This is a genomic window from Paenibacillus sp. FSL L8-0435 (genome assembly GCF_037965655.1).
Taxonomy (GTDB): domain Bacteria; phylum Bacillota; class Bacilli; order Paenibacillales; family Paenibacillaceae; genus Paenibacillus.
The window spans coordinates 4,556,042-4,613,220 of the sequence record NZ_CP150185.1; the positions used below are offsets into that span (position 1 = coordinate 4,556,042).

At 46.5% G+C, this 57,179-nt stretch carries 65 protein-coding genes (2 of these 65 running past the window's edge); 9 read left to right on the forward strand and 56 right to left on the reverse strand.

Annotated elements, in window-relative coordinates:
* The 11 genes from sigF to NST33_RS20285 form a co-directional block, all read right to left on the reverse strand.
* Positions 1 to 104, reverse strand: the beginning of a protein-coding gene (sigF, locus tag NST33_RS20235; protein ID WP_036607856.1) for an RNA polymerase sporulation sigma factor SigF. 652 nt of this gene lie to the left of the window's left edge; 104 of the gene's 756 nt are visible here — the first part of the coding sequence; it begins with the start codon at positions 102 to 104; the stop codon falls past the left edge of the window.
* 14 nt (positions 105 to 118) lie between these two features.
* A complete protein-coding gene (spoIIAB, locus tag NST33_RS20240; RefSeq protein WP_036672324.1) occupies positions 119 to 574 on the reverse strand; it encodes an anti-sigma F factor in 456 nt (151 codons plus the stop codon).
* Positions 571 to 924, reverse strand: coding sequence for an anti-sigma F factor antagonist (spoIIAA, locus tag NST33_RS20245; protein ID WP_017687636.1), 354 nt, complete (start codon positions 922 to 924; stop codon positions 571 to 573). The genes spoIIAB and spoIIAA overlap by 4 nt, the downstream gene beginning before the upstream one ends.
* Positions 925 to 1,068: 144 nt before the next feature.
* Positions 1,069 to 2,190, reverse strand: a complete 1,122-nt coding sequence (locus NST33_RS20250) for a D-alanyl-D-alanine carboxypeptidase family protein (protein WP_339308732.1) — start codon at positions 2,188 to 2,190, stop codon at positions 1,069 to 1,071.
* A 301-nt stretch (positions 2,191 to 2,491) separates the two neighbouring features.
* The gene (locus tag NST33_RS20255; protein WP_091018093.1) at positions 2,492 to 3,316 is read right to left on the reverse strand and encodes a purine-nucleoside phosphorylase; all 825 of its coding nucleotides are present in this window, start codon (positions 3,314 to 3,316) and stop codon (positions 2,492 to 2,494) included.
* A gap of 129 nt (positions 3,317 to 3,445) precedes the next feature.
* Complete coding sequence (locus NST33_RS20260) at positions 3,446 to 4,336, reverse strand: tyrosine recombinase (RefSeq protein WP_339304835.1); 891 nt, start codon at positions 4,334 to 4,336, stop codon at positions 3,446 to 3,448.
* A 75-nt stretch (positions 4,337 to 4,411) separates the two neighbouring features.
* A complete protein-coding gene (locus NST33_RS20265) occupies positions 4,412 to 4,654 on the reverse strand; it encodes a DUF4227 family protein (protein WP_076215836.1) in 243 nt (80 codons plus the stop codon).
* A 158-nt stretch (positions 4,655 to 4,812) separates the two neighbouring features.
* Positions 4,813 to 5,280, reverse strand: coding sequence for a Fur family transcriptional regulator (locus tag NST33_RS20270; protein ID WP_036607866.1), 468 nt, complete (start codon positions 5,278 to 5,280; stop codon positions 4,813 to 4,815).
* A gap of 107 nt (positions 5,281 to 5,387) precedes the next feature.
* Positions 5,388 to 6,017 (reverse strand): stage II sporulation protein M, encoded by a 630-nt coding sequence (gene spoIIM, locus NST33_RS20275; RefSeq protein WP_017687629.1) that lies wholly within the window; start codon positions 6,015 to 6,017, stop codon positions 5,388 to 5,390.
* A 161-nt stretch (positions 6,018 to 6,178) separates the two neighbouring features.
* Positions 6,179 to 7,399: an endonuclease Q family protein gene (locus NST33_RS20280; RefSeq protein ID WP_339304837.1), complete on the reverse strand. Its 1,221-nt coding sequence runs from the start codon at positions 7,397 to 7,399 to the stop codon at positions 6,179 to 6,181.
* 2 nt (positions 7,400 to 7,401) lie between these two features.
* Complete coding sequence (locus NST33_RS20285; RefSeq protein ID WP_339177587.1) at positions 7,402 to 7,995, reverse strand: NUDIX hydrolase; 594 nt, start codon at positions 7,993 to 7,995, stop codon at positions 7,402 to 7,404.
* A gap of 310 nt (positions 7,996 to 8,305) precedes the next feature.
* Here NST33_RS20285 and mciZ point away from each other — a divergent pair, with 310 nt between their 5' ends.
* A complete protein-coding gene (gene mciZ / locus NST33_RS20290; RefSeq protein WP_091028853.1) occupies positions 8,306 to 8,440 on the forward strand; it encodes a Z-ring formation inhibitor MciZ in 135 nt (44 codons plus the stop codon).
* Positions 8,441 to 8,601: 161 nt separating this feature from the next.
* Here mciZ and NST33_RS20295 read toward each other — a convergent pair whose 3' ends face one another.
* The gene (locus tag NST33_RS20295; RefSeq protein ID WP_339304840.1) at positions 8,602 to 9,735 is read right to left on the reverse strand and encodes a M20/M25/M40 family metallo-hydrolase; all 1,134 of its coding nucleotides are present in this window, start codon (positions 9,733 to 9,735) and stop codon (positions 8,602 to 8,604) included.
* A 266-nt stretch (positions 9,736 to 10,001) separates the two neighbouring features.
* On the opposite strand from NST33_RS20295, the gene prli42 reads away from it, so the two are divergent.
* Complete coding sequence (gene prli42, locus NST33_RS20300; protein ID WP_017687624.1) at positions 10,002 to 10,103, forward strand: stressosome-associated protein Prli42; 102 nt, start codon at positions 10,002 to 10,004, stop codon at positions 10,101 to 10,103.
* Positions 10,104 to 10,129: 26 nt separating this feature from the next.
* Here prli42 and lipB read toward each other — a convergent pair whose 3' ends face one another.
* The 5 genes from lipB to lpdA all read right to left on the reverse strand — a co-directional run bounded on the left by lipB (position 10,130) and on the right by lpdA (position 16,029).
* Positions 10,130 to 10,837 carry a lipoyl(octanoyl) transferase LipB gene (gene lipB, locus NST33_RS20305; RefSeq protein ID WP_221822097.1) on the reverse strand — a complete coding sequence of 236 codons (708 nt, stop codon included), beginning with the start codon at positions 10,835 to 10,837 and terminating at the stop codon, positions 10,130 to 10,132.
* Positions 10,838 to 10,948: 111 nt separating this feature from the next.
* Positions 10,949 to 12,400 (reverse strand): dihydrolipoamide acetyltransferase family protein, encoded by a 1,452-nt coding sequence (locus tag NST33_RS20310; RefSeq protein ID WP_221822099.1) that lies wholly within the window; start codon positions 12,398 to 12,400, stop codon positions 10,949 to 10,951.
* A 47-nt stretch (positions 12,401 to 12,447) separates the two neighbouring features.
* Complete coding sequence (locus NST33_RS20315) at positions 12,448 to 13,434, reverse strand: alpha-ketoacid dehydrogenase subunit beta (RefSeq protein ID WP_017687621.1); 987 nt, start codon at positions 13,432 to 13,434, stop codon at positions 12,448 to 12,450.
* 2 nt (positions 13,435 to 13,436) lie between these two features.
* Entirely contained in the window at positions 13,437 to 14,465 is a 1,029-nt protein-coding gene (locus NST33_RS20320; protein ID WP_221822101.1) for a thiamine pyrophosphate-dependent dehydrogenase E1 component subunit alpha, read from the reverse strand.
* Between the two features lie 139 nt (positions 14,466 to 14,604).
* A complete protein-coding gene (gene lpdA, locus NST33_RS20325) occupies positions 14,605 to 16,029 on the reverse strand; it encodes a dihydrolipoyl dehydrogenase (RefSeq protein ID WP_339304842.1) in 1,425 nt (474 codons plus the stop codon).
* Between the two features lie 230 nt (positions 16,030 to 16,259).
* On the opposite strand from lpdA, the gene NST33_RS20330 reads away from it, so the two are divergent.
* Together NST33_RS20330 and NST33_RS20335 are read left to right on the forward strand one after the other, a co-directional pair.
* Positions 16,260 to 16,571: a DUF2627 domain-containing protein gene (locus NST33_RS20330; protein WP_036607881.1), complete on the forward strand. Its 312-nt coding sequence runs from the start codon at positions 16,260 to 16,262 to the stop codon at positions 16,569 to 16,571.
* Positions 16,572 to 16,634: 63 nt separating this feature from the next.
* Positions 16,635 to 16,982 (forward strand): potassium channel family protein, encoded by a 348-nt coding sequence (locus NST33_RS20335; protein WP_036607883.1) that lies wholly within the window; start codon positions 16,635 to 16,637, stop codon positions 16,980 to 16,982.
* A gap of 8 nt (positions 16,983 to 16,990) precedes the next feature.
* On the opposite strand, the gene NST33_RS20340 is transcribed toward NST33_RS20335, so the two are convergent.
* On the reverse strand, positions 16,991 to 17,203 hold the full coding sequence (locus NST33_RS20340; RefSeq protein WP_339304844.1) for a hypothetical protein: 213 nt from the start codon (positions 17,201 to 17,203) through the stop codon (positions 16,991 to 16,993).
* Between the two features lie 176 nt (positions 17,204 to 17,379).
* Here NST33_RS20340 and NST33_RS20345 point away from each other — a divergent pair, with 176 nt between their 5' ends.
* Entirely contained in the window at positions 17,380 to 17,979 is a 600-nt protein-coding gene (locus tag NST33_RS20345) for a thymidine kinase (RefSeq protein ID WP_062835251.1), read from the forward strand.
* A gap of 117 nt (positions 17,980 to 18,096) precedes the next feature.
* Here the strand turns inward: NST33_RS20345 and NST33_RS20350 are convergent, their stop codons facing one another.
* From NST33_RS20350 to NST33_RS20370, 5 genes are all read right to left on the reverse strand, one after another.
* On the reverse strand, positions 18,097 to 18,573 hold the full coding sequence (locus NST33_RS20350) for a hypothetical protein (protein ID WP_017687614.1): 477 nt from the start codon (positions 18,571 to 18,573) through the stop codon (positions 18,097 to 18,099).
* 534 nt (positions 18,574 to 19,107) lie between these two features.
* The gene (locus NST33_RS20355) at positions 19,108 to 19,758 is read right to left on the reverse strand and encodes a hypothetical protein (protein ID WP_339304846.1); all 651 of its coding nucleotides are present in this window, start codon (positions 19,756 to 19,758) and stop codon (positions 19,108 to 19,110) included.
* Between the two features lie 207 nt (positions 19,759 to 19,965).
* Positions 19,966 to 21,003: an NAD(P)/FAD-dependent oxidoreductase gene (locus NST33_RS20360; RefSeq protein WP_017687612.1), complete on the reverse strand. Its 1,038-nt coding sequence runs from the start codon at positions 21,001 to 21,003 to the stop codon at positions 19,966 to 19,968.
* A 157-nt stretch (positions 21,004 to 21,160) separates the two neighbouring features.
* Positions 21,161 to 23,134 carry an AraC family transcriptional regulator gene (locus NST33_RS20365; protein WP_339304848.1) on the reverse strand — a complete coding sequence of 658 codons (1,974 nt, stop codon included), beginning with the start codon at positions 23,132 to 23,134 and terminating at the stop codon, positions 21,161 to 21,163.
* 319 nt (positions 23,135 to 23,453) lie between these two features.
* Positions 23,454 to 23,606 carry a hypothetical protein gene (locus NST33_RS20370; protein ID WP_339304849.1) on the reverse strand — a complete coding sequence of 51 codons (153 nt, stop codon included), beginning with the start codon at positions 23,604 to 23,606 and terminating at the stop codon, positions 23,454 to 23,456.
* Positions 23,607 to 23,720: 114 nt separating this feature from the next.
* Here NST33_RS20370 and NST33_RS20375 point away from each other — a divergent pair, with 114 nt between their 5' ends.
* A complete protein-coding gene (locus NST33_RS20375; protein WP_339304851.1) occupies positions 23,721 to 24,533 on the forward strand; it encodes a hypothetical protein in 813 nt (270 codons plus the stop codon).
* 185 nt (positions 24,534 to 24,718) lie between these two features.
* Here the strand turns inward: NST33_RS20375 and NST33_RS20380 are convergent, their stop codons facing one another.
* The 26 genes from NST33_RS20380 to spoIIIAA all read right to left on the reverse strand — a co-directional run bounded on the left by NST33_RS20380 (position 24,719) and on the right by spoIIIAA (position 48,141).
* Positions 24,719 to 25,675 carry a GGDEF domain-containing protein gene (locus NST33_RS20380; RefSeq protein ID WP_339304853.1) on the reverse strand — a complete coding sequence of 319 codons (957 nt, stop codon included), beginning with the start codon at positions 25,673 to 25,675 and terminating at the stop codon, positions 24,719 to 24,721.
* A 421-nt stretch (positions 25,676 to 26,096) separates the two neighbouring features.
* Positions 26,097 to 26,906, reverse strand: coding sequence for a sporulation transcription factor Spo0A (gene spo0A / locus NST33_RS20385; RefSeq protein WP_036614349.1), 810 nt, complete (start codon positions 26,904 to 26,906; stop codon positions 26,097 to 26,099).
* Positions 26,907 to 27,101: 195 nt separating this feature from the next.
* On the reverse strand, positions 27,102 to 28,430 hold the full coding sequence (spoIVB, locus tag NST33_RS20390) for a SpoIVB peptidase (protein ID WP_105599530.1): 1,329 nt from the start codon (positions 28,428 to 28,430) through the stop codon (positions 27,102 to 27,104).
* A gap of 120 nt (positions 28,431 to 28,550) precedes the next feature.
* A complete protein-coding gene (gene recN, locus NST33_RS20395) occupies positions 28,551 to 30,269 on the reverse strand; it encodes a DNA repair protein RecN (protein ID WP_076215806.1) in 1,719 nt (572 codons plus the stop codon).
* Positions 30,270 to 30,504: 235 nt separating this feature from the next.
* The gene (gene argR / locus NST33_RS20400; protein WP_017687604.1) at positions 30,505 to 30,954 is read right to left on the reverse strand and encodes a transcriptional regulator ArgR; all 450 of its coding nucleotides are present in this window, start codon (positions 30,952 to 30,954) and stop codon (positions 30,505 to 30,507) included.
* Positions 30,955 to 31,038: 84 nt separating this feature from the next.
* Entirely contained in the window at positions 31,039 to 31,524 is a 486-nt protein-coding gene (locus NST33_RS20405; protein WP_339177624.1) for a hypothetical protein, read from the reverse strand.
* A gap of 84 nt (positions 31,525 to 31,608) precedes the next feature.
* The gene (locus NST33_RS20410) at positions 31,609 to 32,454 is read right to left on the reverse strand and encodes a TlyA family RNA methyltransferase (protein ID WP_339304855.1); all 846 of its coding nucleotides are present in this window, start codon (positions 32,452 to 32,454) and stop codon (positions 31,609 to 31,611) included.
* 22 nt (positions 32,455 to 32,476) lie between these two features.
* Positions 32,477 to 34,384, reverse strand: a complete 1,908-nt coding sequence (gene dxs, locus NST33_RS20415) for a 1-deoxy-D-xylulose-5-phosphate synthase (RefSeq protein ID WP_339304857.1) — start codon at positions 34,382 to 34,384, stop codon at positions 32,477 to 32,479.
* Positions 34,385 to 34,666: 282 nt separating this feature from the next.
* Complete coding sequence (locus NST33_RS20420) at positions 34,667 to 35,590, reverse strand: polyprenyl synthetase family protein (RefSeq protein ID WP_339304859.1); 924 nt, start codon at positions 35,588 to 35,590, stop codon at positions 34,667 to 34,669.
* Positions 35,565 to 35,822 (reverse strand): exodeoxyribonuclease VII small subunit, encoded by a 258-nt coding sequence (xseB, locus tag NST33_RS20425; protein WP_017687599.1) that lies wholly within the window; start codon positions 35,820 to 35,822, stop codon positions 35,565 to 35,567. Before xseB ends, NST33_RS20420 begins: the two co-directional genes overlap by 26 nt.
* Positions 35,812 to 37,176, reverse strand: a complete 1,365-nt coding sequence (xseA, locus tag NST33_RS20430) for an exodeoxyribonuclease VII large subunit (RefSeq protein WP_339304861.1) — start codon at positions 37,174 to 37,176, stop codon at positions 35,812 to 35,814. The genes xseB and xseA overlap by 11 nt, the downstream gene beginning before the upstream one ends.
* Positions 37,177 to 37,186: 10 nt before the next feature.
* Entirely contained in the window at positions 37,187 to 38,044 is an 858-nt protein-coding gene (gene folD / locus NST33_RS20435) for a bifunctional methylenetetrahydrofolate dehydrogenase/methenyltetrahydrofolate cyclohydrolase FolD (RefSeq protein ID WP_017687597.1), read from the reverse strand.
* A 61-nt stretch (positions 38,045 to 38,105) separates the two neighbouring features.
* Positions 38,106 to 38,558 carry a transcription antitermination factor NusB gene (nusB, locus tag NST33_RS20440; protein ID WP_017687596.1) on the reverse strand — a complete coding sequence of 151 codons (453 nt, stop codon included), beginning with the start codon at positions 38,556 to 38,558 and terminating at the stop codon, positions 38,106 to 38,108.
* A 222-nt stretch (positions 38,559 to 38,780) separates the two neighbouring features.
* Positions 38,781 to 39,014 carry a DUF2273 domain-containing protein gene (locus NST33_RS20445; RefSeq protein WP_339304863.1) on the reverse strand — a complete coding sequence of 78 codons (234 nt, stop codon included), beginning with the start codon at positions 39,012 to 39,014 and terminating at the stop codon, positions 38,781 to 38,783.
* A 14-nt stretch (positions 39,015 to 39,028) separates the two neighbouring features.
* Positions 39,029 to 39,568 carry an alkaline shock response membrane anchor protein AmaP gene (amaP, locus tag NST33_RS20450; protein ID WP_017687594.1) on the reverse strand — a complete coding sequence of 180 codons (540 nt, stop codon included), beginning with the start codon at positions 39,566 to 39,568 and terminating at the stop codon, positions 39,029 to 39,031.
* Positions 39,569 to 39,714: 146 nt separating this feature from the next.
* Positions 39,715 to 40,125: an Asp23/Gls24 family envelope stress response protein gene (locus NST33_RS20455; protein WP_017687593.1), complete on the reverse strand. Its 411-nt coding sequence runs from the start codon at positions 40,123 to 40,125 to the stop codon at positions 39,715 to 39,717.
* A gap of 217 nt (positions 40,126 to 40,342) precedes the next feature.
* A complete protein-coding gene (gene accC, locus NST33_RS20460; protein WP_036614375.1) occupies positions 40,343 to 41,686 on the reverse strand; it encodes an acetyl-CoA carboxylase biotin carboxylase subunit in 1,344 nt (447 codons plus the stop codon).
* A 55-nt stretch (positions 41,687 to 41,741) separates the two neighbouring features.
* Entirely contained in the window at positions 41,742 to 42,206 is a 465-nt protein-coding gene (gene accB / locus NST33_RS20465; protein WP_221822234.1) for an acetyl-CoA carboxylase biotin carboxyl carrier protein, read from the reverse strand.
* A gap of 140 nt (positions 42,207 to 42,346) precedes the next feature.
* The gene (locus tag NST33_RS20470; protein ID WP_221822122.1) at positions 42,347 to 43,177 is read right to left on the reverse strand and encodes a SpoIIIAH-like family protein; all 831 of its coding nucleotides are present in this window, start codon (positions 43,175 to 43,177) and stop codon (positions 42,347 to 42,349) included.
* Positions 43,178 to 43,243: 66 nt separating this feature from the next.
* A complete protein-coding gene (gene spoIIIAG / locus NST33_RS20475; RefSeq protein WP_221822130.1) occupies positions 43,244 to 43,882 on the reverse strand; it encodes a stage III sporulation protein AG in 639 nt (212 codons plus the stop codon).
* A 15-nt stretch (positions 43,883 to 43,897) separates the two neighbouring features.
* Positions 43,898 to 44,728, reverse strand: a complete 831-nt coding sequence (gene spoIIIAF / locus NST33_RS20480; RefSeq protein ID WP_339304866.1) for a stage III sporulation protein AF — start codon at positions 44,726 to 44,728, stop codon at positions 43,898 to 43,900.
* Positions 44,729 to 44,759: 31 nt separating this feature from the next.
* Positions 44,760 to 45,950 (reverse strand): stage III sporulation protein AE, encoded by a 1,191-nt coding sequence (gene spoIIIAE / locus NST33_RS20485; RefSeq protein WP_036614387.1) that lies wholly within the window; start codon positions 45,948 to 45,950, stop codon positions 44,760 to 44,762.
* Between the two features lie 20 nt (positions 45,951 to 45,970).
* Positions 45,971 to 46,360, reverse strand: coding sequence for a stage III sporulation protein AD (gene spoIIIAD / locus NST33_RS20490; RefSeq protein ID WP_017687586.1), 390 nt, complete (start codon positions 46,358 to 46,360; stop codon positions 45,971 to 45,973).
* Between the two features lie 32 nt (positions 46,361 to 46,392).
* A complete protein-coding gene (gene spoIIIAC, locus NST33_RS20495; RefSeq protein ID WP_017687585.1) occupies positions 46,393 to 46,596 on the reverse strand; it encodes a stage III sporulation protein AC in 204 nt (67 codons plus the stop codon).
* 29 nt (positions 46,597 to 46,625) lie between these two features.
* Positions 46,626 to 47,144, reverse strand: a complete 519-nt coding sequence (gene spoIIIAB / locus NST33_RS20500) for a stage III sporulation protein SpoIIIAB (RefSeq protein ID WP_221822136.1) — start codon at positions 47,142 to 47,144, stop codon at positions 46,626 to 46,628.
* Positions 47,137 to 48,141 carry a stage III sporulation protein AA gene (spoIIIAA, locus tag NST33_RS20505; RefSeq protein ID WP_036674989.1) on the reverse strand — a complete coding sequence of 335 codons (1,005 nt, stop codon included), beginning with the start codon at positions 48,139 to 48,141 and terminating at the stop codon, positions 47,137 to 47,139. The genes spoIIIAB and spoIIIAA overlap by 8 nt, the downstream gene beginning before the upstream one ends.
* 264 nt (positions 48,142 to 48,405) lie before the next feature.
* On the opposite strand from spoIIIAA, the gene NST33_RS20510 reads away from it, so the two are divergent.
* Entirely contained in the window at positions 48,406 to 49,155 is a 750-nt protein-coding gene (locus NST33_RS20510; RefSeq protein WP_221822140.1) for a 2-phosphosulfolactate phosphatase, read from the forward strand.
* 87 nt (positions 49,156 to 49,242) lie between these two features.
* On the opposite strand, the gene NST33_RS20515 is transcribed toward NST33_RS20510, so the two are convergent.
* From NST33_RS20515 to NST33_RS20535, 5 genes are all read right to left on the reverse strand, one after another.
* Positions 49,243 to 50,496 (reverse strand): aspartate kinase, encoded by a 1,254-nt coding sequence (locus tag NST33_RS20515; protein ID WP_047843625.1) that lies wholly within the window; start codon positions 50,494 to 50,496, stop codon positions 49,243 to 49,245.
* A gap of 190 nt (positions 50,497 to 50,686) precedes the next feature.
* On the reverse strand, positions 50,687 to 51,244 hold the full coding sequence (efp, locus tag NST33_RS20520) for an elongation factor P (RefSeq protein ID WP_017687580.1): 558 nt from the start codon (positions 51,242 to 51,244) through the stop codon (positions 50,687 to 50,689).
* Between the two features lie 312 nt (positions 51,245 to 51,556).
* Entirely contained in the window at positions 51,557 to 52,630 is a 1,074-nt protein-coding gene (locus tag NST33_RS20525) for a Xaa-Pro peptidase family protein (protein ID WP_036614396.1), read from the reverse strand.
* Positions 52,631 to 52,669: 39 nt separating this feature from the next.
* Complete coding sequence (aroQ, locus tag NST33_RS20530; protein ID WP_036614400.1) at positions 52,670 to 53,113, reverse strand: type II 3-dehydroquinate dehydratase; 444 nt, start codon at positions 53,111 to 53,113, stop codon at positions 52,670 to 52,672.
* 76 nt (positions 53,114 to 53,189) lie between these two features.
* Positions 53,190 to 53,768, reverse strand: a complete 579-nt coding sequence (locus NST33_RS20535) for a YqhR family membrane protein (RefSeq protein ID WP_221822149.1) — start codon at positions 53,766 to 53,768, stop codon at positions 53,190 to 53,192.
* 213 nt (positions 53,769 to 53,981) lie between these two features.
* Here NST33_RS20535 and NST33_RS20540 point away from each other — a divergent pair, with 213 nt between their 5' ends.
* Positions 53,982 to 54,974 (forward strand): DUF1385 domain-containing protein, encoded by a 993-nt coding sequence (locus NST33_RS20540; protein ID WP_062835280.1) that lies wholly within the window; start codon positions 53,982 to 53,984, stop codon positions 54,972 to 54,974.
* A gap of 5 nt (positions 54,975 to 54,979) precedes the next feature.
* Entirely contained in the window at positions 54,980 to 55,312 is a 333-nt protein-coding gene (locus NST33_RS20545) for a hypothetical protein (RefSeq protein WP_036614407.1), read from the forward strand.
* Positions 55,313 to 55,373: 61 nt separating this feature from the next.
* Here NST33_RS20545 and NST33_RS20550 read toward each other — a convergent pair whose 3' ends face one another.
* Both NST33_RS20550 and NST33_RS20555 read right to left on the reverse strand, forming a co-directional pair.
* Entirely contained in the window at positions 55,374 to 56,375 is a 1,002-nt protein-coding gene (locus NST33_RS20550) for a patatin-like phospholipase family protein (RefSeq protein ID WP_221822151.1), read from the reverse strand.
* Positions 56,376 to 56,464: 89 nt separating this feature from the next.
* On the reverse strand, positions 56,465 to 57,179 hold the 3' portion of the coding sequence (locus tag NST33_RS20555; protein WP_339304870.1) for a family 10 glycosylhydrolase. 896 nt of this gene lie beyond the right edge of the window; 715 of the gene's 1,611 nt are visible here — the last part of the coding sequence; its start codon lies beyond the right edge, outside the window; it ends in the stop codon at positions 56,465 to 56,467.

Consider the following 57,179-nt stretch of genomic DNA (forward strand, 5'->3'; position numbering starts at 1 on the left):
GTATCCCGTGAGACATGGTCACCCGACTGACTGAGCGCAATCAGCCGTTTGACCTCGGCATCGTCCAAATAGGTCTGTGAAGATGGTTTCACTTCAGCATCCATAAGAACACCAACCCCTAATTATACAATGCTTTCTTGGATTCAATCCTTTTTTTCATCTTGATGGAGGTGCCTCTGCCGGGCTCACTGCTGACTTCGAATTCATCCATAAAGTTTTCCATAATGGTGAAGCCCATGCCCGATCGCTCAAGTTCGGGTTTGGACGTATATAGCGGCTGCTTGGCCAGTTCAAGATCTTCGATTCCTTCACCGCGGTCTTCCACAATAATGGTGATCATGTCTTCCCGAATCTCGGCCTGGATGGACACAACACCCTCGGAGTTATTGTTGTATCCGTGGATGATACTGTTGGTCACGGCTTCCGAAATGACCGTCTTCAGGTCACTGAGCTCGTCCATCGTTGGATCAAGCTGGGAGATAAATGCAGCAACGGTTACCCGTGCAAACGATTCATTCTCTGACTTGGCCGCGAATTGCAGATTCATGAAATTTGTCCCTGTTCCTTCATTCATGAGACGACCTCCAGACCTGAGAGAGCAGTTCCCTCATTTTCGTATATCGGCATAATCTTGAACAGACCCGACATTTCCAGCAAACGGTACACTGGCGAATTGACGTCACAGACCACCATCTTGCCACCTTTATTCTTAATGAGCTTGTATCTTCCCAAAATGACACCCAGACCTGAACTGTCCATAAATTGCAGATCTTTCAGGCTGAGTACCAGATGCTCGCTTTGTCTCCGCTGGATAGCTTCATCCATTTGCATCCGTACCATGTCAGCTGTATGGTGATCCAGCTCCCCGGATAATCGTACAATCAGAATCCCGCGATGGTGTTCCATTTCCACATGCAAGTTCACGTTTGCTCACTCTCCTCCCTGTCTTAGAACAAGGATTTCTACGCTTCCGAAGGCTTTTCCTGCCCCCCGACAAAACTAGAAGAAAACCCCTATTTAACTACAAAATATGTTCGAAGGATACGTGCAACTCGCAGAAATCGCCGTTTAGTCAAACAGGTTGGACGTTGTCCGCTTGAACAGCTTCCACCAGCCAGCCTTATTCACATCCTGCGGAGCCTGAATGTCGAACTCCTTAATCACGTCATTGCCCTGGTAGACCACCAGTTTACCAATACTTTGCCCGGCTTTGATCGGAGCTTTCAATTCTTTGGCAACCAGCAATTCATGCCGGATGTCATTGGATTTGGCTCCTTTGCGCATCAGCACACTATAATTTTGCGTGGCATTCAGAGGCAACTCGGTAACTTCACCTTTTTCGATCTTCAGACTACCCAGCAGATCCCCTGCCTTGTAGAGCGCCTTCATCGTATATTGACTGAACGCATAGTCAAACATCGAAGATACTTCGCTGTTCCGTGTTTTGGTATTTGGTTCACCGAGTACCACGGAAACGACACGCAGTCCATCTTTGGACGCTGTTGCAGACAAGCAGAATTTCGCTTCGGAGGTATAACCTGTTTTCAAACCGTCTGCCCCTTGATAAAAACGAACCAGCTTGTTTGTGTTCACTAGCCAAAATGGCTTTTCCGAATCTTTGCGAAGATAATCCTGATATGCACCAGTGTACTTTGTAATCCCGGAATGCTTCAGCAGTTCACGGCTCATGACAGCAATGTCATGAGCAGACGAATAATGATTATCGACCGGCAGACCGTTACAGTTGGCAAAATGAGTATCCTTCATGCCAAGCTCCTTCGCACGCTCATTCATCAGCTGTACAAAAGCTTCTTCCGAGCCAGCAATCTTCTCGGCCATAGCAACAGAGGCATCATTGCCTGATGCCATGGCAATCCCTTTTAACATATCATCGACCGTCATTTCTTCCCCAGGCTCCAGAAAGATCTGCGAACCGCCCATGGAAGCTGCATATTCGCTCGTTCTTACTTTGTCCGTCAGCTTCAGTTTGCCCGAGTCGATCGCTTCGATCGTAAGCAGCATTGTCATAATTTTTGTAATGCTCGCCGGAGGCAGTTGATCATGACTGTTTTTCTCATAAATGACCGTTCCCGTATCTGCATCCATTAAGATCGCAGAGCGCGCCGACGGGGCCAGATCAGTTCCTCCTGCTGCCTTCGGTTTTTCTTCAGCCAATGCTGTTGATGCCATAAGGGACAGCAGAATACAAAGGGTCATGAACGATGCCATTATTCTTTTCTTCACAAGGTTACCTCCTCAAATGACTTGCTTACTGCATGTTCCATGCATGTACTGCTAATCATTGTCGGCCCGTTTCCAGTAAATTATTCCATGTAAAGCATGATTTCCCGAACTTTTATTGAAAATGTGGTCAAAGCAAAAAAACGCACTGCATTCAACGAATGAGTAACCGTACGTTTATCACAACAAAAAAAGGTTACCCCCGATGATTTCTCATCTAAAGAGGTAACCCTATCTACTCAAATCTTGCTTACATTTGTGGAATAACCGCCAATACCAGCGCCAGGAACGACTCACGAACACGTTCCGTCGTTTCCATCACCTCATCATGTGACAGCGGCTGGTCCAGAATTCCGGCAGCCATGTTGCTGATACAGGAAATACCGAGTACTTCCAGACCTGCGTGGCGTGCCACGATCACTTCAGATACAGTGGACATGCCCACTGCGTCTGCGCCCAATGTACGCAGCATTCTGATCTCTGCTGGTGTCTCATAGTTCGGACCGAGCATACCTGCGTATACCCCTTCACGTACGTTAAAACCTTGTGAAGCGGCCGTATCCTTCGCCAGCGCACGCAAACGGCGGCTATATGCTTCGGACAGATCCGGGAAACGCACGCCCAGTGCAGCGTCATTTGGTCCGATCAGTGGATTTTTGCCTGTGAGATTTAAGTGATCAGAGATCAGCATCAAGTCTCCAGCTTCATACGACGTATTCACGCCGCCCGCAGCATTGGTTACAAGCAGGCTGCTTACACCCAGTTCTTTCATAACCCGTACAGGGAAAGCTGTCAATTCCGGACCATATCCTTCGTACATGTGGAAACGGCCTTTCATCATCACAACTGGACGACCTTTAATGGTTCCAACCAATAGTTCACCTTCATGTCCTTCTACTGTGGACACTGGAAAATGAGGAATATCCTGATAAGCAATACTTACGCCATCTTCAATCAGTTCTGCCAGTACGCCAAGACCCGAACCCAAAATCAAACCGACTTCCGGCTTGATGGAGCTTTTGCTTTGAATATAAGATGCTGCTTCCGAAATCATTTGTTGGTTTAATGCTGTCATGCGATGTATGTTCCTCCTTGAGTTGAAACGATCCGTCTTATGTATAACGGCGTTTGGATGTATTCAATTTATTTTATCCTAAATCGGCCCAATGTTCCGCATTTATTTGTGAATGCCATGCGTCAAAATCTATCTTGCCCTCGGATGATGGGTTTCATAGATTTCTTTCATGGTTTTGCGTCCATGATTGCCATATTGTTGTCCAGGCTGCTCCACGTGACCCAGCATGTCTTGAACCGCACGTGTATCCGCCCCATTGGCAATCAGGTGTGCCGCAAAGGAATGACGCAGTGTATGCGGCGTAATTTCTTCCGAGATTCCTGCGTCCACCGCCGCTTTTTTGAGCAGCTTCCAGAAGCCCTGCCGGGTTAAACGTCTCCCAGATACATTCACGAAAAGTGCCTGCTCGTCCGAATCGGTTTTGAGCAACTTGTTGCGGAATTCCTCCACATATACACTTGCCCAATGTGCAGCTGGCGCACCGATGGGAAGGATACGTTCCTTGCCCGCCCCACCGCATCGTATAAAACGCATGCCTGGCTGTACATCCCGAATGTCAAGGGCAATCAGTTCCGAGACCCGAATGCCTGTGGCATATAACAGTTCAAGCATCGCTCGATCTCTCACACCCTGCGGTGAACGAATATCAGGCGCTGTCAGCAGTTGTTCGATCTCTTGGATACTTAACACCTGTGGTGGCGTCTTGTCCGCCTTGGGAGCTTCCACATCAAACGTAGGGTCCTGTATAATATCACCCCGCCGCAGCAAAAAATGAAAGTAGGAGCGCAGAGATACGATGCTGCGGGCAATGGTTGCATTGGCACGTCCTGCCTGTTTGAGCTGACCTGCAAACAGGACGACATGTGTGCGTCTGACCTGATCGGCTTCGCGTATGCCATATTCCTTATCAGCAAATTCAATGAACTTGTCCACGTCTCGGAGATACGATTCAAGCGTGCTGCTCGACATCCCTTTATCATCTTCCAAGTATAAGGCATAGGCGTGTATCGTCTGTTTCATGTACAACGCTCCTCAACTGACAGATCTGCCGCTCTGGCAGACTGCTCCCGTATTTGCATCCCTGGCTGTTCGAAGCTACTCCCCGTACCAATAGAACAAACGGAGACGCTCTGCCATCGTAGGACGTCCTTCTCCATTACCCGGCCAATCCGTTTCCTGAAATACTTTGATTGCATTGCCAGTTGGCATCTGATACTGATCCACAGGTGAGATCCAGCCATTAAAAAGATCCAGAACATGATAGAACAGATAAACTAATGCGGCAAAAACTATGATAAATCGAATAAAACGGAGCCCTCTCCGCACTGATATAATCATGGGCGCGTCCCCTCCTGATTCGAATCCGGTATTGTCCTTGAATCAGGGTATGTCCATTAACACAGGTTTATGCCATTCGGGGGAAACTCCAGATCATGTCCGGTGCCAAAAAAGCTCTCCCGTCAAAACCGCCGGTGAGAGCTTGAAGATATGCTATGTTATTCTTCATCTTTGGGTTTCTGTTCATTTTTAGCTTTGCAACGATAACAAATTCCATGAAAGTCCAGTCGGTGATCTACTACCGAAAAGTTGAATTCCCGCTCCAAACGCTCTTCAAGCGGTCCAAGCCAGTCTTCACGTATTTCATCCATACTTCCGCATTGAACACAGATTAAGTGATGATGGTGATGCTTGGATGTATCTCCGCGCAGATCATAACGCGCTACACCGTCGCCGAAGTTGATTTTCTCTACAACATGCAGCTCACTCAGCAGTTCGAGGGTACGGTACACGGTTGCCAGACCGATTTCGGGAGCCTTTTCTTTAACGAGCATGAATACATCTTCTGCGCTCAGATGATCTTCTTCATTCTCAAGAAGTACTCTTAAGGTGGCTTCCCGCTGGGGCGTTAATTTATATCCTTGGGACTGTAGTTGCTGCTTAATTTTATCAATCCGTGCTTCCATTTTCTCCCTCCCCCTAGGAAATCACTGCACACTGCAACTTAACCCACTCTTTTCATTATAGGGGGAGTGCGTAATTAAAGTCAACATTTTACACTATACGGTACACGTTAGGCCGGTAGTAGCATTGGCGTGACCCAACGCATCATCGCAGGTGTAACCCATGTTTCAAAAGACGCCACGCCGAGCAGCAGTGCAGCCATAACCAAAGTTAACACTATATATGAAGCAAAAGGCCTTTGTCGACCAGGTGTTCGCTGCATCAAAACACGATTACGAATGATGTATAACGAAAACGTCATCGCCGCTACACTGCAGATCAGCAGGATCGGAATGACGAATAGATTATGAGGTGCCACGGACACCAGTGCAAACAGAAGCCCTTTCCAGGAATACTGGCCAACAAGGTACCCTACCGTGAATCCAATGAGCACACCTTTTAGAAAATCCAGAACCAGTATACCGGGCAGTCCAACAACGGATAAACCCAGAATAAAGATCAGACCCACCCATTTCAGGTGAAGCATGGCAATGTCCCAATATGCCCCGGTCTCAGTCACTTGTGCACTGTGCTGCACGGTCATGAAGAAATTGCCGAGATAACCCTCCAGATCCTGACGTTGCTCAAGAGACAATGCGTTGACCATGAGCGCGCCAAAAATGACGCCGACCAGAAACAAGACGGCCACGAATACATATAACGAAGTCTGACCTTTAAATGTAAAGTAGGAAGAGCGCATACAGGTACGAGTCCCCTTTCCGGTATCATGCTGCAAGGATTCTCAGTTACATCCTCATAGTCATTCTTATGAACCGGAATGCACCTGTATGACTTCTTGTCCAGATTGGACCTCTGTAAAGCAAAAGCTATATGAGTTGAACTACAAAATTTTTACACGGGTCACTCCGTAGCTCTTTGCTGAACAGCAACTTTACCGTAAGTGCCGCCACCTCCGGAGGACAGCTCCAGTTGTCCGTTCCGTGCAGCCACAATCAGGCCAGCCAGCACAGGTCCAACAACCGCAGCAAGCTCTTCCTCACGCGTGCGATGAAGTACGTTCATTTCTGTACCAAAATGGTCCAGTAGCTGGCGCAGTTTGGCTTTGCCAAGTCCCGGGATGAACTCCAGTGGCACCTGATAATGATAGGCTGGTCTGTTTGCAGGAACATGAGGACTCTCTCGATCAGAGATTGCCAGGATGCGATCCAGCACCCCCTGCACCAGCTTCAGACTGCCACAGTGCGGACAACGCTCTGCTGACATCGCCTGCTCGTCCATTATGCTGCCACATGCGGCACAGTAAGTACGGTGGTATTTGCCCAGCCTTGGATTCAGTCCATAATTGGCCGCAATTTTCCTGCCGGCTTCTCCTTGAAGTGCCATGCGGAATTCATCAAAAGAAGGGGAAGCCACTTGCAGTTCATTATACTCCCGTCCAATCTTACCGAGAGAATGGGCATCCGAGTTGGTCAGGAACGGAACATGATCCAATTCCCGAATATAACTGGCCATGGATGAGTCCGAGCTTAAGCCTAGCTCTACCGCATCCACGAGACTAGTATCCAATACATCGCCCATACGGGGTGCCGTACTGCCATAGATGCCTTTATGCGGTGTAAACACATGTGCAGGTACAATAAGCCCACCACGTGCCTTAATCTCGGCTTGCATCTCTAGAGCGGGCACGTACACCCGCTGAGAACTGAGATTCACATTTTTCATATAACGTTTCATCCAGTCCGTGAAGGACTTCATCGTTTTCAGATCACGGAAGTACGCCAGCATATGGAACTCACGCATTCCAGGCTCGCGCAGCTCAATCTCTGTACCCAGCAGAATGGTGGTGTCCTGATAGGCAATGCCGCCGCCCTCAATCTCGGACATGGTACCACTCTCCAGCAATTGCTCAATATCCAGCTGTACAACCGGAGAATGACAATCAATAACACCAAGCAAATGAATTCCTTTGCGATCCGATGCTTCCCGAGCAATATTCTCAAATGTCAGATCGCGACTGCCACTGATTTTCACGGCCTCACCGCGAGAGGTTCGTCCGATGTGAATATGAAGGTCTGTATAACAGGGCTCCCACGTCGTGGACATTTCCAGTTGGTCTTGCATGCCTAGAACCGTCCTGTCGTTCTGTAGAGGTCCCACGCGTATACAGCCATCATCGTTTTGGCATCACTAATCCGATTCTCATCCATGAGAGCGTAGGCTTCCTCCAGAGTTATTTCGGCAACTTCAAGGAATTCATCTTCGTCCAGCGCCATGTCCCCTGCTTCCAACTCTTCAGCGATGTATAGGTGAATGATCTCATCTGCGAACCCCGGTGACGTGTAGAACGAACGCAAATGACGCAACGACTTGGCCACAAATCCCGTCTCTTCTCGCAATTCACGTGCTGCGGCCACCTCCGGCTCTTCTCCCGGGTCCAGTTTCCCCGCAGGAATCTCCACTTCGGTGCGTCCCATTGCCTGACGATACTGATCCACAACAAGCATGCGATCCCCGTTTAGTGCAAGTACAGCTACAGCACCAGGATGCCGGATAATCTCACGTGTAGCCGTTTGTCCGTTTGGTAGCTTTACCGTATCGACCTGAAGTGAAATCACTTTTCCCTCGAAGATCGGCTTGGTGGATACGGTCACTTCATCCAGCTTTGGATTGGCAGGTTGCGCTGCGTGGATGGATTGGGCAGATTGGTTTGGTTTCATTGGTTCTTCAACTCCATATCGTAGGATTATATATAAATGGACTAAAAATATTTACACTAACCACTCCAATGACAGAACAACCCTTCGATCGCTGTTATCCCCAGATTTTTTTGATTTCTTTAACTAATAGATAAAATTTGGTGATAAAGGCGAACGCTCCGCTTCTCTTGGTTATTTCTGCCCTCTCCGTTCTTGTGTAAAGGATTAGCTCAATTTATATATTTGGTGAATGTATAATTTTCTGATTTTGGGCATATGGTGAGCGTATAGAATTCTCACAGCAAATATAAACGAATCAGGGGGACTTTCGATGAACAGTTATATGACGCCTCAATCCGTACACGTGGTAGGACAAGCCCGGCAAGTGCAGCTCATACTCAAGCAATGGTTGCGCGAGTGGGGCCCGGATGCCAAATTAGTCGATCTGCTCGCTGGACGCAAATGAATGGGTCATCGATCCATTCATCCATTGATTCAATTTGACCCTAAATTAACGAGTCTTCTCCCTTGAAATATAACATGAATTCACAAAAAGTCCGAATCCGATACAGATAGACCGGGTTCGGACTTTTGTCTAACAACATGTGAGGTAACATGTGCTGTATATTATTTCTTGTCAGCTGCCGTTTCCTGAATAATAGCCACGACCACTTGGGATAACTTCATAATGTCTTCGGCACGAATACGTTCTTTGGTTGTATGGATATCCTCATACCCTACCGCCAGATTCACTGTTGGAATGTCGAATCCGTTAAAGATATTGGCATCACTGCCGCCACCGGAAGCAAACGTACTTGTCTCCAGCCCAATACTGCGGATGGCACGCTGTGCAAGCTGCACAACTTCGTGTTCATCATGGAAACCAAATGCAGGGTAAAGGATCTCACTTCTGAATTCAGCTGTTGCACCGTATTTGCGACATGTCGTTTCCAACGCGTCACGCATCTGTGCAACCTGCAATTCAACTTTCTCCTGCACAATACTGCGAGCCTCCGCTTCAAGCTGTACAAAGTCACATACCACGTTGAGTGCTGATCCACCCTGGAATTTGCCAATGTTTGCTGTTGTCTCATCATCAATTCTGCCCAGTGTCATCGCTGCAATTGCTTTTGCTGCAACCTGAATGGCGCTGATCCCGTCTTCCGGGTTCACGCCCGCATGTGCGGACTTACCATAGATGCTCATTTGAATTTCAGCTCTCGCTGGTGCAGCAACACAGATCGTGCCTACAGCTCCATTAGAATCCAGCGCATAACCGAACTCGGCTTCGATATCCTTCGGATTCATGGCACGTGCGCCCACCAGGCCAGACTCTTCGCCGACTGTAATGACAAATTGAATTTTGCCATGTGGAATCTTGTTTTCCTGGATCACACGAATCGCTTCGAACAATGCCGCAATCCCTGCTTTGTCATCTGCTCCCAGGATCGTTGTTCCATCACTGCGGATCCAGCCATCTTCACCCAGTTCAGGCTTGATTCCCTGTCCCGGCGTCACGGTGTCCATATGACATGTGAAAAAGATCGGTGCAACCCCTTCAGTTCCTTCCGCTTCCCAGGTAATGACGAGGTTTCCGGCGCCATGTCCGGTTTGCTCCATGGTATCATCCTCATAGACATGAAGACCGAGATCTGTAAACTGTTCTTTTAACACCTTCGAGATGTTCTGTTCATTTTTCGTTTCACTATCAATCTGCACCAGTTCCATGAACTGATCGATAACACGTTGTTGTTTAATCATAGGACTTTCCTCCCTCTCGTAGATACGGTACAATACAATTACTATGGCTTGTTTATTTTATGAGGTTGTTCAAAAAGTCTGCTTTTGATTACGAAGGATGCCTGGCGGCATCATCAGCATCGAATATGGAATTCAGCCGAAATGTCCGTTGCTCACGTAGTTTTCCCTACGCTCCGCTACTCCATTTCTAGCTTCATCCCATCTTCTTGGTACTGAAAACCAGTCTTTTTGAACATACACTTTATATTGAAAGGAGTTCTCTCATCATGCAAAAAAAGAAATGGTTCAAAATCATCATCTATCTCATGCTGATCGCCATGATCGGGTCCACCCTTTTCATAGCTCTCGAACCGTTGCTGTTCGGATAGCAACCTAAAGCCTTTCGACGAACTGTTTACAGACGTTGAAGGGCTTCTTTTTCCGTGACCCAATTAATTTTATATGGAAAAATACGATTAAAGTACGGAACAATTTCCTGCGCAACCTGCTCCACTGTATAGGACTTACCCGTTATATCCTCCAGTGAGGTAACGCCATACTGCTCTATCCCACAAGGAACAATCCCCTGAAAACCTGCATGTTGAATGCCTGAGCTGATGTTAAAAGCAAACCCGTGACTGGTTACAAAACCGCGGCGGTGTTTGCAACGATTAAACTTGATGCCAATTGCAGCAATCTTCATATCGCCAATCCACACACCCGTGTAACCTTCTTTGCGTCCAGCTTCAATGCCCTGGTCTGCGAGATAATCCATAAGTACCTGCTCAAGTTTCCGTAAATAGCCGTGCAGATCCAGGTCTTCATCCCGACCAAGAATCAATAACGGGTAACCTACCAACTGGCCCGGGCCATGATAAGTAATATCACCGCCGCGGTCAATTTGAAACAAGGAAATCCCTTGCTCACGCAACTCTTCCGGACTGAGAAGCAGATGCTCCGGATGATTTTGTGAGCCGATCGTATACGTAGGCGGGTGTTGTAAAAGCAGCATCTGCTCCGCTCCCTCGCCCTCGTCCAATCGCTGCACAATCGCTTTCTGGCGGTTCCAAGCCTCTTCATAATCAAGCATTGGTATGTATGCAACATCCAGCGGCTTGCTCATGATTCCCCACACCCTTCTGCTTCAGGTTCAGTGTACAATTGAGCACCTGTCCGTAGACAGCAGGAAAAGTGCACGGCCTCCGGCACATACACTTCCCCGACAACTATTTACTTAATACACCTTGGTCTCCATGGTATATCCTTCAAGGTTTTCTTTGACACGTTGCAAGAAACGTCCGCTAATTACACCATCCAGGATTCGGTGATCCAGCGACAGACACAGGTTAGCCATCGAGCGAACAGCGATCATATCATTAATAACCACAGGTTTCTTGACAATCGACTCGAATGTAAGAATCGCTGCCTGCGGGTAGTTAATAATTGGCTGGGACAGGATCGAACCAAATGAACCTGTGTTGTTCACCGTGAACGTACCACCTTGCATATGGTCCAGCTTCAACGTACCCTCACGTGTTTTGCGAGCCAGCTCATCCACTTCACGGGCCAGACCTGCGATATTTCGCTGATCGGCATGTTTGATTACGGGTGTAAGTACGGAGTCTTCGGTTCCTACCGCCATGGACAAGTTAATGTCCCGTTTGACGATAATTTTGTCCACTGCCCATACCGAGTTCATGATTGGGAAGTCTTTGATCGCATTAACGACTCCCTTCATCATGAAGGACAGATATGTCAGGTTGATACCTTCCTTACGCTTGAACTCATCCTTGAGTTTATTGCGCAGCATCACAAGGTTTGTTACGTCCACTTCGATCATTGTCCATGCATGCGGGATTTCCGATACGCTTTGACGCATATTCCGGGCAATGGCATTACGCACAGGGGTAACATCGATGAAATACTCCGATCTTCCTTGGCCGCCACCCTCTACTTCGATCTGTGGAATTTTCGGACTTTCGGTTAGATGAATGCCTGAATGTCTCACAGGAACACCTGCATCGGACGCGGAGATCGCTTCTCCAGCGGTTAAACCCATTTCTCCATTTCCACGATTCACTCCGCTGAATGGAGAAGCAGACGGCACACCAGAAGGTGTATGCTGTACTGCTGCAGATGATGCTTGTGCAGACGCAGACGTTCCAGCCGCGTTACCTCCCTGTGCAACAAATGCCAGCACATCTTTGCGGGTAATACGACCACCGGCCCCAGTGCCTTGGATGCTTTGCAAGTTCAAGCCATGCTCTGCTGCCAAGGATTGCACTGCCGGGGAATACCGATTGCGCATCGGCTGGTTGGGGTCATGTGCTGCTGTATTTGAGGCGGCAACAGGAGTGTGGCTCGTATGTTGCTGCACTTGCTCCTGTTGCTGCGATACTTGTGTTACTTGCTCAGCCGCTTCTTCGTCCGAAGCTGCGACCTGCATGCGGCAGATTGCTTCACCAACAGCAATCGTTGTGCCCTCTTCCACCAAAAGGTCACCCATAATTCCATCCACAGTGGATGGAATCTCGGCATTAACTTTATCAGTGATTACTTCACAGATCGGCTCGTACTGTTCCACACGGTCGCCCGGTTTTTTCAACCATTTGCCTATGGTAGCCGAGACCAGCGATTCCGCCAATTGCGGCATAATGACCTCGATCCATTTCATACGTTCAGCCATTTGATTATCACTCCAAACTTTACTTTTAAACGATCCAAAAAACGAAATTAAAACTCGGCAAGTGTACGCATTGCTGCTTTGGCTTTGTCCTTGCTCAGCATGTAGAATTTCTCCAATGTTGGGCTAATTGGCATGGCCGGAACGTCAGGTCCGCAAAGACGCTGAATCGGTGCATCCAGTTCAAATAGACATTCCTCACTAATAATCGCGGCAACTTCGGCACCTACACCACCGGTTTTGTTATCTTCGTGAACGATCAGCACCTTACCTGTCAGACGAGCAGAAGCAATAATCGCTTCTCGATCCAACGGTTGCAATGTGCGAAGATCCAGAACGTGTGCGGTAATGCCTTCTTCACGCTCCAGCTCCTCAGCAGCCTGCATGACAAAATGCAGCGGCTGACTGTAACCGATCACCGTAATATCCGCACCCTCACGAAGTACGTTGGCTTTACCAATCGGAACGATGTAATCATCTTCAGGCACATCTTCCTTGATAAGTTTGTAGCATTTTTTATTTTCAAAAAAGAGTACCGGGTCCGGGTCGCGAATAGCGGCCTTGAGCAGTCCCTTAGCATCGTATGCCGAGTAGGGAGCTATAATTTTCAGACCAGGTGTTCCAAAGAAAATCGACTCCGGACATTGGGAGTGATACAACCCACCGAAGATTCCGCCACCAATCGGCGCGCGTATAACAATCGGACAGCTCCAGTCATTGTTGGAACGATAGCGGATCTTGGCCGCTTCACTAATGATCTGGTTGGTTGCCGGCAGCATGAAGTCCGAATATTGCATCTCGGCAATCGGCTTCATGCCATACATTGCTGCACCAATGGCAACCCCTGCAATAGCGGATTCAGACAATGGTGTGTCCATCACTCGCATTTCGCCAAACTGATCTTGCAGCCCTTTAGTTGTGGTAAACACACCACCTTTGAGACCTACGTCTTCACCAAGGATAAAAACATTCTCATCCCGTTCCATCTCTTCTTTCATCGCGAGACGGATTGCATCAATATATTCCATTACTGCCATACTTACCGTCTCCCTTCTTCGCTGTCCGCATAAACGTGCGTAAGAGTGTCCTCAGGTTTAGGATATGGCGCGTTGTCAGCATATTCAGTTGCTTCTTTCATTTCCAGCGCAAGCTGGGAAGCCAGATCCGCATCCCGGGCTTCGTCCCAGATGCCGCAATCGATCAAGTAGTTCTTCATGCGAGGAACGCCATCTTTCTTCCAGTTCTCCTCAACTTCCTCTTTGGTTCGGTAAGCCAGATCATTATCGGAGGTGGAATGAGGTGACAACCGATACATCATCGCTTCAATCAGTGTCGGGCCTTCCCCGGCTATGGCACGGCGACGCGCTTCCTTCACTGCAGCATATACTTCTAATGCATCGTTACCATCTACACGCAGTCCGGGGAACCCGTATCCTTGTGCTCGATCAGATATTTTGCCGCTCAACTGTTTGTGAATCGGTACCGAAATTGCATATTGATTGTTCTCACACATAATAATGACAGGCAATTTATGCACACCTGCAAAGTTGGCGCCCTCGTGGAAGTCACCCTGATTGCTTGATCCTTCGCCAAACGTAACAAAAGAAACAAATTCTTGCTTCTTCATTTTGGCAGCAAGCGCAAATCCAACAGCGTGCGGAACCTGTGTTGTAACCGGGCTGGAACCCGTCACAATCCGCAGCTTTTTGTGACCGAAGTGACCCGGCATTTGCCGACCGCCACTATTCGGATCTTCTGCCTTCGCAAAAGCAGACAACATCAACTCACGCGGAGTCATGCCTACCGCCAGTACAAAGCCGTAATCGCGGTAATAAGGTAAATAATAATCGTGATCCCGATCCAGACCAAATGCAGCGCCTACTTGCGCAGCTTCCTGACCTACACCGGATACGTGAAAGTTAATTTTGCCAGCCCGTTGCAAGAGCAAGCAACGCTCGTCAAACTTGCGCGCGAGCAGCATGTATTTGTACATATCTAATACTTCACCATCGCTAAGTCCCAGCTGTTGATGCCGGTGGACCGCGTCTGCAGTACCTTGTGAACTCATATGAGGTACCTCCTTTTAATCAGAGCCTGTGCCATACTTACTACCCGATCTTATAACCTGGTACTAAGACTTGGCTTAACCTTATTATAATCCCTTTTACCCAAAAAAGGAAAGGACCTTTCTCATAAGCTTGTTTGGCTTACATCCCAATGGCCTTTCCATCGACCGCCAGCATGGCTTCACCCATGATTTCCGACAGAGAAGGGTGCGGATGGATGGTTTGTCCGACTTCCCAAGGTGTGGCATCAAGCATCTGAGCCAGTGAGGCTTCAGCGATTAATTCCGTCACATGGGTGCCAATCATATGTACCCCCAATATATCATTCGTCTTGGCATCTGCAATCACCTTCACGAATCCATCCCGACTTCCGTGAATAAGTGATTTGCCAATGGCCGAAAATGGGAACTTCCCTGTTTTAATGTCATAGCCACGTTCTTTGGCTTCACGCTCGGTGAATCCGATGCTTGCTGCTTCCGGACGTGTGTACACACAGCGCGGGATACGGTGGGATTCTACAGCATGTATCGTTTCGCCCGCCAGATGATCAACAGCGAGAATGCCTTCATGACTTGCGGCATGTGCAAGCTGCAAACCGCCGATGCAGTCACCAATGGCGTAGATGTGTCCTTCACCGGTCTGTAACTGTTTGTTCACAGCGATGAACCCACGCTCCAGTTTGATATCTGTATTTTCGAGTCCGATATTTTCGACATTAGCCTGACGTCCAACCGACACGAGCATTTTCTCCGCTCTCAGCGTTTCCTGCTTATCTTCACCAAGCTGCACATCAATCTGGATGCCCTCTTGATCCGTGTTATATGTTTCCGTTAGAACAGTGGCACCTGTCAGGAAACGAACACCTCGTTTGCCGAGCAATCGCTGCATTTCTCTGGCAACATCCTCATCCTCGGCAGGCAACACGTGAGCAGCTGCTTCTACTACTATGATGTCTACGCCAAAGTCATTCAGCATGGATGCCCACTCCAGTCCAATCACACCCCCACCGACAATGATGAGTGATGCAGGAAGTTCATCCATACGCAGGGCTTCGTCGCTGCTCATTATGAATTTGCCGTCCGGTTCCAGGCCCGGCAACACACGAGGACGCGAACCAGTAGCAATGATGAGATTGGTTGGAACTACCGTATCCATCTCTCCATCTTCAAACTCTACAGCGACCGCTCCGCTCTGCGGGGAGAAGATGGAAGGTCCGATGACGCGACCTTTCGCGTGTACAACCTGGATCTTATTTTTTTTCATCAAATATTGAACGCCTTGATGGAGCTGTTCGACAATTGCATCCTTGCGCGCCTGTACTTTGGGAAATACAAGTGTGGCCCCAGCGGTCTCGATACCATACGTCTCGCTCTCCTGGATCTCGGCGTATACTTCAGCACTTTTCAGCAAAGCTTTACTCGGAATACAGCCACGATGCAGACAGGTTCCGCCAAGCTTGTCCTTCTCAATGATAACGACCTGTTTTCCCAGCTGTGCAGCCCGGATCGCGGCTACATATCCACCGGTTCCTCCTCCAAGAATTGCAACATCACATGTAATTGGCATCTCTCATGCTCTCCTCTATGAATCAAATTTCAATATAATTTATGATGGCTTAAATCATGGTTTAGCTTATACCCTCTATATGCCATTGTACTCTCCTTGAGCGGTCAACTCAAAGTTTGAAGCAATCACACATGGACAGCCTATGCATTCCAAGCTATGATGGAATCAGGTATGATCTGTAAGCGTAACCTTTATTTAATGTCGACTTTGGCAGAAAGGGTATAATGCTCATGAATACAAGATTGGTCTTTGCGCGATTTTTGGCAATTGTTGTTCTGGTCATCCCCGGTTTAATGGCAATGAAGGGTTTTCTGATGATGAAAGATGCCCTGTTCCTATATTATGCCGAGCACGGGAACGAACTGATTTCACCAGGGTTCCAGTGGCTTTCCTTTGGCGGTGGACTTGTCCTTTTTGCCGCAGGTATGAGTTTTCTGGGAGGCTGGATCCTGTTCCGTGACCGCAAGCGCAATTATGTAGGTCCCCGTTTCCGGTCCAAAAGTGTACCCGAAAAAGCAGAGACGCCCGGAAGGACTCCATGAGTCCGGGCTTTTTGTGTGTTTATACAACACACCGCCTACTTTACATAGACAGGATGGATCATCATGGTATCATTTCTAATCACGTTACAACGATTGCTCAAAGGCATTTTCCATGCGTTCAAAGACCCCAAGTTTCTGGCTTTGTTCGCGTTAACGGCAGCAACGTTGCTGTCAGGCACTTTATTTTACACTCGTGTTGAAGGTCTGCACTGGATCGATGCGTTATACTTCTGTGCGGTTACTCTGACTACGGTGGGCCATCCTGAATTTGTGCCAACCACCGGATTCAGCAAAGCCTTTACCGTAATCTACATGTTTGCAGGCATTGGTCTCACCTTTGCCATGATTGCCAGAATTACAGCAGGTATTCTATTCCCTCGCAAATTAAAGACAGAAGAGGACCCGGAGTAATCTCCGGGTCATTCGTATAATGCATCCCGCAGTTTGGTAGACATACGTGATTCTTTGGAAGAAGACTTCAAGATCGTTCTACGCAAGGTAAGGTTACTTGCCTGCAGTCTCTCCGCTTCTGCGAACAGTTCTACAAATAATGCCTGCGCCGCTTCATCCAAAGATCCCTGTTCTTTCAGGCTTTCATATTGCGCTTGCAGGGATGTTAATGCTTCACTCATACTAAACACCTCTTTTCACAACTCCTGTTAATTAGCTGCCGTAACCAATACCTTAACAATCCATATAGTAACACAAAGCTGCGCAGATTAGTTCTGGCTCTTTCCAAAGATTTTGTGGTACTCTGTAAAGGTCGCTTTTTTTGTTGAATCCCGTATGTGAGAGGAGTAGCAGCACCGTGCAAACAGGACGTATTACCGTAATTACTGGACCCATGTTCAGTGAAAAATCCGGTGAACTCATTCGCCGTTGTCAGAAATTAATACAATTTGGCCGTAAAAAGGTTGTGGCCTACAAACCAGCCGAGGATGATCGGTTTGCCCAGGACGAGATCGTAAGCCGAATTGGTTATCGACTCCCTGCCCATTCCATTCCCCGGCAATTAACCCCGGAATCCGTAGAAATGATCTTGAACCAAACCATAGATGCTGATGTTGTTGCATTTGATGAAGTACAATTTTTCAGCAGTGCCATTATGGAACTTGTCTCGGAGTTAGCGTATTGTGGCAAACATGTCATTGTGGACGGACTTAATATGGATTACCGTGGTAAGGAATTTGGATATGTCGGCGGTTTGCTTGCCATGGCAGATGACATTGAGAAACTCTCGGCTTTCTGTGCGGTATGTGGCAGCCCGGATGCAGCCTTTACGCAACGTATCGTCAATGGGGAGCCCGTTACCTTGGGTCCGGTTGTCATGATTGGCGATTCAGAAGCTTACGAGCCACGCTGTCGTTGCTGCTTCATTCCTCCTCACAAAGTTGAATGCTCATCGTAATTCCTAAAAGATCTTAGATATCTTCCAAAAAGGCCCCTTGGGGCTTTTTTTGTTATAGAAGAAACACTAGCACAAAAAAGCACCGCTTCGCAGCGATGCTTCCAGAGTCACTTCCCGCTAGTCCCGGGAAACAAAATATTTGTTGGTCATGTAGTAAGCGTCACCACGCGACGTTTCCACCATTCCTTTTTTGGCATCCAAAAATACAATCTCTTTACACTTTGTACAGTACCATTTTGTGCGCTTGTATGGGGATTCCGTCACATAAGCCGTGCCACATTTACAATCAATCTTCATTAATAACTCGGTTGATTTATAAGCACTGGACAAGCGTTCCAGGTTATCCTGCTGCTGTGTAGGCATAATGGTCTGCTGATAATCCGATAAATGATTTTGAACCTTGAAGTCTGCTACCAATCCTGCATTCAATCCAAAAAACTCCTTGCCGATTTCGGTCACGAAGCGCTTCTCATTTCTGTAGCAATCCAGCCACTCAATAATCTGCTTATTAGACAGTGGAACCGTACCCTTGATACCGCTGTTTAAGGTGTAGGTCATGATGTATAAAGTATCGTCTTGTCTACCTGAGTACATTAGAATCCTCCTTCGAATACATTTGCTAATGTACTACAAAAACGCGCATAAATCAAAAAATTCTTATTTCCTGAGCGCATCTCTTCTTATTAAATGGGAAACATTCCACGTTCATCCGCCAAAGACTTACAAGAACTGCATACACCTGAAACATTTCCCTGTGGTGCCGCATAATGCACGACCGATTTAACGTTTTTCTTGCATATGGAACAGTAGTGCCTCCTTTCCTTTTTTGGGATATAGTCCGATAGCTTAACCACGTTTTTGTTCGGTCGGAATCGTTGTAAGAAGCCCGGCCATTTCATCTCGCTTCACTCTTTCTTGTTCGTCTACTTCGTAGTCATTTTTTTGCTGTGGGCTAAAAATTATCTCGCCTTTTTTTATGTATACGATTCCAAGTTGTGCGTGCCTATCTCATAATCTATTCGACGTTTTGAGCGTTTTTCCTGTTTTTAATCTCTACACGTATAAAAAAAACCGACAGAACCTGCTCTCCTTATTTTCGGAAGAACAGTATTTTAGTCGGTTCCAGCCTTATTTATAAAAAGTTCCCAGAACGTCCAGCTCTGATGAGCGCTCTATTCGAAATGGATAGATATAACCCTGATTCATTCGGGTAAATTTGCGACTCCACAGATCCAGTCCCGATGTGAACTGATAGGCCTGATATATAAACTTGGAGCAGTAATTACGCTCAATACTGCGCAGATTGGTCTGCAAACGGTAGAATTTTACCTGCTTGTAATGGTCATGTACCCACCCGGCTGCTTTCATTCCTGCCTCATTCAATCTGGAGCGGAATACAATGAAACGATCTCCTTCATAAAACCGCGTGAGATACCACTCTAATGAATCAGCAAAAACAGGCCCATAAGGGTGCACATGATACACCTTGCCGTCGAGACCGATAATGCCCATATGCCCGGCATAATATGTCGATTCCGAGCTTGGCGTGTACACAATATCCCCTGGCTCTAGCTTCATTTCGCCCAACACGTTAATTGGCAAGTCCTGATGAAGCCGTTTGGCTGCTGAACGTTCACGCCGCCCTTCAACTAACAAGCGATGAAGCGTACCAGCAAGTGCGAGATATATTTCAGACCATTTGATCTTTTTTTTATCAGATCGTTTGAACCACCGCTGGATGAAGGCGAAACCTCGTTGTGGCTGTGATCCCTTTTTCATACGCTGCACTCCACTCTGTACTAGTTATCAATAACTTGTTGTTATTCTACAGTTTCTCAGGCTTATTATAGACATTTGGTAGTGTATATTCAATTCGGCAACCATTGTATCTGTTGAAATTATGCCTTCTTATTACCCATTTTATGCAAAAAAAGATGACTTCGGGATTAACCCGAAGTCATCTTACTCGTATCCAAATGTATACATTTATTCTTCTACAACACCAAGAGCTTTATTTTTCTCCTTAAAGCGGCTGTTATGGGAAGAAACATAAGCCACTTTTTCTGCTTCAGGGTCCATGTAAAGCTTCGCACTGTTTACCGCTAGGGCTGCATCAGTGAAAGTACCCGCAATCAGGTACAGTTTGCTACCATAATCTACAAAATCACCTGCGGCAAAAACACCAGGAATATTGGTTTGCAATCTCTCCGTTGTAGTGACATGCCATTCGCCAAGATCAAGTCCCCAATCCCGGATTGGACCAAAGTCACTCTTCATGCCGTGGTTTACAATGACAGCATCGACTTCAAGCAGTTCAGTTTCACCTGTGTCCACGTGTGAGATGGTCACCTGTTCAATCACATCACCACTCATACTATGTAGTGTCTCTACCGCGTAAGGTGTACGGACATCTACAGAGGATTCTCTCATACGCAGTACATTACGCTCCAACCCGCCAAAACGGTCACGACGATGCACAACCGTAACTTGCTCTGCCAGGGCTTCCAGTTCATTCGCCCAGTCCACAGCAGAGTCGCCTCCACCTGAAATCAGCACACGTTTACCACGGAATGGCTCCAGTTCCTGCACGGTATAGTGCAGATTGCTAACTTCGTAACGGTCTGCACCTTCAAGCTCCAACTTGGCCATTTTATATATGCCATATCCGATTGCCATAATGACGGTCCGTGTCCAGTGTTGCTCACCTGTTGCAGAAGTTAACAGAATTGTGCCATCAGGTTGACGCTCGAATCCTTCGATCTGTTGTTCAAATACGAGGGTTGGCTCAAAAGTTCTTGCCTGTTCTTCCAATTGTTTGATCAGATCTTCACACAGAATTGGCGTCACACCCCCGACATCCCAGATCATTTTCTCCGGATAAAAGAGCATGCGACCGCCCAATCTGTCACGTGCCTCAATCAACTTGGTCTTCATATCCCGCATGCCGCTATAAAAGGCAGAGTACATGCCCGCAGGGCCACCGCCGATAATGGTTACATCATAAAGTTCCAACTGCTGATTCATATTAAAAATACCTCCGTTAATTCGATCCAGAACATCGAGTATTTGATATCGATTCTCATTATCACTTAAATCCTAGTGTAATGGTAATCTTATCAAAATACAATGGCTAAAAAACAAACATTTCTTGTACAAAAATTCTATGAACACATTCTCTTTACTATTGCGCTCTTGGAGCCGCCAACAGCTTTTCAACGACAAAATCAAGTTGTTTATTAATTGAATAGATATCCGAATAATAGAAGAAATCGAAATCAATCTCAATCAGACGACCTTCCTTGATGGCAGGGATACTGCTCCATATTGGATTATCCGTCAAATTATCTGCCCCTTCATATACCGAGCGAAACACATAGTCTCCGATATATTCAGGAAGGACTTCCATGGAGATCGTGGAGCCTGCCGCGTCCGAAACCACGTCGATTTTTTTCTGTACGACTTCAGGTGCTTTCATTCCCAAGTACTCATATACCGCCTGAGATCCACGGCCAAATTGTTTGCTCTCTACAATAACCATACCTTTCAAACCACCCTCCACAATGGAGATTGTTTTGTCCAGTATGCCTGCATCTGCAAGAGTTTTCTTACTCTCTTCAACTTTGTTATTGAGATTGGTGATTAACGTCTCGGCTTCCTGCTCTTTGCCAAAGATACTTGCTATATTATGAAGTCTCTCTTCTGTAGTCAATTTCTCATACGGAATATATACCGTAGGTGCAATATCTTTTAATAACGTATACGTCTCTTCTGAAGGAACAATGATCAGATCCGGATCCAGATCAATGACAGCTTCAGGATTCGGTTCGAACCAGGTACCCAGTGCATTTACACCCTCTAGCTCACTCTTGTATGCAGCCCCGTCATATACATCTGAGGTAGCGATTGGCTTAACTCCAAGTGCGACGACATCCCCCTGGAGATACAATACAACAACCCGTTTTGGATTCGCTGGAACAACTACGTCACCCTTAACCGTCGAGACCGTGCGTGTTTCATTGTCTTTGTTCGTCTGGCTTCCTGTGTCTGATGATACTGCCGTGCTGCTGTTATTGGAACTGGCACCCGTTCCTTCGCCAGCTGCTGGTGTTGTCGCTGTACCTGAAGAGCAGGCTGCGAGGAGCATCGTTATGCTCAATAATGCAACCATAATCATACTGGAACTTGTTTTTCTTCTTTTCATTGGTGTAGACCCTCCGTCTATATATTGATAATGATTCTCATAATCAATATATCCCGACTTCCATCTTCGGCCAATGGACGATTCAGAGATTACCAATGGACAATCCTCTGCTCTCGCTTCTTCTCTTATCTTTCGTTGATACTGAATCGGAGAGATCCCCACATGTTTTTTGAAGATACGACTAAAATAGTACACATCCGAATAACCCACTTCTGCTGCAATTTCACTCAGCGTTGCATCAGATCGTACAAGCAAATTCCGAGCCTTGGCGATTCGAGTCTGAATTAAATAATCAATGGGACTGTAACCCGTCTGTCGTTTGAATTGCATAGATAAATGTCGGGAGCTGTAGTTGAATTGTTCAGCAAGGAAATCAAGCGTGACCTGTTCTCTAAAGTGCTTCTGTATATAACGAAGTGTTTGTTTCACCGGGTCAGCAAACTCTGTTTTGATCTCCTGATCTGCCAACTGAACCATCATTTCATGAATGAATTGGTAAAATAAACTTTTTGTATGAAGCAGATCCAGACTGCCAGAGTGAATCCATGCACCCTCAAGCTCATCAAGGTAACGTAACAACCCCAGCGGACTACTTGGCGTAAATCCATATTGCAAAGAGAACGGTGCAACTTCCGGCTTTGCCAATAACCACTTTTTACGATAACTGGGGAAGGCAAGGAATGCTCTGTAATAGAGTAGGATATATTCGAAATCTTCGTTGGTTTGGATATCCAGTGAAGATCCTTTGGCCCCATGAAGCATGTAGAACCGCTCTGCCTTGTATGTTTGTCCATTCAACTTAAGCACAGCCGATCCTCGTATTGTATATATAAAACCATTGGCCGGAAGTGTGTAGGAACTCAGTTGTGCCCCTGCCTCCATAACGATTCGGCGTATATCCAGAACCTTAATAGCGGCATGATTCCAGCATTTCATCTGTTCATCTAATTGCATTGAATACTCTCCAATCCCAGCCTCACCCGGAACAAAGGCCTTACAAGGTCATCATTCCGCCACACATCCGATAACATATGCGTAGCAGAGGTTCCTAATATACCTTTATTATAAATGATAATAATTTTCATTATCAACTGAAATTTAGAGTGGAATTGTATTTCATCTCATCAATCACTTGTTAGACTTAATTTGGTTCAGAGATCTTCGTAAACCACGCGGCCAATTCCTACGTCTGATCTTAACGGCATCCAGTGAACTCCAGACCAGTTTGGAGTTCAAAATCTTTCAGCGTCAAATTATCATAGAACTGCATGACCTACTCTTCTGCTTCTGGATCGATAACCATACTGACCCGTTTCTTGGCATCTGCAATTCTGGCGTCATAATCTGCTAACCATGTCTCAGATTCTTTTTCTTTATTCAACGCTTCACCGAAATAGGCGGTCTCTTCGGTAATGATAGTACGCAATAGGCCTACATAAATGAATCCATTCTAACGAAGCAATTGATCTTCAATTACTTCTCTTAACATCCGATATATGTAAATAGAACCATGATAAAGAGTAGAAGGAGAACAGAGGATATGAATTCAATCTCATCTGCAACCAAAAGCAGTTTCACTCCCGGGAATCAAGTCTCCAATCGGGATAAAGAAATTCAGGGACTTATGCAGCAGAAGATCCGGCTCAATGAAGAAATGCAAGGTGTAAAAACCAATGACGAGTTGGATACCAAAACCAAAGCTCAGCGAATTAAATCCTTAACAAGCTCCATTTCCCAGATCGACAGCCAGATTGCCCAAATTAAAGCTGAAGAATTGCAAGAAAAGAACAAATTAAGACAGCCCGAAAAGACTCAACAGCAACAACCCAAACCAACCGATGAGGCACAAGCCCCTTCACTCGATCACCTGATCAAGCATAGTCAGACTTATGATCAATTGGGTAAGTTGGTCGGTTTGCGGGATCGCATGCAGGGCTCGATTCAGACCACCGAAGGAGAAACCCGCTTCGACCGACTTGTTCTGGAGATCAATCCTCCCGCAAATGATCTCGATCTTGGCAAATCAATGATGCTGGAAAATTCAGAACGCACCGTCTTTCAGGCAAAGCGAGAGGTTGTTCAGGACATCAACTCCCAGTTAAATAAGGTCAATCAGAAGATTGGGGAACTGGTGGAAGAGATCCATCAGCCCGCACCTAAAAAGGGAGTACAACCACCTATCTCTGCAACATCTGGAGAAGAAGATCAGGAAGTAAATGAAGGAAAGAAAACGGGAAGTAAGGAGCACCCATCAGATGGCGGAACCACAGATCAGGAATCAGGAAATGGTCCACAAACTACGGCTTCTGCATCTCCTGCTGCTTCATATCCATCCGTCGATATTCGAATCTGAGTACCCTTTGTTCAAACATACTTATATGTATACATAATGAGGTTGAAGTGTTTTAACAACAAAACAATCGACTCGCATCACATAATAGATAAACCGCTATTACAGGTGACTAACTCCTGGTAAATAGCGGTTTTTCTTGTATCTTTAACGTTTGTAGCTGTAGCTACTATGAGTATTTCTTATCTTTAACACGGAGTACCAGCGGTATCATTTGCACAGATGATACTGCCTGCAATCGCTTTACAACCTTTTTTGATGCGTGTGGCTTCATCAATAATCTGATCTATGTTTTTATATTTTCGCTTGTTATTGGTTACAACGGCGATGGATACCGACACGAGAGGAATGGGCCGATTTAGCCCGGAACGTCCTTCCCCCAGAACATATTGATTATGCCAATCATGTTCGTTGTAGAATGTCTTTTTCATTTCCTCAAAACCTGAGATGACTTCCTCACTAATATGTTTGTAATCATGGTGATTCAGGATTGTAATAAAATCATCCCCACCAATATGTCCAAGAAAAGCTTCAGGGGGAACAAATAACTTGCGAAGCAAGTTAGCTGTCGCCTGAATAAGCTGATCCCCCATTTTGAAGCCGTAGCTATCATTGTAGGATTTGAATTGATCGAGATCAACGTACAATACGCTAAAATGGTCCATCTGAAGAGCCTGAGACAGCCTTTCATCTATGATATGATTACCTGGAAGACCAGTCAGCGGATTCATAAAAATCGCCATTTCAGCCCGTACATCAGCAACAGCGAGTAGCAAACGTCGAATACTCACAGCTCCAAAGAAACTTTCCCCTGACGTGACTAAAACAAGATCATATATCTCCCCTTCATCTCGGTCCATGGCTAGAACACTGACATCTGTAATCTGTTCCGAATAATCCACGACCAGTGCTTGCGTGTTCATCACCAGTTCTACAGGACGTCCCATATACAGATTATAGCCGTACTGGGTGCCTATCTGCTGAAAGAATTGGGGCCGCATCATTAATGACACACCCTTCTCTCCCATAACAGCTATACCTTCCAGACTAGGATTGGACTTGAAAAGATGATAGACGATATCACATTTTGTATCAGATTGTACTACAGGAATTGGTTCAGCAATCTGGCCTATTTGCGTAAACATACTATTCTACTCCTCTGTTCGTAGCATCTAATCCAACTTTTTAAATATATATGTAGGTCTTTGTCAATGGTCACATCGTACCACTTTTTACTTTAAAAAGCGTTAACTGAGGGTAAAAGTTTATGAAATATTTCCTTTTCTGAATTTTGCTATAGGGAGCTTTCTTTAATGCAGAAACTCTCAATTCAGACACAATCATGCAAAACTAATTTTCATCATCATGTTCTGTGTTATTTCGTTATGCAAAAATACCGTCATTTACTGGATATCTTTAATCCAATAAATGACGGTATTCGTTGGCATATATTACAGAAGTTTAGCGGCATGAAATGAACGAATTCAGATATAGGCCGCCAAAAATCCATGCTAGAATCAAATTTGAATCCAAACTATACTTGCCAGCTCACTACTCCTGACCCTTTCAGCTTACCTTATGCTCAATTCTCAGCTTGTCAGCAACCATCGCGATGAACTCGCTATTTGTTGGTTTCGACTTGCTGATATTGATCGTGTAACCAAACAAGTGGCTGATGCTGTCGATGTTACCGCGAGTCCATGCCACTTCAATGGCATGACGGATGGCACGTTCGACGCGGGACGGGGTGGTTTTGAATTTTTCGGCAATCGCCGGATACAGTGTTTTGGTGATGGCTCCCAAAATTTCGATATTGTTATACACCATCGTAATGGCTTCGCGCAAATACTGATATCCTTTAATATGCGCAGGAACACCGATTTCATGTATGATGGACGTAATATTTGCATCCAGATTTTTGTGTTTGCCCATTGGCACAACATTGGATGATTTCATGAACATGGATGATCCGCTGCTTGTGGACATCGCCGTCTGTGTTCCCACCAGTTGACGCACACGATTCGCAAGCACTTCCATGTCAAACGGCTTAAGAATATAATAAGAAGCTCCGAGTTGCACGGCACGCTGTGTGATATTCTCTTGTCCGAATGCCGTAAGCATAATGACTTTAGGCTGTGGAGACAGGTTCAGGTCGCGCAAGCGCTCAAGCACACCCAGTCCGTCCAGGTGAGGCATGATAATATCCAGAATCAATACATCCGGCACATCCCGAGTTTGCTCCAGCAATTGCAGTACTTCTTCTCCATTGTATGCAATACCGGTTACTTCCATATCTTCCTGCTCAGATATATATTCGGCAAGCAAATTCGTAAATTCACGATTATCATCGGCCAGCAATACCTCAATTTTTTGCAAAACGGTATCCTCCTTTAAATTAAACATCGTTTCGTACATTTCCTTACACGTTTAATTTTCGACACAGCCAGTTAAATTCCTCCTGTCGAAAATTATTTTTCTTTATTTTTTTTTCTTGATCCTATATAATAAATAATTTATTTCATTATCCGATATATTATGTTTGCTTTCGACAAAAAAGAACCTCAGGGCTGTTTAGCCAGCCTTGAGGTTCTTATCGTTTTCCTTCTTCATCATAACGCCAGCATCTTGTAACATCCATTCAATGAAGCAACCGTAACCCGATTTGGGATCATTCACGAATACATGAGTAACTGCACCAATCAACTTACCATTTTGTACAATGGGGCTGCCACTCATCCCTTGAACGATACCTCCGGTCTTATCCAGCAGTTTCGGGTCCGTGATTCGAAGCACCAGACCTTTTGTTGCTGGTTCGGTTTGATCTGCCACATGAACAATGTCAATGGAGAAGCGTTCAACTTGTTGACCGTCAACCACGGTAAGTATTTCGGCCGGTCCTTCCTTGACTTCATGAGAAAAAGCTACGGGAATGCCTTTCGAATACAGACTGTGCTCAGGATTTCCGGACATTTTACCAAAGATACCAAAAGCCGTATTACGTTCAATATTGCCCAAAATTTTGCTTTCCTTGAGGAAATGAGCACGTTTTTCACCGGGATCACCGGTCTCACTTTTAGAAATGGACGTCACATTGGACTGAACAATCTGACCACTACCCACAACAATAGATGTTTGTGTGTTCATGTCTGTAATCACATGGCCCAGTGCGCCGTATACGCCCTGATCTGGAGCATAGAAGGTAAGTGTGCCAACACCGGCTGCAGAATCACGAATGTACAATCCAAGCCTCCACGCTTGATCCTCGGAGTCATACGCCGGAGTTAATCGTGTCTTCACCGTTTCCTTACCACGTTTTAACACAACATCAATACCTTTTTTACTTTTACCTGCAAGTTCAACGGCTTCAGAGACACCTGCCACGCCATCAAGGCGTTTACCATCCATATGCGTAATCAGATCTCCGAGCTTAATGCCAGCCGTTTCTCCTGGCGATACACGCTCATCCTGCCCAGAATGGACCAGATGATGACCTACCACCAGAATGCCTGCCGATTTAACTTTAACGCCAATCGTTTGACCACCGGGTACAACACGCAAATCCGGTATGACATTCACATGAACTGTTTTGACCGGAATTTTACCCCACAACTTCAACGTTAATTTGGCATGTCCCGTCTGTTGAGGGTGAAGATGCAAAGGTTGTTGCCTGGTAACATGCATCGCTGCCTGATCATCCAAACCAACGATATCAGGACGATCTACAACGGCGCTTGAAACAGCAGGTACAGCGAGCCGGACATCCGCTTGCCTGCCAGCAAACACCTGCAATTCATCCGGCAGTGAAGCATAACTTTGCACAGGCTGAATGGCCTGGCTAATCACACAAAGAAAGAAGGCAAATAAAAGACCTAGCAATTTCTTCCTGAGGGGGGAATTCAATGGCTGTCACACTCCCTTTGCTTCTTTCGCTTGACGAAAGGTGGTCGCCAATTGCGTACCTTTAAGATAACCTCGCCCCCAGGCTTTTATTACTGTCAATCATTACGCCAGCCGTCCGTTTCACCCTTTTTTGGCTTCCGCCAAATTCAGCATTTCCTGTGCGTGATGCAGTGTTTTTTCTGTAATTTCCACGCCTCCCAGCATCCGTGCCAATTCCTTCACTCTGCCTTCGTCTGACAGCGATTCCACCTGCGTCATTGTCCGTCCATCGTAGACATGTTTCTCAATGAGATACTGATGATCTGCCATACAGGCCACTTGTGGTAAATGCGTTATTGAGAAAACCTGACAAGTCGAAGACAAGCGGAACAGTTTTTCCGCAATGGATTGAGCTGCTCTACCGCTAACTCCTGTATCAACTTCATCAAAAATCAGCACAGGTATCCGGTCATGTCGCGCAAAGATACTCTTCATCGCCAGCATCATTCTCGACAACTCACCACCTGAAGCAATCTTGCCAAGTGGTCGTAATGGCTCGCCCGGGTTCGGTGAGATCAGGAATTCCGCATTGTCCGCACCCTGACGATTCAGACGAATACGACGTCCATTCCATTCAATGCCCTTAGGATCTTCGAAAGGAGTAATCTGAACACGCAGTGTTGTCCGCTCCATTTGCAGATCCTTGAGCTCGCTTTCCACCTGTGCAGCAAGTTCCTCGGCGCATTGTTTGCGAACCTTGCTGAGTTCTTCAGCAGACTCCATCACAAGGTTAAGCATTTTGTCACGTTCAGCTCGCAATTTCTCCAGCCGTTCGTCCTTGTTCTCCAGTTGGTCGGTTTCATGGCTAATCTGTTCATAATAACTCAGAATAACTTCAACACTGTCCCCGTATTTCCGTCTGAGGCCAGAAATCAGATTCAGCCTTTGCTCCACTTCTTCCAGCCTTGCCGGATTAAATTCAATCTTCTCCCGGTAATCCCTTAACTGAAATGTCGCATCTTCCAATTGATAAAATGCAGATTGAAGCTGTTCTACGATTGGTTGCAGTCCTTTGTTATCATATCCAGAAATGTCTTCAATTCTTGAAAGGGCAATGCTCACAGCTTCAAGTCCGCGTTGACCACTGAGCAGATCATATGCACCAGCAACACTGTCCATCATTTTCTCACTATGGGATAGTTTGACCCGTTCTTCCCCGAGTAATTCATCCTCGCCTCGTGTAAGGCTTGCCGCTGCGATCTCCTCAAGCTGAAAGCGATACATGTCCAAGAGTTGATATGCCCGCTGACTGGACTCCTGAAGCGCACGAAGTTCCTTTTCCGCCGTGATAAACTTGCTGTAACGCTCTTGATACGTCGCTTTGACTGGTCCGATCACTTCCGAGCCATAAGTATCGAGAAGCCCCAGATGGCTCTCTGCACGCAGCAAACTCTGATGTTCATGTTGTCCATGAATATTGATCAGCTTCTCGCCTACTTCCCGCAACATGGTGAGATTGACCAATTGACCATTAATGCGGGATGTACTCTTCCCCTGTGTGTTCAGTTCACGTCGAATGACCAGATGCTCTTCAGGCTCACAATGGATACCCAGCTTCTCTAATGTCTGCCATACCGGATGACTCTGCTCCATCTCGAACAAGGCTTCCATCTCTGCCTTGTCACAACCGTAACGGATCAGATCCGCTGAACTTCGTCCACCAGCAATTAAGCCAAGTGCATCTATAATAATCGACTTTCCTGCACCCGTTTCCCCTGAAAGTACATGGAATCCCGGATGGAATACAACGTCCACTTCTTCGACCACAGCCAGATTTCGAATCGATAACGTAACTAACATCTGCAAAAACACCTCCGGATGACTAACTCAGAAATTATGTTTTTGAACCATTGATTCAAGAGGTTCAAAAAGTCCGCTTTTGATTACGAAGGATGCCTGGTGGCATCATCAGCATCGAATATGGAAATTAGCCGAAATGTCCGTTGCTCACGTAGTTTTCCTACGCTCCGCTACTCCATTTCTAGCTTCATCCCATCTTCTCGGTACTGAAAATCGATCTTTTTGAACACGCACTTTAAGCAATATAACCCATGATGCGTTCAATAACGGTCACGCTGTTACCTTCAGTCCGGCAGATAATCAGAATGGTATCATCTCCACAGATCGTGCCCATGACTTCATTCCACTCAATATTATCAAGTAAAGCTGCAATGGAGTTGGCTGTTCCTGGCAGACATTTCATCACAACTAGATTGTTTGTGTGATCAATGTGCAAGAAGTTGTCAACGAGTGCACGCTTCAACTTTTGAATCGGATTATATCGTTGATCTGTTGGCAAAGAGTATTTGTATCTTCCGTCATCCATTGGAATCTTGATTAACAGAAGTTCCTTGATATCCCGGGATACCGTCGCCTGAGTCACCTGAAAACCTGATTTGCGTAGTGCTTCAACCAGATCATCCTGGGTCTCAATTTCATTTTGACTAATGATTTCACGAATCTTGATGTGCCTTTGTCCTTTCATACATGCCTCCAGTTAAATGTATTGCAATAAAGCAGCATTTGTAATTCGCCGCAGACTTTGCCCTGCAATGTTCATTCTTTTATATTAATCCAGATCATCCCCATCATACACATCTTCCTGATAGTCCATGAGCCTGATTAACTTAATATCGGAATCCTCCACGTCAACATACAGCAATCCTTCACAGCCAGGATATAACAACAGATAATTGAGGAAGCGATCCCTTAGCGCAGGGCCGGTCATTTCAATTGGCTGTCTGCGACGAGACGTTTTCACCAGGTATCTGAGATCCTCACGTTCTGCAACATAATCAATGAATAATCTGCTGTAATAAATGGATTCATTGGCCTCAAAAGCCAGAGGGACTTTCATTTTGCCACCAATGACTTCGTAACCCTGTGCTTCAAGCAAGTCCAATGCCGGGGAATCCTGAATCTTCACGTTCAGTTGCATTCCAGACAAGCTTACCGGCATCGGTCGATTCACCCAATTACGTAAGCCAAAGAACAACCACAAGATCAAACAGACAGCAAGTACACCTATAACGATTGTGTCATATTGACCATCCATTATCGCTCACCTCGAAGACATATTCGAGGTTCAGTAACGATTTCCCTTTACATGAATCACCTTTCCAGCGAAAAGAAACCCATCTTATGATGAGTTTCCCTTAAATGTATGAGCTGCTTCCTTCGCAACTTGCTCTGCAAGTGCGTCAAGTGAAGCTGGATCGATCTCTGGTTGTGTTGCCTCTGGTGCTTCCAGACGCCAATGTGCGAGAAATTCGATATTACCTTCTCCACCGGTTATCGGTGAAAAAGTTAAACTCTGCAGATGCAAACCAAGTTGACTGGCAAAATGAAGCATCGTCTGCAATACATCCTTGTGTACCTTCGTATCACGTACCACACCGGACTTGCCTACTTTTTCACGCCCTGCCTCAAATTGAGGTTTAATCAATGCAACGATATCTGCAGGTTGTTTCAAAAGAGCCAGAAGTGGCGGCAATATGATTCGCAGTGAAATGAACGACACATCAATGCTCGCAAAGTTCGGCACGGGTCCCGCCAGATCTTCAGGAGTCACATAGCGAAAATTAGTTCGTTCCATAACAGTAACCCGCTCATCATTACGCAAAGACCAGTCGAGCTGATTATACCCCACATCAATAGCGTAGACGTGAGACGCGCCATGCTGAAGTGCACAATCCGTAAATCCACCGGTGGATGAACCAATGTCGAGCATGACAAGTCCATTCATATCAAGGCCGAAATGACGGATCGCTTTTTCGAGCTTCAATCCGCCTCTGCCGACGTAGGGATGTACCGAGCCTTTAACTTTCAGCTCGGCTTCCCTTGGAATTTTCATGCCCGCCTTTTCGATTGGCTCATTATTGGCATATACCAGTCCAGCCATGATTGCAGCTTTTGCCTTCTCACGACTTTCATAATAGCCCTGCTCAACCAGCAGAACATCAATTCGTTCTTTCGGGAGTGACATGTCTGTCTCCTATCATGTAAATTTACGAAGGAAAACGTGTTTTGGGTATGCCGTAAGATGATTGAACAGCCATCTTGCGCAGTTCAGCACATACATTTTCAACGGTAAGACCCACTTCCTCACGTTGTTCCTTAATACTGCCATGCTCGATGAAACGATCCGGAATCCCCATCAGTTGCACATGTACGTCATGCAGTCCCTGTTCTGCGTAGAATTCCAGAACCGCACTTCCCATGCTACCTGCTTGGGATGCTTCTTCAAGTATAATCAATTTGATGCCTCGAACAGCTAGGTCACGCAGCATTTGCTCATCCAGAGGTTTGAGGAAGCGAGCGTTGATTACGCCTGCTGTAATCCCTTCCCGCTTCACCATCTCTGCTGCTTCTTCTGCAAGCTGTACCATCGACCCTGAAGCGATGACAGCATATCCTTCGGATGGACGCAGTTGCTCCCATGATCCGATCGAAATCGGAACAAGTACATCATCCAGAGGTACACCAACTACATTGTTTCGCGGATAACGGTAAGCAATTGGACCTTCATTATAATCAAGCGCCGTTTTCATCATGTGACGCAATTCATTTTCGTCTTTTGGCATCATCAGAACGATATTTGGAATATGGCGCATAAATGCCACATCATATACCCCTTGATGTGTTTCCCCATCCGGACCAACAAACCCGGCACGGTCAATGGCAAACATCACGTTAGCGTTATGTCGGCAAATATCATGTACGATCTGATCATATGCACGTTGCATAAACGTAGAATACACGGCAAAGACCGGCTTCAAACCTTCCATAGCCAGTGCAGCACACATGGTTGCCGCATGCTGTTCTGCGATCCCTACGTCAATCATGCGGTCAGGGAATTCCTTACTAAAAGGGATGAGACCTGATCCTGTAGGCATTGCTGGCGTTACAGCTACGACCCGCTTATCCTGCTTCGCAAGATCAATTAGTGTTTGACCAAACACTTCCGTGTACATCGGTTTTCCGACTGCCTTCAGCACTTGCCCAGATTCAATTTTGTACGGAGAAATCCCGTGCCACTTGTGCGAATCAGCTTCTGCTGGCTGATAACCTTTGCCTTTGGTCGTAAGCACGTGAACGAGCACAGGACCATCAACGTTATCTGCCTGTTTGAAGGTTTCAATCAATTTGGGAATATCGTGCCCATCAATCGGTCCCAAATACGTGAAGCCCAGTTCTTCGAAAAGAACACCTGGTACCATCATATATTTGACACTATCTTTGATCCAGCTTGCCGATTTGGCCAAACGGTCCCCAATAGCAGGAATTTTTTTAAGCATCCCCTCGACATCATCTTTTGCTTTCAGATAATGACGATCCGAACGAATCTTGCTCAAATATTTATGCATGGCCCCAACGTTTGGAGCAATGGACATTTCATTATCATTCAGAATAACCATCAGTTTTCTCTGCTCATGACCGATATGATTAAGGGCCTCAAAAGCCATACCACCTGTAAGCGCTCCATCACCAATCATCGCGATAACTTGGTTGTTCTCACCCTTCAGATCACGTGCAAGAGCCATCCCCATCGCAGCGGACAATGAAGTACTGCTGTGTCCAGCTTCCCATACATCATGTTCACTTTCGTTGCGTTTGACAAACCCGCACAGGCCGTTATGTTGACGCAATGTATCAAAACGATCCATACGCCCTGTCAGGACTTTATGCACATAAGCCTGATGCCCTACATCAAAAATCATTTTGTCTGCTGGACTGTTATAGCAGTAATGCAGGGCTACCGTGAGCTCAACCACGCCTAAGTTGGGTGCGAGATGCCCACCTGTAACAGACAGCTTCTCAATCAGAAACTGCCGGATCTCTGCCGACAAAAGGGCAAGATCATCCTGAGACATCGACTTTAGATCACTGGGTTGTTTAATTTGTGGAAGCAGCACGAGAATCTCCCCGCTTTCCTAGATTGTTTAGTTATTGTTGTAAATCGATATATACATTATGAATCAAATGACATTAAATCATTATAACATAAAAGAACAAGAATCATAATTTACTGCACTATACTCCCGATAACGAGCATTCTCGCCAGTAAGTTATTTAAAATTCTTCTCCATATGTATTCACGCATCCACTCGGAACAGCTCTTTACATCTACTCGGAAAAAGGACATTACATTCATTACACGGTTACATAGATTTTGAAACAGACCGCTCCGTCAGAATCTAATGGTCACGACTCATCAGATAATCTGCAATTTCCAGCAATCTGGATGAATCAGGTAACTCGGCTCTTTCAAGTGCATCTTTTGCAGATTGGGTAAGGGATTTCACTTCCTCTACAGAAGCCTCCATGCCAATAAAATAAGGATACGTTACCTTCTGCTGATTCACATCGCTCTGTGTTTTTTTGCCCATCTTCTGCTCGTCGCCCGTCAGATCGAGAATATCATCCTGAATCTGGAACGCCAGCCCCAGATCACGTCCAAACACACGCAGTGCTTCCAATTGTCCTTCCGTTGCTCCACCGATTCGTGCTCCAGCAATGAGTGAGAAAACAATCAGGTCACCCGTTTTGTGCAAATGAATATATTGGAGCTGTGCAAGATCAGTCATGCCCTGCTCGCCTTCCATATCTGCAACTTGACCGCCGACCATCCCTCTTGCTCCAGCAAGTTCGGACATGTCCTCTACGATGGACAGCAACGCATCTGCCGCCACACCACTACGGCGTCCAGCTTGAACAATGCTATAAAAAGCATGGGTTAACAGCGCATCCCCTGCCAATATGGCGGTTGCCTCACCATATACCTTGTGATTCGTTAATTTCCCTCTACGGTAATCATCATTATCCATAGCAGGCAGGTCGTCGTGGATCAGTGAATACGTATGAACCATCTCCACGGCGCAGGCTACCGGCATTGCAGCTGTACGCTGTGCACCGAAGGCTTCCGCCGCAGCAACGACCAGAAGAGGACGAAGGCGTTTGCCTCCGGCCATGAGTGAGTACTGCATCGCATCCGTCAGCGATTGGGGTACATCCCAGTGAGCGGGAAGCGTATGTTTCAACGCTTCTGTCACCTCAGCTGTGACCTCTTCGAGGTATGCTTGAAACGAAGGACGATTACTCATGGACTTCACCGCTCTCATCGTCAGCAGTTCCGAAAGGCTTCTTGCGAAGCTCTCCATCTTCTTCTACGATCATTTCGATCTTGCGTTCCACTTGTTCCAGCTTCAGACCGCAAAGTTGCGAAAGTTTCATCCCGCGCTGAAACAGATCGATGGCCTGTTCCAACGGAACATCACCATGTTCCAGCTGACCTACGATGTCTTCCAATGCCGCCATTGCCTCTTCAAAATTCAATTCCGGTTCATTCGCCATGGGTATTGTCGTCCTCCTTCATTCCCCAAACCTGACAGTCCAGCTGCCCGTCTGTTAATTTAATCTTAATTGAATCTCCAGGCTGTACATCCTTCGTTGACTTGATCAATCGCTGTTCTTGCTCGTCATAGACAAGGCTGTATCCCCGTGACATGACTTTAAGCGGGCTAAGCGCATCCAGATGCCGCACAGATGATTTCCACTGTTGCTGCTTCGACCTGGTTATAGACCTGATCGCAAGTTCAAGTTGTCTGCGTGCTGCCGCATTCTCACGGCGTGCTGCATTGACCTGCTCACGAGGATTGAATCGTTGCAGTGCTGCCCGCAGACGCTCCTGTTTCTCTCCTGTCCATTTCATACGCGTATCCACTGTTCTCAAAAGCCGTTGGTGCATCATATCCAGACGTTCCGTATGCTGCATCAAGGTACGTCTTGGATGCACCAGTACTGGCGAACGCTGTAATCTTGCGAGCCGTTCACGATTATGTACAGCACGCTGACGCAAGCTAAGCTGTAACTGACGCTGCCGTTGTCCGATCTGATCAAGCAACTCAGCTCGATTAGGTACAGCTAATTCAGCAGCTGCTGTAGGTGTAGCCGCACGCAAATCGGCTGCAAAATCAGCAATAGTGAAGTCCGTTTCATGCCCAACCGCAGAAATGACAGGAATATCCGAAGCAACTATTGCTCTTGCCACAATCTCCTCATTAAAGGCCCACAACTCCTCCAGTGAACCGCCTCCGCGTCCAACGATAAGTACGTCAGCTTCTCCCATCCGGTTCAAGTTGGCAATTGCTTTGACAATGGAAGGTGCTGCACCTTTGCCTTGTACCAGAACAGGATACAAAACAACTTTGGCAGAAGGGTATCTACGCTGAAGTGTGATCATGATGTCTCGTACCGCCGCTCCCGTCGGTGAAGTTACAACCCCGATGGTCTGTGGATAACGAGGGATCTGTCTTTTTCGCGAAGGTGAAAATAACCCTTCACCCTCGAGCTTTTTCTTGAGCTGTTCGTAAGCCAGATACAGACTTCCAATTCCGTCCGGCTGCATATGGGTAGCGTAGAATTGATACTGCCCATCCCGTTCATATACCGAGACATTACCACGGGCAATAACCCTTGCACCCTCCTTCGGTACAAAAGGTAATCGCTGGTTATGGGACGCAAACATAATTGACTTGATTCGGCTGTCCTTGTCCTTCAATGTAAAATACATATGGCCGCTGGAGTGATGCGTGAAATTCGAAATCTCCCCGCGCAGCCAGACGTCCGACAGAACCTGATCCGATTCCAGTTTCATCCGGATGTATCGGTTCAGGTCTTTGATGGAGTATATCTTTTGATCTGCCACAGACAAAACCCTAGGCCAATCCGTGAGCGCGCTTGGCAGCGATCAATGTATTTTGCATCAGCATTGTGATTGTCATCGGACCAACACCACCAGGAACGGGTGTAATTGGACCAGAAACTTCTTTCACGCTCTCGAAATCAACGTCTCCTGCCAGTTTGCCATTCTCCAAACGGTTCATGCCGACATCAATAACAACAGCACCCGGTTTCACAAAATCAGCATCCACAAAATTAGCACGGCCGATGGCTACAACCAAAATATCCGCCTGACGCGTAATTTCTTTCATGTTGGCTGTACGGGAATGACACATGGTTACCGTCGCATTCTCACGTTGCAGTAACAGCGATACCGGTTTGCCGACAATATTGCTTCTTCCGATGACCACTGCATGTTTACCGGACATTTCCAGCCCAGTACGTTTGATCAGCTCAATTACACCCGCAGGGGTACATGGAAGCAGACTATCGTCTCCAATAACAAGATTACCAACATTGACTGGGTGGAATCCGTCTACGTCTTTATCCACGGCAATTGCATCAATGACCGCTTTCTCTTCGATATGTTTCGGTAATGGGAGTTGAACCAAAATTCCGTTAATGGATTGTTGATTGTTCAGCTTGTCCACCAGCGCAAGCAGATCTTCTTGGGACGTGTCTGCATCCAAGCGATGCACTTCAGAGTAGAAACCGAGGTCGTGACATGCTTTTTCTTTATTACGCACATATACTTGGGATGCCGGATCTTCCCCGACGAGCACAACAGCCAGACCAGGTACTACCCCCTGTTCGCTAAGCTGTTTTACTTCTGTTGTCATGCTTGCGCGGATCTCTTGGGATACTTCTTTACCGTTAATAATAGATGCTGTCATTGTACTCTCTCTCCCTTATGTGAATATAAATTTAGAGGTTGTTCAAATAGTTAATCATAACTTAAGATAATTTTGCTTTAATCGCGTCAACTTCCTGAATCATGCGTCCAAGTACGCCATTGACGAACTTACCGGATTCTTCTGTACCAAAATATTTGGACAGCTCAATTGCTTCATTGACAGATACTTTTGCCGGAATGTCATCACGAAACACCATTTCATACGTAGACAGTCGTAGAATCTGGCGATCTACACGTGACAGACGGCTAATCTGCCAACCTTTCAAATAATCAACAAGCAGCCCGTCAATGGCTTCCTTATTGTTCCAGGCTCCTTGTACAATCTCAGTAACATAAGTACGCATTACATCTGCATCGCGGATAACTACTTCAGTTTCATTATCTTCAGCAGCTTCATTGATTAACATGTTTACAGCTTCTGCTGCACCCACCTCATTCATTTCCATCTGATACAGACTTTGTACTGCAATTTCCCTTGCCAAACGTCTTTTCATGTCCTGCCTCCTGCAGCGCTCCGTCTGGAGCGTCATCATGCTTATTTTATAATCCATGCATCCATCTCATCAAATCCAGTATCGGTTGAATCAATGGCTTCCATGGTATTGTTATTGTTATCCCTTTTCACAAAAAAACCTGCAATACGTTTCCTCCAAAAAACGGGCAACCTAAATTACAGCTCTATTTTCGGAAGAAACATATTGCAGGGTTCAGGTAGGTCACTTAAACGGACGCCAGCGATCGCCAAGCCATTGTCCCCACTCCCTCCAGGGAATGAACGAACCCAGCTTTGAATCGCTTCGTCTGCCTAATGTATAACCGATGAACACCAAGAGTGCAAAGAACAACATATCCCAAAAACCGATCCATACATAAAGAAATCCAAAAAAGATGCCGCCGATAATTCCGGTAATTCGGCCTCTGTGACTATCCCAAATCTCTTTCCACAGCATCAGTGAAACTCACCTCATTCCACTCGACTCTTGTAGTTAGGCGACTGGGTTACATTAGCGATATACACCGTGACAAAAGAAACCGGAATGCCCGTAATCTCTTGTACATGATCATGTATCGCCTTTTGCAGATCAGAAGTCAGCGCAGGAATAGGTGTCTCACCATCCACTACCGCACGGATCATAATCTCCAGTCCTGACTCAACCACGCGTATGCGTGCCTTGACATCACGTACTCCCCGGAAACGGGAAGTTGCCTTCAAACAGAGATTCTCAATCGTCTCCATCGAAATCTGTACATCACCAAACTCAGTACGTTGATCTACAGACGGCAACGATGCACGCTCACGTCGAACCGAGATGTAGAAAAATCGCAAACTCAGGATAAACAAAATCGCTGCTGCAATAACAGACGCAACAATAACGTTTTGTTCCTGCTGGTAATTCAATTCGTAAGGCAGCACACCGCTAATCAGAAGAATGACGGCTGCCGATATTGCTCCAACGCTTATGCTGTATATAAACAACAGAAGCCGATCCAGTATTTTAGCCACGAACTGCACAGCCTCCCTTGCTCACTAACATTACTTAACCAGTTCACTAGCAAAAAATCAGATCCTCATCTAGCTTTCGCTATAATGAAGACCTGTCCAAGACGGGATAACCCCCGGCAGATGATGCCGGGGGAATCTGTCTTCTTTTATTTTACGCGCTGACTGTTCAGGTCGATCTCTTCCACTTTCTCGGTGCTCTTGAACTGAACGTCATGAATGTGCACATTCACTTCATTCACATTCAATCCTGTCATGTTCTCGATGGAACGTTTCACGTTCTGTTGAATCTCCGTAGCTACTTGTGGCAGACGGTATCCGTACTCGATAATTACGGAAACATCAACTGCCGCTTCACGTTGGCCCACTTCAACTTTAACGCCTTTGGAAAGGTTTTTGCGACCAAGCAATTCAGCAAATCCGCCAGCGAATCCGCCACTCATGCCTGCAACACCTTTCACTTCAAGGGTCGCCAATCCAGCAATCACTTCAATAACTTCAGGTGCGATCTGGATTTCACCGATATCCGTTCGTTCAAATTCAGTCGGTAGTGTACTCATAACTGTTCAACACACCTTTCGCGAGATAAGTTTGCGGCCATCCGTCAGGGCGCTGGACTCAGGTTAATCAACCTTCAGAACCCTTCCGGTCCGGCTTTACCGGAACTCCTGCAAACATCCGCGAGGTGCGGGCTTATCCTTTGCAGGAGACATGCGCTCTTATTATTCATACTATATCATTTGGGCTACATTATGACAAACAAGCCCAATATACCTTTTAAATCTCGTTTTCCTCAAGAAATTTGATATCAAAGTCACCACGAATGAACGTTGGGTGCTCCAGCAATTTCTGATGGAAAGGAATGGTTGTGGATATGCCTTCAATCGCAAATTCCCCAAGCGCACGCTTCATCTTGGCAATCGCCTCTTCACGATTCGCTCCCCACACGATCAATTTTGCGATCATGGAGTCATAGAAAGGTGAAATGGTATAACCCGGATAAGCAGCACTATCTACACGAACACCAGGTCCTCCCGGTGCAAGGTAGAATCCGATTTTGCCTGGGGATGGCATAAAGTTACGGTCCGGATCTTCTGCATTGATACGACATTCAATGGACCAGCCATTGATAACCACGTCTTCCTGACGGAATGAAAGTGGGTTGCCTTCAGCTACCGAGATCATCTCACGGATCAGATCCACGCCAGTAACCATCTCAGTTACCGGGTGCTCTACCTGAATACGCGTATTCATCTCCATGAAATAGAACTCGCCGTTCGGGCTGAGCAGGAACTCCAATGTACCCGCTCCCGAGTAATCCACAGCAAGGGCAGCCCGTACCGCAGCTTCACCCATCAATGTACGCACATCTTCGGAGAGAATCGGACACGGCGCTTCCTCTACCAATTTCTGGCGACGACGCTGAACCGAGCAATCACGCTCTCCCAGATGTGCTGCATTTCCGTGTTTATCAGCGATGATCTGAATTTCCACGTGTTTCATGCCTGTCAGGAATTTCTCCAGATATACACCTGCATTGCCAAATGCCTTTTGTGCTTCCTGCTGAGCAGCGGTAATCTGCTTAATCAGCGTTTCTTCATCTTCGGCAATACGGATTCCCTTACCTCCGCCACCAGCAGTAGCTTTGATAATGATAGGATATCCGATATCTCTAGCAATCATGATGGCTTCATCCATATTTTCAACAAGGCCGTCTGATCCAGGAATAACAGGTACACCTGCATCTTTCATCGTCTGTTTGGCAACAGCCTTGTCACCCATTTTGGTGATGGCTTCAGGAGAAGGTCCAATAAACGTAATATTGCAAGACTCACAAATTTCTGCAAAATCAGCATTTTCCGCCAAAAAACCGTATCCAGGATGGATTGCATCACATTCCGTCAGCGTAGCTACACTCATCAGGTTTGTGAAGTTGAGGTAACTGTCCTTAGACAGTGTCGGTCCGATACAATAAGCCTCATCTGCAAGACGAACATGCAGAGAATCCTTGTCCGCTTCCGAATAGACGGCTACCGTTGAGATGCCGATTTCACGGCAGGCACGAATAATACGTACCGCAATCTCTCCACGGTTCGCAATCAGTATTTTTTGAAATTTCATTTCGTTTTGTCCTCCTTCGAAGCTCATGCGGTTAGCTGTTAACCAGCTATAACGGTTATTCCGGTTTCACCAGGAAAAGGGGCTGCCCATACTCGACCAGCTGTCCGTTCTCAACCAGCACTTCAACGATTTCTCCCTTGATGTCCGCATCAAGCTCGTTCATCAGCTTCATAGCTTCGATGATACATACCGTTGTTTTCTCAACAACTTTATCACCAGCGCTCACAAAAGGACCCACTTCCGGCGAGGAAGCTCTGTAAAAAGTACCTACCATCGGAGATACAATTTTATGTAAATGACTTGTAGTATCGACCTGCGGTGCAGCTTCACTTACCACTGCGGCCGGCTGTACTTGCGGAGCAGCAATCATTTGCGGTTGCACAGCAGCTGCTTGAACATACTCCGTTTTGCCCGGTTTGCGGATTGATAACCGTGATCCTTCATTTTCAATTTCCAACTCTTGAACGGAACTTTCATCTACCAGTTTAATCAGTTCTTTGATCTCACTCAATTTAAACATTTCCATTATTCACTCCTTCGGCATCATGCCAGTCTCACTAGGACGGTCATATGGCTTTATGTATTATATCATAATCATTAAAAATGGAAAGAGCCCGAGAGTACAACCAGCTCCCGGGACTGCATTTCCATCATTTTGGATTACTGTTCTGTGACGTATTGCACACTGATTTTGTTCTGTGAAACCGCCAATTCTTTCATCACCAGATCCACAATGGATACCGCCTGTTTTACATCCAGTTTGTCACTGAGGACCACAACTTTATACTTGTCGGAATCTTCTTGAACGATCGCATTAGCGAACTGTTGAGAGAGCGTCTCCTCAATGCCAGTGATTTTAGCTTCTTTTTCTTCCAGTGTACGGAGTTGCTCCGTTGCTTTGGCATTCTCCTCTGGCGTTTTGCTCAGATCACCTGCCACGGTCATCAGTTCCTCATACTTGCGATTGTTGCTTTCCTCACGTTGCCACTGGTAGTTCTGGAACTGGCTGCTTGCAGATGCTGTCGTATTCTGCTCTTCCATTTCCTTGAGGACTTCCTCATCTGTCTTGGTAGCGGTGCCGCCTGCCTGACCGTCTGTCTCGGGTGTAGTTGTTGCGCCTTTGTCGGTCTCTTTGTTGGTTTCTTTGCCTGCCTCACCCTTATTCTCGCCTGGTTCGACAGCAGGTGTTTTCTCTGCATTTCCAGCTTCTTTACCTTCCGTAGCCGCCGGTTCTTCCACAGCGCCAGCCGCATTTGGATCACTTTCAACTTCGCCGCTATTCACCACTTCATTCACAACCAAACCTTCTGTAGGATCAAGAATGCCTGCCGTCTCCTTGGCTTCCCCTTGCTTGATTCCATCCACTTGCTGACTGTCAGCCACCGGCGCGTTGACTGGACCGGAATCCTCAGTGAACAGATAATACGCGGACAAAATGACCATCAGACTCAGCATGGAAACGAGCCATACCGTTTGACGTTTGTTATTCATTAGAACTTCCTCCTCAAATTGGCTTCAATCTTATGAGAATTGAATCTTGTGATTCAACACATCAGATTAGTCTTGTTTGCGCGGTACAACCGAGATCCGGTAGGCTGCCACATTCAGTCCTTTTTCCACAGCATCGGTTATCAGGTCCTTCACAACCTTGTTCTCTGCACCCCTCGCAACCACAAGCACCCCACGAATCTGCGGTTTGAGCTTTTTGGTCACTATAGGTGTCTGATCCCCTGATATTTCGTACGTAATAATCTCGCCATCACGGGTATATTGCGTCATATGTCGTTTGCCCCCGTTAGCATCCGTTTCTTCGGTAAGTTGCTGAGAATCCTTCACGTTCCGCTGAACGACCAATTCTTCTGTGGAATCCACGGTAACCATCACATCAACCGTTCCCACACCAACAATGTTTTCCAGCACACCTTTGATTTTGTCTTCAAATGCAATTTCGATTGCCTGAAAAGGATTCTGTTCTGACGGATCACTCTGTATGGATGCCATGGATGTTGCCGGGTCCGGTGGTTCCCGACCGATATTTTCGGAATCAATTTTTTTGACATTGACGAAGGAATTGAACAGCATGATTCCCACCCCGATCAAACCCAGGATAATCAGCCAGCGGAAGGTTTGACTTCGCCTCGCCCCACCCTCTCCGCCACCCATCCAGGTTTCCATCTTTTTGAACCATTGTTTCATCGGACACCCTCCTTCTCAGAGCACTTCAGCACTTTTGGGTTCTGTCACTTGAACGTTGTTCGCATCAACATCCCACTTTTCAGTCAACAATGTAATAATCTGCACCGCATGCTCGGACCGTGTGGATGTCTCACCTTGCTGCTTCGTCTCATCTGCCTGATCACGTATAACAGGCTCCGAAGACACTTCATTTTCATCACGTTGCCCTCTACTCACATCAATCTGTACATCAGGCACTTCAATCTGACCGATCTGGATGGGCTGCTGTATTTGATGTGTTTCATCCTTCTCGGATTCTGTGTTTGTACCAAATATGGGTTGTGTATTTGCAGCGATTTCTTGCTGCCCTGCCTTCACTTCTCCTCCTGCACCCTCTCCGGCCATCTCGACCAATACACGCTGGATTACAGGCAGTTCGACTGATGAGGCAGCTTCCATCTGAGTTTCATATTTACTCATGGTCAGCTGTACCTCTACGGACCGCACCTTGGCTCCTGTTGTTTCTTCAATCTGGCCTTTCATGACATTAGCCAGTTCTTTAGCTGTCCATTGTAAGGATTGTTCCTGTTCATTGGATTGCAGCCGCTTGCCCTGAGCTAATATCTGTTCGAGTGTTGCATTTCCATCCGCTGGAGCATCCATTGCCGACATTGCCCGTTTCAGTTCGCCAACCGGATCACTTTTGAGCAGCTTGGTTATGGGTGATAAAAGGGTCAGCAGGATGAGAAGGCTCAGCACAAGCTTGACATAACGTTCCATGGATCGATTGGGCAACAGCATATCCACAAAGGTCGCCAGCAGAACGATCATAATCAATTCCTGGAGCCAGTTGCTCAGCCACCCCATCCTTTCCATCCCCTTTCTTGCCAACATACATTCAGCGCATCATGACAGTCAGATTTCCCGCGGTCAGCAGGATGGTAATGGCCAGGAAAAACATCAGCCCGACGGCTGCGAGCGCCGCAAATACGTAGATCATGCTCTTGCCGATGGCCTGGAGGCATCCTACAATCGGGGTGTCTCCTAGCGGTTGCATAATGGCACCAGTTACGTTGTATATCAAGGCAAGAGCCAGGATTTTGAGTGCCGGAAAAGCACATAGAAACAAAATGATGATCACCCCGGTGAGTCCAATTGCATTTTTGACAAGTAAAGAAGCTGTAATTACCGTATCCGTCGCATCCGCAAATGTTCTGCCCACGACAGGGACAAAGTTTCCTGCGATGTATTTGGCGGCCTTCAGGCTGACCCCATCCGCTACCGATCCCGATGCTCCCTGCACCGAGATTACACCCAAAAACATCGTCAGCAGGATACCCAGCAGTGCCACACTAATATTGCGCAGGAGGTCTGCCAGCTGTGTCAGCTTGTACTTGTCAGACAATGAACTGACGAGATGCAGTACAGCCGAGAAGAAGAGTAACGGGAATACCAGCAAGTGAATCAACGTACTCACCAGATGAATCATGAAAATGATGAGTGGATGTGTCACCGAGACGGTGATGACATTACCCATGGACGCAAGCAGTGTGAATAACAACGGAACCATGGCCATCATGAAGTTGATCATGCCAGTTATGGCATCCTTGGCGTATCCAATCGCCACACTGAAGCTGTTAATTGCAATGATGATGATGACCATATAACAGATGGAATAGGCGATTTTGCTAATATTATTTTTCTCAAATGCGGTCTGAAGCGTCTCCAGAATCATGCTGAGTACACTTAACATCACAATCGTGACCAGAAGTTTGCCATTATATAAAATTTCATGCAGCATGAAGGTTCCGATCGCCACAAACACCGATTTCAGGCTGAACCCTTCATTGCCGGGGATTAACATATCCATGAAGGAAGGGGTCTTCCCATCCGGGAAGAAACCACCGTATTGTTGCATCAGTTGATCCCAGTATTTCTCCACCTGATCCTTGGGAAGCTGATCGGCCTGCTGCTCCATCCACTCACCGGAAGGCGAGGTTGCAGTAACCTGTCCCAGGATACCAAACAGAAAACAGAGCATCAGTACAACCGTAAGGCGCCACTGCGGCTTATGATGCATTGATTTCATATGAAGTCCGCACGCCCTTTCTACACCGGCATCAGCTTCATGACGGTTTCGATAATAATGCTGATGATCGGTATAGCAAGTACAAGGATCAGTACCTTACCAGCCAGTTCGATCTTGGACGCAATGCTTTCCTGGCCTGCATCCCTGACAATCTGCGCGCCAAATTCAGCGATGTACGCTATGCCAATAATTTTCAGCACTGTTTTCAGATAAATGCTTTCCATGCCTGAATTCTCGGCAAGTCGCTTCAACACTTCGATGACTGCACCGATTTTGCCAATCAACAACATGAAGATGACAATGCCAGTCGCGGCAGCAATCAGAAAAGCAAACATCGGTTTCTGTTCCTTAATGACCAGAATGAGCACGGTTGCGATGAGCGCCAAACCTACAACTTGAATAATTTCCACAGGTCACCACCATCCGGCTTTATGACCGTTTTTCATTGAAAAAGAAATATCGATTTGATCTCTTGTAGCAGGCTGTCCAGCATACGGACCACCATGAACAATACAACGACAAATCCGATTACGGTCACCCAGTGAGCCATATCTTCCTTTCCCATTTGTTTCAGTACCGTGTGAATCATGGCAATGATGATTCCGATACCCGCAATTTGAAAGATTGCGTTCACTTCTAGATTCATGACCTTGGCACCTCACTATCCCGGCTATTTCAGAAGATCAGAATGACGATTAACGCTCCGACAAGCATCCCGAGGCTTCGGCTCATTCGTTCATATTTCATTTGATCGGCCTGGGCGCGGGATTCCTCATGCATTAGTTGTTGAATGGCTAACGATATATGTTTGGTCTGATCCTGACGGTCACTTGTGCCAAGGCTGAAGCTTAATTGCAGCATCACTTCCTTCTCGTCAGCCTTCATGGCCGATCTTCCCCACGCCAGATCTACGCCTGACTGCAGACTTTCCCGGGCAGTGAGTCCATGAGGAGGTTCCATCTGAGAAGCTGCATGAAGGAACAGCGTCTTTACAGGTTCTTTGGTCTGTGCTCCCATCTTGCCCATGGCATCAGGAAGTGGAGTGAGCCCATAGTTAATCTCCGTCATTAATCGCTGGAGGGCTGCAATGAGTTCTCGCAACTGTCTCGGTCTTAATGCATACTGTCTGGCCTTGTAAAAACCGGCGAGGGTGCTGGCTAACAGAATAATTACCGCACCAAACATGTTAACCAAAGGCTTCACCTCCTGCCCCGGTCTGCTGCAACCCACGCATTTTGCCATCAGCCAGCCGAAAGGTCATGCCCCGGCTCGTCCGTTGCAGTTGGACATAACGTTGAAACATCTGCTCCGTAATCAAGGTTCTGAGGGCGGGTCTGGCCGACAGCTCTGATAGGTCACGGCCATGCGCAGTCGCAATCACTGAGACTCCTGCATGCAGGGCTTCCATCACCGCCTCGGCATCCTCCGGACGACCAATCTCGTCCACAATCAGGACATCGGGTGACATGGAGCGAAGCATCATCATCATGCCCTCAGCCTTCGGACAACCGTCCATCACATCTGTTCGGGGACCTACGTCGAAGCCAGGTACTCCTTTGTAGCTACCAGCGATTTCGGACCTTTCATCCACAATGCCCACTTTCAGACGCGGACGTATTCCCTGAACCAGTTCAGTTCCCCCTGTAAGCTTTGTACCACTGCTAATTTGTCTCGCCAGATCTCGTAGCAACGTCGTTTTCCCTTGTTGTGGTGGTGATAGGATCAACGTGTGCAGGACCTGTCCGCTCTTCATATCGAGAAGATAAGGAAGGATACGATCAGCCACTCCATGTACCTCACGGGCTACCCGAACGTTAAACCCGTTAATGTCACGCAGGTATTCGACACGCCCACCGCTTAGCACCGTTCGTCCAGCAAGCCCGATTCGATGTCCCCCAGGTATGGTGATGAACCCTTTACGCAGTTCCTCTTCCAATGTATAAAGTGAATGGTTACTGATCAGATCCAGCAACCTGTGCGTCACTTCTTTCTGAGGAACATACGCTTCTTCAGGATTCCCGGTCGGACAACCTTGAGGTGTCAGGAAGTGGTATGTGTTGCCTGCATTAATCTCCAGGGGTCTGCCTTCACGAATACGTACTTCCTCCACTTGTTCCAATAGAGCGGGTGGCATTCTTCCAAGAATGGTTCGGATCGGTTCCGGAAAAAGTTCCCTCCAGTTCACCTTCATGAGTAGGCTCCTCCAACCTTGAGATCATTTGGTTCACACTTCTGGCGCTTGTTCATATCTCAAGTTTATGCCTGTACATTTAATTTATGACGCTGAAATCTATCAATTCTTCAGAATACGGTTGAGAGTTTGAAACCATAGATGCACCTTCTGTTCTAGGCACCCGTCTAGATGTGCATGCATATAGTAATTGGAGATAGGTAAGTTCCATTTCGGTTCAAAACAGAACTACCAATCCCCAGATAAAGAAAGGAGTTGTGGGGAGTGCGAGTTGATGTCGTTGGCAATGTGAATGAAGTACGTACTATTGATATTGCAGGGCGAAGTGCAGTTGTCATTGATGTATTGTGTACGACCAGTACAATTGTTACGGCTCTGGCGTATGACGCTTCGGCTGTGATTGCCGTAGAGACCGTTCCACAAGCCAAACAAATGGAAGTGAAAGATTGCATTCGAGGTGGGGAGCGTTTTGACAAAAAAATCACCGGATTCGAGGTGGGTAACTCCCCCTATGAATATATGACTGAGGACATTGCAGATAAAACGATCATCCTGACCACAACCGATGGAACCCGAGCCTTGATTAAAGCTTCTAAGGCGAAACATGTACTAGCTGGATCATTTCTCAATGTCAGGGCTGTCGCAGCAGTTCTCTGCCAACTTCAACGAGATGTATTGCTGTTATGTGCGGGGAATCAGGATGAATTTGCACTGGAGGACGCCTTGTGTGCTGGATGTATCATCGACGAACTGCACCGTCAATCCTGTTCTCCCATCCAACTAAACGATCTCGGCATAGTACTTCATCAGGCGGTATCCCAATGTCAAGAGAGGATCCCGGAGCTGGTGCAGGGATCTGTTAGCGGGCGTAGGCTTGAAAAGTTAGGCAGAGTTCATGACATTTCATATTGTTCTCAATTAAACTTGCTGGATTGTGTTCCCGAGATGGGGGAGGGGAACCTCATGCAACCTTATAGAGGCATACGCGGCGGAAAGATGTTCAAGTTGATGTGAGAATTGCCATGAGAAAAACAAAAAAAAGGTGTACTGCTGCCCGTTGGCAACAGTACACCTTTGCTAATTTACATACATAGCAAATACTTATCTGCGATCTTGAGGTCCACCGATAACGGCTTGCTCCGCAGTGTCGAGATCATATGCTGTATGCAATGCCTTAATGACGTCATGCAGCTTATCTCCGTCAATAACACAAGATACTTTGATCTCGGAAGTGCTCACCATCTTGATACTCACGCCTTCAGCGGAAATGACTTTGAACATCTTCGCAGCTACACCAGGATGACTGACCATGCCTGCGCCAACAATGGAGATTTTAACGAGGTTCTCCTCTGATGTGACTTCACGGTAAGGCAAACGGCTATGAAGGCCTTCAATGACACGTAATGCGTTCTCACGATCAGACAGCGCCACAGAGAAAGAGAAGTCCGCTTTGCCATCCATCACACCGCTCTGAACGATAATGTCCACATCCAGCTGATTGGATGCAAGCGCACCAAATACTTCGGCCAGAACTCCTGGTACATCCGGCACACCCAGAATACTGATGCGAGCCACATTTTTGTCATAGGCAATACCACTAACCACTACGCCTTGTTCCATTGCTGCTTCCTCCTTCACAACCGTTCCTTCATTATGGTTAAAGCTGGATCTTACAATTAAAGGTACACCGGAATGCTTCGCGTACTCTACTGCACGCGGATGCAGCACCGCTGCTCCCAAATTAGCAAGTTCCAGCATTTCGTCATAGGATATTTCCTTCAGCTTGCGCGCAACCTTAACGATCCGCGGGTCCGTAGAATAGATTCCGTCTACATCCGTATAGATCTCACACGCATCAGCCTTAATGGCTGCCGCCAGCGCTACAGCTGTTGTATCCGAACCACCACGACCCAGCGTTGTGATCTCGCCGTCTTCCGTCATGCCCTGGAAGCCTGCAACAATAACAATGTTGCCCTCGGCAAGTGCTGCATTCACACGGTCAGGTTGAATATCATGAATACGTGCTTTTCCGTGAACCGGCTCTGTGCGGAATCCCGCTTGCCAGCCCGTAAACGATACTGCCTTACGTCCAAGCGCTTGAATAGCCATCGATAATAAGGAGATCGAAATCTGTTCTCCTGTCGTTAAGAGCATATCCATCTCACGAGCAGGCAGATCACTATTCAGTTGTTTTGCCTGATCAATCAAATCATCTGTTGTATCCCCCATGGCCGAAACCACAACTACACACCGATGTCCTTCATCAGCTTTTTCTACAACACGTCCGGCTACACGCTTCATGCGTTCTGTATCTCCGACCGAGCTGCCCCCAAATTTCATGACGTACAATGACAACGCAAATCCACTCCCTACCTTGTGCAGTATGCATAATTAATGTCCATCGTCATTATTCTCTACGAGAAATGACTTTAACCCAGTATATTACGAAAGCGCCTGATAGGCTAATCTTTTTTCGAAAAAACCCTCTGCCAAAGGAATGGCAGAGGGTTGTTAATACCGTTTATTAGCTTACAGCTTGTGAAAGTTACGCCCGGGAAGAGTATTTACCTTCACGTGTGTCAATCAGGAGAACGTCACCTTCGTTAATGAACAAAGGAACCTGTACGTTCAAACCTGTTTCCACTTTTGCATTTTTGGTAGCGCCTTGTGCAGTGTTACCTTTAACGCTTGGCTCAGTCTCGATGACTTTCAACTCAACGCTTGTTGGCAAGTCGATTCCGAGGATTTCACCTTGGTAGCTAACAATCTTAACGACCATGTTTTCTTTCAGGAAGTTCAATTCCCATTCCAGTTGATCACTAGTCAATGTGAACTGATCATATGTTTCGTTATCCATGAAAGTGTGCTCTGTACCGCTTGCATACAGGTAGGATACGCCACGATTTTCGATGATGGCACGACCAATCGTTTCGCCTGCACGGAATGTTTTTTCAACGGTGTTTCCGTTACGCAGGTTTTTCAATTTGGAACGTACGAAGGCAGCGCCTTTACCTGGTTTAACGTGTTGGAAATCAAGCACGGTATAGATATCGTTATCTACTTGCACGGTCAAGCCTGTTTTAAAATCGTTTACTGAAATCACAAAAAATCCCTCCTGATATGGTTAAAAAGTAGGTGATATAAGACGATAGGTTAATGTAATGGTGGGTTTATTCTGAATTGATGACCATGTGCGATGTGACCGTTACGGGTTCGGATCGTTCCTCCGATCGCTGTTGTCTCCTCATTTTCCCGACTAGATTTTAATAAGGTTTAAAATGAGGAGACAAAGGCGAGCGCTTCGCTTCTTCAGAATCGATTCCGCTCCCTTCACTGCTTTTGCAATGGTCCATAACAATCAGCAATAACCTGTACCTTTATATTAAAAATCGTCTTATATCCCTGTGGCTGTAATTTAGCCGATTACGGTGAACTTCTTGTCCGACTTCGTGAGAATATGAATACCCGTCTCGGTAATCACTACGTCATCCTCGATACGCACGCCGCCAAGCCCATCAATATATATACCCGGTTCAACGGTAACAACCATACCCGGTTTCAATACATCGTCGCTAAGCTTGGACAAGCGAGGAGCTTCGTGAACTTCCATACCCAGACCGTGGCCTGTGCTGTGTCCGAATTGATCTCCATATCCGTGACCTGCAATGATATCACGAGCCAATGCATCTGCTTCCCGTCCGGTCATGCCCGGTTTCAGGTTCTCCAGCGTATGTAACTGAGCTTCCAGTACAATGTCATAAATTTTGCGCAATTCAGGTACAGGTGTGCCTGTTGCAATGGTACGTGTCAGATCTGAACAGTATCCATCCAAAAGTGCACCAAAGTCAAATGTAATTAACTCATTCTGTCCGATGACCTTGCTGCTTGCTACACCGTGAGGCATAGCAGAACGTTCACCCGATGCTACAATGGTGTCAAACGAAGAAGACGTTGCTCCATGCTTGCGCATGAAAAACTCCATCTCCAGATCCACTTCACGTTCCGTCATACCTGGTTTTGCAAACTGCAAAACGTGGCTGAATGTGGCATCCGCCAGATCTGCTGCTCTCTGCATAACCGCGATCTCGTCTTCATCCTTGAACATACGAAGTTGTTCCACAATCCCGGATACAGCTTTCAGTTCAATAGACTGCAGTGCTTCAGCATAAGCGGAGTGCGTGCCAAATGTAACACTATCCTGCTCGAAGCCCACTTCTTTGATATTTGCGGATGCCAGTAGTTCACGCACCGTATCCATCGGCTTAGCTCCATGCTCAACAACGGTGAATCCTTTGGCTTGCTGAGGCGCTTGAGACATATAACGGAAATCAGTCAGCAAATAGGCATCCTGTTCCGTAATCAGCACATATCCCGCCGAGCCTGTAAAACCCGTCATATAACGACGGTTAATCGGGTTTGTAATCAGCATTGCTGTGAGTTCATGCTCACGCATGGCTTCACGCAACTTATTTACTCGTTTGTTTTCCATCGGTAACCCTTCTTTCTCTCACATTCCCCGGTTCCCGGCTCAGGTTTGTTTGTCCAGATGACGCACAAGAGCCAGCAATCCCAGTTCATAGCTTACTTCACCAAATCCGGCAATCTGCCCGATTGTTTCCGCTGCAATCACTGAATGATGTCTGAACGCTTCGCGTGCATGAATGTTGGATAGATGTACTTCCACCGTAGGGACTTTTACAGCATTGATTGCATCACGTATAGCATAGCTATAATGGGTAAATGCTCCGGCATTCAGTATTATTCCGTCTGCCTCACCCATCGCTGCATGAATGCGGTCAATGATGTCCCCTTCATGGTTCGATTGATAAAAAGCGATGGAGACGCCAATTTCATCAGCCTGTCTGCGAATTTTGTCCTCAATATCCTTCAGACTAAGCGTTCCATAGATGCCCGGTTCACGTACACCAAGCATGTTCAGGTTCGGACCATTGATCACAATAATTCGTTTCATCGCTGCTCCACCCTCTCTGCAAATAACCATCTGCTATTTTAACACAGCCATTGCCGGATTGAGAAGCTTTTTTGCGCTATGCCCCCGCTTGCTCCGGCTCGCGTTTGCGTTCATCCGTGTACTCCATAGCTACCGTGTAACCAATGAACAGCCCCCATAGCAAAAAGAAACAGAGTTCCGTGATGATCGAATCCCACGTTAAACCGTTCAAAGGTTTCATCATCCCGACTTTCGGTCCCACCAGTATAAAGAGGATCAGCCACCAGACAATTCCATACACCATGCCGGGTACCGGTCCTTTTAATTTTCTAATCGTGAACGTGTAGAGCAAGGAAGCCAAGATAGAAAAGACGATAAAAAACAACCAGCCTGTCAAATGTCCAGCTGCGGTATATATATATTCATGTTTGAAAAAAGGCTCGGCCAGAAATCCGACAGGTACAATCGTAAAATGCAGCAGATAGAATAGCCAATGCAGCCCACCCCAGATAAAACCGGCAAAGAAGCCAAGCTCTAACGCAAAGGAAAATGGCTTGGTGTAGTAGTGAGCTTGACCTTGCCTCTGGGTAGGGCGCCTGCCCCTGTCTTTTTGCTGCCGTTCTTTCGGATGTTGGCCTTCATCTCGCGATGTATCTTCATGCGTACGCTCTGTCATCGATATTCTCCTTCATTCAGTTGATAATCCCGTACTATGCCTCGAATTTTCTGCCTGATTCTACGAGGTAGTATGTTCAAAACAGGACAATCTTAACAACATCCTTCAAGGATTGACTCACAAACTAGAAATTGCGCTTAAAATTCGATACAATAGGGTTATTAAACTGCCTTTGATCGCGAAGGCCTAGAACAGAATAGGAAGGTGAATAATTTGCCTCAACAATCCAAGCCTGTCAGCTATGGGGGGCAAGCTGTCATTGAAGGCGTAATGTTCGGTGGGAAACATGTCAACGTTACAGCTGTTCGTAGAAAAGACGGCGAAATTACGTATCTGGAAGTTCCCAAGCAAGACAAGTCCTGGGTCACGAAATTGCGGCGGATTCCTTTATTACGCGGAATTGTCAGCATTATAGATTCAAGTGTTAAAGGTAGCAGACATCTTAATTATTCTGCTGACGCTTATGCTGATGATGAACTGGAACCGGAAGAGAAAGCCAAGCAAAAAGAGAAAGAAGGTTCGGGCTGGAGCCTTAGCATGATTATTGGTGTAACCGCCGTAGCCATTCTTTCATTCCTTTTTGGTAAAGTTGTGCTTACTTTGCTTCCTGTTGTTATCGAGAATTTTCTATTCAAAAATGCATTCGACAATCAGTTTTTGCATAATTTACTGGAAGGCGGCATTAAGCTGATCCTGTTACTCGCCTATCTGTGGTTAATCTCACAGACGCCGATGATTAAACGTCTCTTCCAGTATCATGGAGCGGAACACAAGGTAATCAGCGCACATGAAGCTGGCGAAGAACTGACACCGGAGAACGTGCAAAAGTACAGCCGACTGCACTACCGCTGCGGAAGCAGTTTCATTATGTTGACTGTCATCATTGGAGTGTTTCTATACTCCCTCTTCACGTACGATAACCTCTGGGAACGGATGGGTCAGCGTCTATTGTTATTACCAGTTGTGCTAGGCATTTCTTTTGAACTGTTAAAGCTCACGAATTCGGTACGTGATATTCCTGTACTGCGTTATCTCGGATACCCGGGATTGTGGCTGCAATTGCTGACAACAAAAGAACCGACCAACGAACAGGTAGAAGTCTCCATTGCTTCGTTTAACCGTATGCGTGAGTTGGATGCCAAGCTTGCCAATGTCTCTGCTACGTCAGAAGTACCTGTTGCAACACTCGATCCTGTGAAAGGGTGAATGATATGAACAAGCAGGCAATCTTATTTTGGACGTTCATCGCACTAGCTGCTGTTGGAGTCTTGACTTGGCTGGGGAACGCTAGTCCATCCAGGATCATTATTCCTCTGGTCGTGTTCGGAGCCGTATTCCTGCTGTACAAATATCCGCCTCGTCGCTGGGCAAGCAAAACCAAATCACCGAAGATTAAACCATCGGCACGAACCATGGCGAAAGTTAATGCACAGTCCAGTGCCAGAAAGAGCAGCGGCTCTTCAAAGAAACGTAAGGATTATCCTTTCCAAGTGATTCAAGGACAAAAAGGGAAAAGCGATGAAGATATTCCGAAATTTCACTAAAAGCTACTGAACATACAAAAAAGCAGTTCTCCCAACTTGCGGAGAATTGCTTTTTTCACGTTTATACAGGAATCAGAGGCGAAGCTTCTGCTTGTTTCTTGCGCAATTCTTTTCTTTGTTTGTCCAGCTGTTCATCATACATTTTCATATTCCATCCGTTGAAAAATTCGTTCCCTGCGGTTGCACCTGATCGATATAAGGCCGTGCTATCCTGTAACGATAAATGAAATTGCGTTGGTTTGATCCCAAGCGTTGGTATCTTCACTGTACGAAACCGGTTAATCTGTTCGATATAGCGTTCATCATGTGCTGTGAGCATCGTCTCCACAAGGGCCTGAAGCATGCTTAGCGGTCCTTTAATCCGGGCAGGTTCCACTTCCGTCTTCCCCACCATTTTGAATCCGACAACCGGAATAACGTCTCCTCCTCGTTCCGAACGATCACCATCGAAGAGCCACAACGGAAAATTGCTAAGCAATCCACCATCCACGACATACACGAACTGATCTTGAAAAGGAAGTCCTTTGGAGAATACTGGTGATTTGCGTATGACTACCGGATCGAAAAAATATGGAATACTGCAACTCATACGTACCGCTTTTGCAACATCCAGCTTGGCAGGATCAATGCCGAACCGCCGAATATCGTCTGGCAGCACCAGAATGGTCCCATTGGATATATCGGACGCCGTAATAAGCAACTTGCCTTGCGGCAAGTCAGCAAATGTGCGAATCCCTTTCTGCTCCAGCATCTTGCGAATCCATGATTCCAGCGCCTCCCCCGAATACAAACCTTTCTTCAAGAACAGCCTTGCTGCCGGTCCGATCCATCGGGTATTAAATATGGGGGAACGACGCAGCAATGAAACAAAGGGGGTATTCTCAATAATGACTTTCATCTCTTCAGCCCGGTAACCTGCCGCTAGCAGAGCAGCTACAATGGAGCCGGATGATGTGCCTGCCACCCGATTGAACTGAATGCCGCAGTCTTGAGCACCCTGCACAGCGCCTGCAAGCGAGATCCCTTTGACGCCTCCACCTTCAAACACCGCGTTAATTAACACAACAAAACCCCCGTTCTCCAGGCAGCCACGTTTCTACTGCCACTCTATGAGAACAAGGGTTTGTCTTATAACCGTATTGTTAAATTGTTTTAGAGACCATAATAAGCTTTTAATTTGGCAATTAGGCCGAGAGGGTTCTTCGTCAGGTACTGTGAACTGAAGAAAATATCCCCTTTGACCGAACCATACTTCTTGTTGTAGTTCAGCTGATCGATGATCTCCTGTGAAGTCTGCCAGCCAATTTCCGGCGTACCTAACTTATAAGGAGAGTGACCGATATACAATTTTACATTTGTGTTAGCCACTTCATTCGCCCACCAGTCCACGACTTTGTCGTAACGGGCTACGTTCAGTGTCATACTCCAATACACCTGCGGAGCGACATAGTCGATCCACTCCTGGTTAATCCATGTCCGCACATCTGCATTCATGCTGTCATAGGCGGTTACTCCTGCTTTGGTATCAGAGCCTGTCAGATCAACGGATTTGTTACGCCATACACCAAATGGACTAATTCCATATTCAACGTTAGCTTTCACGCTGTGTATACTCTGTCCGAGCTGCTTAACGAACTGATTGATATTGTCCCGACGCCATTCAGCACGGTCTTTGGTATTCAATGTGTTATAGGTTTTGAAGGCTGCATCATCATTAAAAGTCACATTGGACGGATAGAAATAATCATCCAGATGTACGCCATCAATATCATACTGATTGACCACTTCCATGATCGTATCGATAATATGCTGTCTGGCTTCCGGGATACCCGGGTTAATGTACAATTTGCCGGATGCATTCACAATC

What these genes read in the sequence shown, in the direction of transcription:
- spoIIAB (WP_036672324.1), bottom strand. Translation starts at nt 574, where the DNA reads ATGAATGAAGGAACAGGGACAAATTTCATGAATCTGCAATTCGCGGCC.
- NST33_RS20250 (WP_339308732.1), bottom strand. Translation starts at nt 2,190, where the DNA reads ATGGCATCAACAGCATTGGCTGAAGAAAAACCGAAGGCAGCAGGAGGA.
- NST33_RS20255 (WP_091018093.1), bottom strand. Translation starts at nt 3,316, where the DNA reads ATGACAGCATTAAACCAACAAATGATTTCGGAAGCAGCATCTTATATT.
- NST33_RS20260 (WP_339304835.1), bottom strand. Translation starts at nt 4,336, where the DNA reads ATGAAACAGACGATACACGCCTATGCCTTATACTTGGAAGATGATAAA.
- NST33_RS20265 (WP_076215836.1), bottom strand. Translation starts at nt 4,654, where the DNA reads ATGATTATATCAGTGCGGAGAGGGCTCCGTTTTATTCGATTTATCATA.
- NST33_RS20270 (WP_036607866.1), bottom strand. Translation starts at nt 5,280, where the DNA reads ATGGAAGCACGGATTGATAAAATTAAGCAGCAACTACAGTCCCAAGGA.
- spoIIM (WP_017687629.1), bottom strand. Translation starts at nt 6,017, where the DNA reads ATGCGCTCTTCCTACTTTACATTTAAAGGTCAGACTTCGTTATATGTA.
- NST33_RS20280 (WP_339304837.1), bottom strand. Translation starts at nt 7,399, where the DNA reads ATGCAAGACCAACTGGAAATGTCCACGACGTGGGAGCCCTGTTATACA.
- NST33_RS20285 (WP_339177587.1), bottom strand. Translation starts at nt 7,995, where the DNA reads ATGAAACCAAACCAATCTGCCCAATCCATCCACGCAGCGCAACCTGCC.
- mciZ (WP_091028853.1), top strand. Translation starts at nt 8,306, where the DNA reads ATGAACAGTTATATGACGCCTCAATCCGTACACGTGGTAGGACAAGCC.
- NST33_RS20295 (WP_339304840.1), bottom strand. Translation starts at nt 9,735, where the DNA reads ATGATTAAACAACAACGTGTTATCGATCAGTTCATGGAACTGGTGCAG.
- prli42 (WP_017687624.1), top strand. Translation starts at nt 10,002, where the DNA reads ATGCAAAAAAAGAAATGGTTCAAAATCATCATCTATCTCATGCTGATC.
- lipB (WP_221822097.1), bottom strand. Translation starts at nt 10,837, where the DNA reads ATGAGCAAGCCGCTGGATGTTGCATACATACCAATGCTTGATTATGAA.
- NST33_RS20310 (WP_221822099.1), bottom strand. Translation starts at nt 12,400, where the DNA reads ATGGCTGAACGTATGAAATGGATCGAGGTCATTATGCCGCAATTGGCG.
- NST33_RS20315 (WP_017687621.1), bottom strand. Translation starts at nt 13,434, where the DNA reads ATGGCAGTAATGGAATATATTGATGCAATCCGTCTCGCGATGAAAGAA.
- NST33_RS20320 (WP_221822101.1), bottom strand. Translation starts at nt 14,465, where the DNA reads ATGAGTTCACAAGGTACTGCAGACGCGGTCCACCGGCATCAACAGCTG.
- lpdA (WP_339304842.1), bottom strand. Translation starts at nt 16,029, where the DNA reads ATGCCAATTACATGTGATGTTGCAATTCTTGGAGGAGGAACCGGTGGA.
- NST33_RS20330 (WP_036607881.1), top strand. Translation starts at nt 16,260, where the DNA reads ATGAATACAAGATTGGTCTTTGCGCGATTTTTGGCAATTGTTGTTCTG.
- NST33_RS20335 (WP_036607883.1), top strand. Translation starts at nt 16,635, where the DNA reads ATGGTATCATTTCTAATCACGTTACAACGATTGCTCAAAGGCATTTTC.
- NST33_RS20340 (WP_339304844.1), bottom strand. Translation starts at nt 17,203, where the DNA reads ATGAGTGAAGCATTAACATCCCTGCAAGCGCAATATGAAAGCCTGAAA.
- NST33_RS20350 (WP_017687614.1), bottom strand. Translation starts at nt 18,573, where the DNA reads ATGTACTCAGGTAGACAAGACGATACTTTATACATCATGACCTACACC.
- NST33_RS20355 (WP_339304846.1), bottom strand. Translation starts at nt 19,758, where the DNA reads ATGAAAAAGGGATCACAGCCACAACGAGGTTTCGCCTTCATCCAGCGG.
- NST33_RS20360 (WP_017687612.1), bottom strand. Translation starts at nt 21,003, where the DNA reads ATGAATCAGCAGTTGGAACTTTATGATGTAACCATTATCGGCGGTGGC.
- NST33_RS20365 (WP_339304848.1), bottom strand. Translation starts at nt 23,134, where the DNA reads ATGCAATTAGATGAACAGATGAAATGCTGGAATCATGCCGCTATTAAG.
- NST33_RS20375 (WP_339304851.1), top strand. Translation starts at nt 23,721, where the DNA reads ATGAATTCAATCTCATCTGCAACCAAAAGCAGTTTCACTCCCGGGAAT.
- NST33_RS20380 (WP_339304853.1), bottom strand. Translation starts at nt 25,675, where the DNA reads ATGTTTACGCAAATAGGCCAGATTGCTGAACCAATTCCTGTAGTACAA.
- recN (WP_076215806.1), bottom strand. Translation starts at nt 30,269, where the DNA reads ATGTTAGTTACGTTATCGATTCGAAATCTGGCTGTGGTCGAAGAAGTG.
- argR (WP_017687604.1), bottom strand. Translation starts at nt 30,954, where the DNA reads ATGAAAGGACAAAGGCACATCAAGATTCGTGAAATCATTAGTCAAAAT.
- NST33_RS20405 (WP_339177624.1), bottom strand. Translation starts at nt 31,524, where the DNA reads ATGGATGGTCAATATGACACAATCGTTATAGGTGTACTTGCTGTCTGT.
- NST33_RS20410 (WP_339304855.1), bottom strand. Translation starts at nt 32,454, where the DNA reads ATGTCACTCCCGAAAGAACGAATTGATGTTCTGCTGGTTGAGCAGGGC.
- NST33_RS20420 (WP_339304859.1), bottom strand. Translation starts at nt 35,590, where the DNA reads ATGAGAGCGGTGAAGTCCATGAGTAATCGTCCTTCGTTTCAAGCATAC.
- xseB (WP_017687599.1), bottom strand. Translation starts at nt 35,822, where the DNA reads ATGGCGAATGAACCGGAATTGAATTTTGAAGAGGCAATGGCGGCATTG.
- folD (WP_017687597.1), bottom strand. Translation starts at nt 38,044, where the DNA reads ATGACAGCATCTATTATTAACGGTAAAGAAGTATCCCAAGAGATCCGC.
- nusB (WP_017687596.1), bottom strand. Translation starts at nt 38,558, where the DNA reads ATGAAAAGACGTTTGGCAAGGGAAATTGCAGTACAAAGTCTGTATCAG.
- NST33_RS20445 (WP_339304863.1), bottom strand. Translation starts at nt 39,014, where the DNA reads ATGCTGTGGAAAGAGATTTGGGATAGTCACAGAGGCCGAATTACCGGA.
- NST33_RS20455 (WP_017687593.1), bottom strand. Translation starts at nt 40,125, where the DNA reads ATGAGTACACTACCGACTGAATTTGAACGAACGGATATCGGTGAAATC.
- accC (WP_036614375.1), bottom strand. Translation starts at nt 41,686, where the DNA reads ATGAAATTTCAAAAAATACTGATTGCGAACCGTGGAGAGATTGCGGTA.
- accB (WP_221822234.1), bottom strand. Translation starts at nt 42,206, where the DNA reads ATGTTTAAATTGAGTGAGATCAAAGAACTGATTAAACTGGTAGATGAA.
- NST33_RS20470 (WP_221822122.1), bottom strand. Translation starts at nt 43,177, where the DNA reads ATGAATAACAAACGTCAAACGGTATGGCTCGTTTCCATGCTGAGTCTG.
- spoIIIAG (WP_221822130.1), bottom strand. Translation starts at nt 43,882, where the DNA reads ATGAAACAATGGTTCAAAAAGATGGAAACCTGGATGGGTGGCGGAGAG.
- spoIIIAF (WP_339304866.1), bottom strand. Translation starts at nt 44,728, where the DNA reads ATGGGGTGGCTGAGCAACTGGCTCCAGGAATTGATTATGATCGTTCTG.
- spoIIIAE (WP_036614387.1), bottom strand. Translation starts at nt 45,950, where the DNA reads ATGAAATCAATGCATCATAAGCCGCAGTGGCGCCTTACGGTTGTACTG.
- spoIIIAC (WP_017687585.1), bottom strand. Translation starts at nt 46,596, where the DNA reads ATGAATCTAGAAGTGAACGCAATCTTTCAAATTGCGGGTATCGGAATC.
- spoIIIAA (WP_036674989.1), bottom strand. Translation starts at nt 48,141, where the DNA reads ATGAAGGTGAACTGGAGGGAACTTTTTCCGGAACCGATCCGAACCATT.
- NST33_RS20525 (WP_036614396.1), bottom strand. Translation starts at nt 52,630, where the DNA reads ATGGAAAACAAACGAGTAAATAAGTTGCGTGAAGCCATGCGTGAGCAT.
- aroQ (WP_036614400.1), bottom strand. Translation starts at nt 53,113, where the DNA reads ATGAAACGAATTATTGTGATCAATGGTCCGAACCTGAACATGCTTGGT.
- NST33_RS20535 (WP_221822149.1), bottom strand. Translation starts at nt 53,768, where the DNA reads ATGACAGAGCGTACGCATGAAGATACATCGCGAGATGAAGGCCAACAT.
- NST33_RS20545 (WP_036614407.1), top strand. Translation starts at nt 54,980, where the DNA reads ATGAACAAGCAGGCAATCTTATTTTGGACGTTCATCGCACTAGCTGCT.